Here is a 54,708-nt window from a genome sequence, read left to right on the forward strand (position 1 = left end):
TCAACGACGCCGCGCTGGTCTACGAGCCGGAGACCTCGGCCGCCCTCGGCTTCGGTTTCCGCGTCGGCTTCCTCGGCCTGCTCCACCTCGACGTGGTCCGCGAGCGGCTCGAGCGCGAGTTCGGCCTGGACCTCATCGCCACCGCGCCCAACGTGGTCTACAACGTGCGGATGGAGGACGGCGTCGAGTACGTCGTCACCAACCCGAGCGAGTTCCCCGAGGGCAAGATCGCCGAGGTGCACGAACCGGTCGTCAAGGCGACCGTCCTCGCGCCCACCGAGTTCGTCGGCGCGATCATGGAGCTCTGCCAGTCCCGCCGCGGCACCATGATGGGCATGGACTACCTCTCCGAGGACCGGGTCGAGCTGCGCTACACCCTTCCCCTCGCGGAGATCGTCTTCGACTTCTTCGACCAGCTGAAGTCCAAGACCCGCGGCTACGCCTCCCTGGACTACGAGCCCACCGGCGAACAGACCGCCGAGCTGGTCAAGGTCGACATCCTGCTGCACGGCGACAAGGTCGACGCCTTCTCCGCGATCACCCACAAGGACAAGGCGTACGCGTACGGCGTCCGCCTCGTCGCCAAGCTGCGCGAGCTCATCCCCCGGCAGAACTTCGAGGTGCCGATCCAGGCCGCCATCGGCTCGCGGGTCATCGCCCGTGAGACCGTGCGCGCCATCCGCAAGGACGTCCTCGCCAAGTGCTACGGCGGTGACATCTCCCGTAAGCGGAAGCTGCTCGAGAAGCAGAAGGAAGGCAAGAAGCGCATGAAGATGGTCGGCAGCGTGGAGGTCCCCCAGGAGGCCTTCATCGCGGTGCTGTCCAGCGACGAGAGCGGCGAGAAGGGCAAGAAGTAGCCCCCACGCGAGCCCTCGCGCACTTTCGGCGCCGAGCGTGATGTGCCCCGACCGGTCCCGGTCGGGGCACATCGTCGTTTGTGGGGTCCGGTGATCCGTTGGCCCGGCCGGTGGCCCAAACCGTGTGTCCTCGCACTCTTACGCGAGTGGCCCTTCCGCTCTAGTCTGATCACTGCTCGCGGAGGTTACTCGCCGGTCACCAGCGCGGGTCGTGGCCGGCGCAGGTCATGAGCAGTCGAGCAGTCGAGCAGCGAAAGCAGTCCAGCAACGAAGCGGGCTCCGGAGGATGCCGTGACCGATACACAGGCTCTGATCGAGAACAGGCCGCCCTCCGTGGCGACCCTCTTCCTCGAACGGGTCGAGGCCACACCGGACGCGGAGGCCTACCGCCACCCCGTCCCGTCCCCCTCCGGCGAGGGCCCCGACGCCTGGGCCTCGCTCACCTGGCGGCAGGCCGCCGACCGCGTCTTCGCCATGGCCGCCGGCCTGATCGACCTCGGCGTCCTCCCCCAGGAACGCGTCGCCCTCGCCTGCTCCACCCGGGTGGAGTGGATCCTCGCCGACCTCGGCATCATGTGCGCGGGCACCGCCACCACCCCCGTCTACCCGAGCACCAACGCCGACGAGACCGCCTTCATGCTCTCCGACGCCGATGCCCGGGTCCTGATCGCCGAGGACGCCGCCCAGCTCGCCAAGGCCCGGCTGCGCCGCGCCGAACTCCCGGGCCTCGCCCACGTCGTCGTCATCGAGGCGGCCGACGCCGTCCCCGCCGAGGGCGACCCGGAGGGCTGGGTGCTCTCCCTCGCCGACCTGGAGAAGCGCGGCACCGCCCACCTGGAGCGTCACCCGCAGGCCGTCAAGGACCGGATCGCCGCCCTGCGCCCCGAGGAGCTCGCCACCCTCATCTACACCTCCGGCACCACCGGCCGCCCCAAGGGCGTACGGCTGCGCCACGACGCCTGGTCGTACATGTCCCGCGCGATCCAGGCCACCGAGCTCGTCCGGCCCGACGACGTTCAGTACCTGTGGCTCCCGCTCGCCCACGTCTTTGGCAAGGTGCTCACCGCCGGGCACATCAGCGTCGGGCACATCACCGCCGTGGACGGCAGGGTCGACAAGATCATCGAGAATCTGCCCGTCGTCCGGCCCACCTATATGGCCGCCGTCCCCCGGATCTTCGAGAAGGTCTACAACGGGGTCGCGACCAAGGCCCGCGAGGGCGGCGGCGCCAAGTACAAGATCTTCCGCTGGGCGGCCGAGGTCGCCCGCGAGTACGCCAAGGCCTCCCAGGACAACTACCGCCGCACCGGCAGCAAGGCCGTCCCCTTCGGGCTCGCCGCCAAGCACCGCGTCGCCGACGCCCTCGTCTACTCCAGGATCCGTGACGCCTTCGGCGGCCGGCTGCGCGCCTGCGTCTCCGGCGCCTCGGCCCTCGCCCCCGACATCGGCTACTTCTTCGCCGGCGCCGGCATCCACATCCTGGAGGGCTACGGCCTCACCGAGACCAGCGCCGCCAGCTTCGTCAACCCCGGCGAGGCCTACCGCACCGGCACGGTCGGCAAGCCCCTGCCCGGCACGGAGGTGCGCATCGCCGACGACGGCGAGATCCTGCTGCGCAGCCCCGGCGTCATGGAGGGCTACCACGGCCAGCCCGAGAAGACCGGCGAGGTCCTGGAGCCCGACGGCTGGTTCCACACCGGGGACATCGGCGAGCTCTCCCCGGACGGCTATCTGCGGATCACCGACCGGAAGAAGGACCTGATCAAGACCTCGGGCGGCAAGTACATCGCCCCCGCCGAGATCGAGGGCCGCTTCAAGGCCGTGTGTCCCTACGTCTCGAACATCCTGGTGCACGGCGCCGACCGCAACTACTGCACCGCCCTCATCGCCCTGGACGGCCCCTCCCTGCTGGCCTGGGCCAAGGAACAGGGCATGGAGGACCGCTCGTACGCGGAGGTGGTCGCCGCCGAGGAGACCGAGAAGCTCATCGGCGGCTATGTGCGCGAGCTCAACGAGGGGCTCCAGCGCTGGCAGACGATCAAGAAGTTCCGGCTGCTGCCCCGCGACCTCGACATCGAGCACGGCGAGCTGACCCCCAGCCTCAAGCTCAAGCGGCCGGTCGTCGAGCGTGCGTACAAGGACCTGATCGAGGACATGTACGCGGGCGCCAGGGAGAACTGACAAGCAGGGCCGGGGCCCTGCGGCCGGGGTACTCCCATAGCGGTCACTTACTCAACTCGGCGCACCTGAGCACCGACAGTCTGTCAGTCTGTCGGTGGTGAAATCCGCACTATGCCGTATGCGGTCAGGAGCGCCACTGTGAGGACATCACCGAAGCCCCGGACGGACGGGCCGGTTCCGCGCACCCCGGCTCGTAGTCCCGACCCGCCGCCGTCCGGACCGCCCACGGCCCGTACCAGCCTGCCCGGCGACGCCCGCGCGCCCTCCGCCGCCCGGCGGTTCGTCCGCGGCGTGCTCGCCGGGTGGAACGCCCACGCCGTGGTCACCGACGACGCCACGCTGCTGGTCAGCGAGCTGGTGACCAACGCCGTGGTGCACGCCGGGACATCGGTCGACCTGGAGTGCCGGCTCGACCCCGCGCGCGGCGGCAGCCTCGTCGTGGAGGTCACCGACCACCACCCCACCCGGGAGTTCCGCGCCCGCCCCCGCCAGGGCGGCGGGGACCGCGCCGACGGGCCCGCCCACGGCGGCCAGGGCCTGCGGCTCGTCGCCGAACTGGCCGAGACCTGGGGCACCGCCTACCGCCGCACCGACAAGACCGTCTGGTTCCACCTCCCCACCAGCCCCAGAGACCCCACGGGTCCCGCGTACGCCGTCGACCAGACCCTCCTCGGCGACCTCCGCGTCGCCGAGATCCTCGCCCCCGGCACCCCCTGCGAACCACCCGTCCGCCGCCTCGGCGACAGCGGCCCGCACCGCGCCCTGTCCTTCCTCGCCGAGGCCTCCGAACTGCTCTCCGGCCAGTTCGACGAGGACACCGTCGCCTCCCTCGCCACCCAGCTCGCCGTCCCCCGCCTCGCCGACTGGTGCGCCGTCTGGCTCGACGCCGAGAGCTCCCCCGGCGGCCTCCGCCCCGCCCCGCGCCTCTCCCGCGTCTGGCACGCCCGCGAGAGCTGCGTCGACCCCCTCCGGATCGCCCTCCAGCGCACCCCGCCCGCCCTCGCCGCCGCCGGCCGCGCCGTCCCCTGGCCCCACGCCCCCGCCGGCACCTCCGACGGCCCCGCCGGGGGCTCGGCCCTGGCCTGCCGGCTGGTCGCGGGCGGCCGGGGCGTCGGCACCCTCCTGCTGGGCCGCTCCGGGCCCACCACCATGAGCGGCGACATCGTGTCCCTCACCGAGGACTTCGCCCGCCACCTCGCCCTGTCCCTCGCCTCCGCCCGCAAGTACACCCGCCAGGCCACCATCAGCCGCATCCTCCAGCGCGGGCTGCTCCCGCGCCGCGTCGCCGAGATCCCCGGCATCGACAAGGCCGTCGTCTACGAACCCCGCGGCGACACGACCGCCGGCGGCGACTTCTACGACGTCTTCGCCGCCGGCCGCGGCCGCTGGTGCTTCGCCCTCGGCGACGTCTGCGGCAGCGGCCCCGAGGCCGCCGTGACCACCGGCCTCGTCCGCCCCTGGCTGCGGCTCCTCGCCAAGGAGGGGTACGGCGTCGGCGACGTCCTCACCCGGCTCAACCGGATGCTCGGCGAGGAGGCGGCCGAAGCGGAGACCGCCGGCACGGGGCCGCGCTTCCTGTCCCTCCTCTACGGCGAGCTCGCACCCCACCGCGACGGCGTCCGCTGCACCCTCGCCAGCGCCGGCCACCCGCTGCCGCTGCTCCTGCGCCCCGACGGGTCGGTGCGCAGCGTGGCGGCGCCGCAGATGCTCCTGGGCGTCGTCGACGACGTCGGCTACGGCAGCCAGGCCTTCGACCTGGCCCACGGCGACACCCTGCTGTGCGTCACCGACGGCGTCACCGAGCGCAAGGCCGGAAACCGCCTCTTCGACGACGGCGACGGCCTCGCCGCCGCCCTCGCGGGCTGCGCGGGCCTCACGGCCGAGGGCGTCGCCGGGCGCATCCGCCGCGCCGTCCACGGCTTCGCGCCGACCCCGCCGGACGACGACCTGGCCCTGCTGGTGATCAGGGCGGAGTGATCGGGGCAGAGCGAACGATCAAGGCGGAGTGATCACGGGCCGGGAACGCCCGTCCCATGCCGGACAATGGACGGTATGCCTTCCGTACTGCCCGATGGTGAGCCCATGCCCGAGGACGGGGCCCTGCCCCGCCATGCCCTCGACGGCTCCGGGCAGCGCCCCCTCGGCTTCTACCTGCACGTCCCGTACTGCGCCACCCGCTGCGGCTACTGCGACTTCAACACCTACACCGCGAACGAGCTGCGCGGCTCCGGCGGCGCCCTCGCCTCCCGCGACAACTACGCGGAGACGGTCGCCGAGGAGATCCGGCTGGCCCGCAAGGTCCTCGGCGACGACCCGCGCCCGGTCGAGACGGTCTTCGTGGGCGGCGGCACGCCCACGCTGCTGCCCGCCGCCGACCTGGGCCGGATGCTCGCCGCCATCCGCGACGAGTTCGGGCTCGCGCCCGGCGCCGAGGTCACCACGGAGGCCAACCCCGAGTCCGTCGACCCCCGCTACCTGGAGGAGCTGCGGGCCGCCGGCTTCAACCGCGTCTCCTTCGGCATGCAGAGCGCCCGGCAGCACGTCCTGAAGGTCCTCGACCGTACGCACACCCCGGGCCGCCCGGAGGCCTGCGTGGCCGAGGCGCGCGCGGCGGGCTTCGAGCACGTCAACCTCGACCTGATCTACGGCACGCCGGGCGAGAGCGACGACGACTGGCGCGCCTCCCTGGACGCGGTCGTCGGCGCCGGCCCCGACCACGTCTCGGCCTACGCCCTGATCGTCGAGGAGGGCACGCAGCTCGCACGGCGCATCCGGCGGGGCGAGGTGCCGATGACCGACGACGACGTCCACGCGGACCGCTATCTGATCGCCGAGGAGGCGCTCTCGGCAGCGGGATTCTCCTGGTACGAGGTCTCGAACTGGGCGACGAGCGAGGCGGGCCGCTGCCGCCACAACGAGCTCTACTGGCGCGGCGCGGACTGGTGGGGCGCGGGCCCCGGCGCCCACTCCCACGTGGGCGGCGTGCGGTGGTGGAACGTCAAGCACCCCGGCGCGTACGCCCAGGCCCTGAGCGAGGGCCGCTCCCCGGGCGCGGGCCGCGAGCTCCTCTCCGAGGAGGACCGGCGGGTCGAGCGGATCCTGCTGGAGCTGCGGCTGGAGGAGGGGTGCCCGCTGTCGCTCCTGAAGCCGGCCGGTTCACGGGCGGCGGCCCGGGCGCTTCAGGACGGGCTGCTGCGGCCGGAGGCGTACGAGCGGGGGTGGGCGGCGCTGACGCTGCGGGGGCGGCTGCTGGCGGATGCGGTGGTGCGGGACCTGGTGGACTGATTACCTGTTCGAGTGAACGTGCGCGCATAGGCTGTGAGCCTGCCTACGCTTTCCATAGGCTGCCGTTACATGTGACTGCGGCGGATGTGGAGGACCACGGAGATGACCGCTGTGGATGACCGGACGAAGATCGAGTTCTTCGAGAACCTTGAGGTTCCCGAGGGCTGGCGGGTCGAGCTGCTGCGGGGGGACATCGTGATGATGGCGAGCCCTGACCGAATCCATAACTGGATCGTTCAGGACGTCCAGGACCAGATCCCTCGCGACCGTTGGGATCGGCTCCAGACTCAAGACATCGACATTCCGGGCGAACCGAGTGAGCCAGTGCCGGACCTGGTCGTGTACGAGCGTGGCATCATCACGGGGCCAGGACGCCTTATCCCCGCACCGGCCGTCACGCTGCTGCTCGAGGTCGTGTCCAAAACCAGCGCAAGTCGCGACTATGCGGACAAGAAGTCGATCTATGCGGCCGGACAGGTGCCTGCGTATCTGATCATCGACCCTTTCGAGGCGAAGTGCGTGCTGTTCACCGAGCCGACCGGAGTCGGTGCGGGTGCCGACTACAGCGCGCAGCGGATCACTAAATTCGGCGACCCCGCGCCACTCGACCTGCTCGGGATCACGCTGGACACATCCCGATTCCAGACGCTGGAGCGCTAACCCCCCACCGTCACAAAGTCGATCAGCTCCTCCACCCGCCCGAGGAGCTGCGGCTCCAGGTCCTTGTACGACCGCACCGAGTCCAGAATCCGCTGCCAAGCCGCCCCCGTGTTCTCCGGCCACCCCAGCCCCCGGCACACCCCCGTCTTCCAGTCCTCCCCGCGCGGCACGGACGGCCAGGCCGGGATCCCCACCGACGCGGGCTTCACGGCCTCCCACACATCCACGTACGGGTGACCCACGACCAGCACGTGTTCGGATTCCCCCGTCACCTCCGCCGCGATCCGCGACTCCTTCGAGCCCGGCACCAGGTGGTCGACCAGGACGCCGAGCCGGGCGTCGGGGCCCGGGGCGAAGGAGCGGACGATCGACGGGAGGTCGTCGACGCCCTCCAGGTACTCGACGACGACGCCCTCGATGCGCAGGTCGTCGCCCCACACGCGCTCCACGAGCTCCGCGTCGTGCCGGCCCTCGACGTAGATGCGGCCCGCGCGGGCGACCCGGGCGCGGGCGCCGGGGACGGCGAGGGAGCCGGAGGCGGTACGGGCGGGGGCCGCCGGGGGAGCCGCGAGCGGGCGGACGAGGGTGACGACCCGGCCGTCCAGCAGGAACCCGCGCGGCTCCATCGGGAACACCCGGCACTTGCCGAAGCGGTCCTCCAGCGTCACCGTCGGCCCCTGGGCCGTCTTCTCGCAGCGGATCACCGCCCCGCAGAAACCGGTCGTGACCTCCTCGACCACGAGATCCGGCTCGGCCGGGACCTCGGGAACGGGGGCGGACCGCTTCCACGGCGGAGTGAGATCAGGGCTGTACCGCTTGCTCCACATGCGGGCCATTCTGGTTCAAGATCCACACCCCGGTCACGACACGCCGAAGCGCTCCGCCAGCGCGTCGCGCTGCGCCCGTACGAACGCCGCGTCCACCACCGCGCCGTGCCCCGGCACGTACACCGCGTCGTCCCCGCCGAGGGACAGCAGCCGGTCCAGGGCCGCCGGCCAGGCGTGCGGGAGGGCGTCGGGGCCCGCCTGCGGCTCGCCGGACTCCTCGACGACGTCGCCGCAGAAGACGACCTCGCGTTCCCCCGCGGCCAGTACGGCCAGGTCGTGCGCCGTGTGCCCAGGGCCGACGTTGGCGAGCAGCACCCGTCGCCCGCCGCCGAGGTCGACGGTGAGCTCCCCGGACACCGGGTGGTGGGGGATGACGAGGAGGTCCACGGCCTCGGCCGCGGCGTCGGGGTCCATGCCGTGCCGGACCGCGTCGTGCCGCAGCTCCTCCCCCTCCCGCGCCATCAGCCCCTCGGCGCCCACCGCCGCGTACACCTGGACGCCGGAGAACGCGGCCGTGCCCAGGACGTGGTCGAAGTGGGGGTGGGTGAGTGCGATGTGCGTCACGGGGAGCCCGAAGAGCTCCTGCACCTCACGGCGGATCTCCACCCCCTCGTGGAGCGACGAACCCGTGTCGACGACGAGCACGCCGTCCGTCCCCGCGATCGCCCCGACGGTCGCGTCCCAGCCCGGCAACCTGCGGCGTACCACCCCCGGCGCGAGCCGTTCCCAGTGCTCCCCGCCGGCCGGCGCGGTGCCGGAATCCCCTTGCGTCTGCATACCGTGACGCTAGCGGCAGAGCGGTACGGTTGCCTGCCCGGCGGCGGCCCGGGAAGGGGCCCGGAGGCTCGCGGCGAGGACGGCCCTTGCCCTTGCCGTGGGGCCCGGCCGTACACTGGCTGGAGGGATCTGGCACTCGTGACCATTGAGTGCCAGGGGTGAAGACCCTGTGAGACCCGGTAAGAAACCGTAGGACCCGTACGGTCGTACGACGGCTGGACCACTGGACTGGAGGTGCGCGCGAGATGCTGAGCGAACGCAGGCTCGAGGTATTGCGCGCCATCGTCCAGGACTACGTCGGCACCGAGGAGCCCGTCGGCTCCAAGGCGCTCACCGAGCGGCACAAGCTGGGCGTCTCCCCGGCCACGGTGCGCAACGACATGGCCGCGCTCGAGGAGGAGGGCTTCATCGCCCAGCCCCACACGAGCGCGGGCCGCATCCCGACCGACAAGGGCTACCGCCTCTTCGTCGACAGGCTCGCGGGCGTCAAGCCCCTGTCGACGCCCGAGCGGCGCGCCATCCAGAACTTCCTGGACGGCGCCGTCGATCTGGACGACGTGGTGGCCCGTACCGTCCGGCTGCTCGCGCAGCTGACGCGTCAGGTCGCCGTGGTGCAGTACCCCTCGCTGACCCGTTCGACGGTGCGCCATGTCGAGCTGCTCTCCCTGGCCCCGGCCCGGGTGATGCTCGTCCTGATCACCGACACCGGGCGGGTCGAGCAGCGCATGGTGGACTGCCCGGCGCCGGTCGGTGAGAACGCGCTGGCGGATCTGCGCGCGCGGCTGAACAGCCGTGTCGTGGGCCGCCGGTTCACGGATGTGCCGCAGCTGGTGCAGGACCTCCCCGAGTCCTTCGAGAAGGATGATCGCGGAACCGTTTCGACAGTCCTCTCGACCCTGCTGGAGACGCTGGTCGAGGAGACCGAGGAGCGGTTGATGATCGGCGGTACCGCCAATCTCACTCGTTTCGGTCATGACTTCCCGCTGACGATCCGGCCCGTGCTGGAGGCGCTGGAGGAGCAGGTCGTGCTGCTCAAGCTGCTCGGCGAGGCCAAGGGCTCGGAGATGACCGTACGCATCGGTCATGAGAACGCCCATGAGGGGCTGAACTCCACATCCGTCGTCGCCGTCGGCTACGGTTCGGGCGGCGAGGCCGTCGCCAAACTCGGCGTGGTCGGACCGACCCGCATGGACTACCCCGGAACGATGGGAGCGGTACGCGCAGTGGCACGTTACGTCGGACAGATCCTGGCGGAGTCGTAAGTGGCCACGGATTACTACGCGATCCTGGGCGTTCGGCGCGACGCCTCGCAGGACGAGATCAAGAAGGCCTTCCGCCGTCTCGCGCGCGAGCTCCACCCGGACGTCAATCCGGACCCGAAGACCCAGGAGCGGTTCAAGGAGATCAACGCCGCTTACGAGGTCCTCTCCGACCCGCAGAAGAAGCAGGTCTACGACCTCGGCGGCGACCCCCTGTCCTCCTCGGGCGGCGCGGGTGCGGGCGGTGGCTTCGGCGCGGGCTTCGGCAACTTCTCCGACATCATGGACGCCTTCTTCGGCCAGGCCTCGCAGCGCGGTCCGCGCTCGCGTACGCGCCGCGGCCAGGACGCCATGATCCGGCTTGAGGTCACCCTCAACGAGTCGGCCTTCGGCACCACCAAGGACATCCAGGTCGACACCGCCGTCGTCTGCACCACGTGCAGCGGCGAGGGCGCGGCCCCGGGCACGTCCGCGCAGACCTGTGACATGTGCCGCGGCCGCGGCGAGGTCTCCCAGGTCACCCGGTCCTTCCTGGGCCAGGTCATGACGTCCCGCCCCTGCCCCCAGTGCCAGGGCTTCGGCACGGTCGTGCCGACCCCGTGCCCGGAGTGCGCCGGCGACGGCCGCGTCCGGTCCCGGCGGAACCTGACCGTGAAGATCCCCGCCGGTGTCGACAACGGCACCCGGATCCAGCTCGCGGGCGAGGGCGAGGTCGGCCCCGGCGGCGGCCCCGCCGGCGACCTCTATGTGGAGATCCACGAGAAGCCCCACCCGGTCTTCCAGCGCCGCGGCGACGATCTCCACTGCACGGTCACCATCCCGATGACGGCGGCCGCGCTCGGCACGAAGGTGCCGCTGGAGACCCTGGACGGCGTCGAGGAGATCGACATCCGCCCGGGCACCCAGTCCGGCCAGTCGATCCCGCTGCACCAGCGCGGCGTCACCCACCTGCGCGGCGGCGGCCGCGGTGACCTCGTCGTCCACGTCGAGGTGACCACGCCGTCCAAGCTGGACCCGCAGCAGGAGGAACTGCTGCGCCAGCTCGCCAAGATGCGCGGTGAGGAGCGTCCGACGGGCGAGTTCAAGCCGGGGCAGCAGGGGCTGTTCTCGCGGCTGAAGGACGCGTTCAACGGACGGTAGGTCCGATCGCTACGGGGTAATCGGGGGCTGAGCCCCCGGTTACCCCACTTGTGACACGATGTGCTCATGGCCCCGTTGAACGGACTGTTCGAGCACCCGATCGTGCAGGCCCCCATGGCCGGCGGTGTCTCCACCCCCGCCCTCGCCGCCGCCGTCGGCGACGCCGGCGGCCTCGGCTTCCTCGCCGCCGGCTACAAGACCCCCGGGGCGATGTACGAGGAGATCAAGCAGCTCCGCGCCCGTACGTCCCGGCCCTTCGGCGTGAACCTCTTCATGCCCCAGCCGCCCGCCGCCGACCCGGCGGCCATCGAGGTCTACGCCGAGCAACTGGCCGGCGAGTCCACCTGGTACCGGACCCCGCTGGGCGAGGCCGACCAGGGCTCCGACGACGGCTACGAGGCCAAGCTCGCCGTCCTCCTCGACGACCCCGTCCCCGTCGTCTCCTTCACTTTCGGGTGTCCCGACCGCACGGCCGTGGACGCCCTCGCCAGGGCCGGCACCGTGACCGTGGTGACCGTGACCTCGGCCGCCGAGGCGCTGGCCGCGCGGGAGGCGGGCGCCGACGCGGTCTGCGTCCAGGGCATAGAGGCCGGCGGCCACCAGGGCACCCACCACGACGATCCGCACGCCGACGGCGCGGGCGCCGGGGTCGGCCTGCTGGCGCTCGTGGCCGAGGTCCGGGAGGCCGTCCCGCTGCCCGTCGTCGCGACCGGCGGGCTGATGCGCGGCGCCCAGGTGGCGGCCGTCCTCGCGGCGGGCGCGAGCGCCGCCCAGCTCGGCACCGCCTTCCTCGCCTGCCCGGAGTCCGGGGCCCACGAGCTGCACAAGCGCGCCCTGACCGATCCGCTGTTCGTCCGCACCGAGCTCACCCGGGCCTTCTCCGGCCGCCCCGCCCGCGGCCTGGTGAACCGTTTCCTCCGGGAACACGGCCCCTACGCCCCGGCCGCCTACCCCCAGATCCACTATCTGACCTCCGGCCTGCGCAAGGCGGCGGCCGCCGCCGGCGACCCCCAGGGCATGAACCTGTGGGCCGGCCAGGGCCACCGCCTGGCCCGGGAGCTCCCCGCCGGCGACCTGGTACGGCTCCTGACGGCCGAACTGGACGCGGCGCGCGTGTCGTTGACCGCGCGGTGACAGCCGGAGGTACGGAAGTGGACACGAGTGTGATCACGAGTGTGATTCGGCGCGGCGAGAGAGCGAGTACGTCATGACAGCCCCGGTCTTCCTGGTCGAGGAGGGCGCCCTCACGGGTGTCTTCCCCGGCACCGTCTTCCCGCTGGACGGGCCCGAGGGCCGCCACGCGGTCTCGGTGCGCCGGCTGCGCGTGGGCGAGGAGATCGTCCTGACCGACGGCTCCGGCACGGGCGTCCACGGCACCGTCGCCGCCGTCGAGGGCAAGGACCACCTGGACGTCGCCGTCACCTCCGTACGCTCCGAGCCGGAGCCCCGGCCCCGGATCACCGTCGTCCAGGCGCTGCCCAAGGGCGACCGCGGCGAAGTGGCCGTCGAGACCATGACCGAGACCGGCGTCGACGCGATCGTGCCCTGGGCCGCCTCCCGCTGCGTCACCCAGTGGAAGGGCGAGCGCGGCCTGAAGTCCCTGGGCAAGTGGCGCGCGACCGCCCGCGAGGCCGGCAAGCAGGCCCGCCGGCTGCGCTTCCCCTCCGTCGCCGGGCTCGCCACCACCCGGCAGGTCGCCCAGCTCCTGGCGGGCGCCGACTTCGCGGCCGTCCTCCACGAGGAGGGCAGCACCCCGCTCGCCACGGCGCCCCTGCCGGAGACCGGCGACATCGTCCTGGTCGTCGGCCCGGAGGGCGGCGTCTCCCCCGAGGAGCTCGCCGCCTTCGCCGAGGCCGGCGCCCACCCCTACCGCCTCGGCCCGAGCGTCCTGCGCACCTCGACCGCCGGCACGGCGGCCGCGGCCCTGCTGCTGGGCCGCACGGGGCGCTGGGGCTGACGGGCAGTGAAGCCGGGGGGCGGACGGCGGGGATGACGACACGGACCCAGCAGCTCCAGACACGCGACTACGAGCGGATGCTCGACCTCGCCGTCGCCGTTCTGGAGAGCGACGACCCCGAGTCGTCCTGGCAATTGATCACCGCGCAGCTGCTGGAGACGGTGGGCTGCGACTCGGTCACCTTCTCGGTCGTGGACGTGGCCCGGCTGACCGGAAAGGTGGAGGGCTGGGCACCGCCGCGGCTCGCCCCGTTCGTCGGGGACCTCGTCCAGCGCCGGGTGACCCAGCGTCATCCGCTGGTGTCCTACACCCTGAGCGGCGAGTCCGAGCCGGTGACCGTCGGCGAGATCTATGCGGGCTGGCGGCACACCCAGTGGTACAGCGAGGCGCGCCGGGACTTCGGCATCACCGAGCAGATGGGCCTGCCCCTCCCCGGCGCCCCCGGCACGGTACGGCTCGTGCTCATGGGCCGCGACGGCCGGTTCCGCCCCCAGGACGTGGCCTTCGCCGCCCGCCTCCAGCCCCTGCTCATCGGCGCGGCCAACCACATCCAGGAACTGCGCCGCCTGCGCACCGCCGCGCCCGACCTCACCACCGCCCACCCCTCGGGGCACGGGCTGACACCGCGTGAACTGACCGTGCTGGGGCTGCTGGCGGAGGGCCTGACGGCGGCGGGTATCGGCCGCCGGCTGACGATCTCGCCGCACACGGTCAACCGCCATCTGGAGAAGATCTACCGGAAGCTCGGCACCAACAACCGTGTCTCCACCGTGCTCCTGGCCCAGCAGGTGGGCATCGTCCCCTGAACCGGCCCCGGGGGTATGGCAGGCCCCACCCCCGGGTGGGTAGTTCTTCCCATCGTGCGGCGGAGGGCCCGCGTGCGACCCTGACAGGGACGCGCGATCGCGTCGACGCCGGCCACGGGGGATTCGACGTCGGCGCGGTCCGTGTCTTCCGGGTCTCCGCGTCCTTCCAGCGTTTCCACCAGTGTCCGGGCTCCCTCGGGCTCTCTTGGGCGTGATTCCCCCTGCCGGTAGCATGCGGCGGACGGGGACCGAGAGGGGCGGGCCCGCCATGCCAGGACTTCATGGACACGGACTCCACGCGCGCGATTACGAGCGCATGCTCGACCTCACCGTCGCCGTCCTGGAGCACGACGACCCCGGATCCCTCTGGTATCTGATCTCCGGACACCTGGTCGACGCCCTCGGCCTCAACACGGTCGTCTTCGCCGTGGCCGACCCGGCGCGGGGCCGGGGCGAGGCCCAGGGCTGGGCGCCCCAGTCGCTGGGGCAGGACGTGAGCGCCGTGGTCCAGCGCCGCGTACGACAGCACCACCCCCTCGTCTCCTACCTCGCCGCCCGTGCGCACCGTCCCGTGACCGCGAGCGAACTCTGCGACGACTGGCGGGACTCGCCCTGGTACAGCGAGGCCCACCGCGACTACGGCACGACCCAGCAGCTCGGCGTTCCCGTCCCGGCCGGCGACGGCACCCTGCGCGGCCTCGTCCTCGGTCGCGTCGGCGACTTCACCGACCACGAACTCGCCTTCGCCGCCCGGATCCAGCCACTTCTGATCACGGCCGACCGGCACACGAGAGAACTGAGACGATTACGCGAGGCGGCCTCGCCCCAAGCGGCCCCCACCCCGCTTTCGGCCCCCGCCCCGTTTTCGGCCCCCGTCGCGTTCCCGGCCGCCGCCGCGCCCCGTCACGACCTGACGCCGCGCGAGCTGACCGTGCTGGGCCTGCTGGCGGAGGGGCTGACGGCCGTCGGGATCGCCCACCGTCTGGCGATCTCCCCGCACACCGTCAACCGTCACCTCGAAAAGGTCTACCGGAAGCTCGGCACGAACAACCGGGTGGCGACGGTACTCAGCGCCCAGCAGGCGGGAATCGTGCCCCGGGCGCGAATTTTCTCCCACCCCGCCGACCGCGGGTAGCATGCGGCGAGCGGGGACCGAGAGGAAGCGGAACCCCCATGTCAGGACTTCACGCGCAGGACTACGAGCGCATGCTCGACCTCGTCATGGCCGTCCTGGAGCACGACGACCCCGACTCCCTCTCCCATCTGATCGCCGGGCACCTCCAGGACGCCCTCGGCTGCGACACCGTCATCTTCGCGGGCATCCGCCTCACCGGCCGGGTCGGCTACGCCCAGGGCTGGGCCCCCGCGTCCCTCGGCCCGGGCGTCAGCGACGTCATCCAGCGCAGGGTCCAGCAGCGGCACCCCCTGATCACCTATATGGAAGCCGCCCACTCCAGCCCCGTCAGCATCACCAGCATCTGCGACAGCTGGCGCAACTCCTCCTGGTACAGCGAGGCCCGCCGCGACTACGGCACCACCCACCAGCTCGGCGTCCCCCTCCCCGGCGCCCCCGACGAGATGCGCGCCATCAGCCTCGGCCGCCGCGGCGACTTCACCGACCACGAACTCGCCTTCACCGCCCGCGTCCAGCCCCTGCTCGTCAGGGCGGACCGCCACGTCCGCGAACTCCACCGCCTGCGCGGGGCGACCGCAGCGGCGGCCCCGGCGGCGGACGTCCTCGCCGTGCCCGGCCACGACCTGACGCCGCGCGAACTGACCGTGCTGGGCCTGCTGGCGGAAGGCCTGACGGCGGCGGGTATCGGCCGCCGTCTGACGATCTCGCCGCATACGGTCAACCGCCATCTGGAGAAGGTCTACCGGAAGCTCGGCACGAACAACCGGGTCTCGACGGTGCTGGTGGCCAAGCGGGAGGGGATCGTGCCGTAGGCGTGGGGCCGGCCCGGCGGCGGAAAAGCCGCTGACGGCGGCGACACCCGGCCTCTACCCTGGGGCCGCGTGACACCCCCCTCTCAGCCTTCGTATCACGGAGCCACCTTGCCCATACGCGTCACCGCGCTGACCGACCCCGAAGAGACCTCCGCCGGCCGCCGCCTGGCCTGGCTGGCCTCCGGCCCCGACGGCTTCCCCCTCGGGTCCGCCTTCCTCCGCCTGTTCACCAGGGACGGCCAGCGGCACCTCGCCGAACTGGACGTCCAGGCGCACCCCGCCGAACGCCGCCACGGCGTGGGCTCCCTGCTGCTCGACGCGGCCGTCGCCGCCGCCCGCCAGGACGGCCGCCGCAGCGTCGTCGCCCAGGCCGAGGCGCACTCACCGGGCGCGGCGTTCCTCGCCGCGCGAGGCTTCCGCACGGCGCTGACGTTGACGTACGCCCGGCTGCCGCTGGCCGGGGCGGACCTGCCCGCCCTTGCCGCCGTCGCCGGGGCTTCGCGCCCCGGCTACCGGCTGACGGCCTGGGAGGGGACGGTCCCCGACGACCTCGCGGACACCTTCGTGGCATCGCGCCGGGCCATGGACGACATGCCCATGGGCGCCGTCGACTACGGCACGGTGGTCTGGGACCTCGACCGCGTACGGGCGGCGGCCGCCGCCGTGGCCCGGCGCGGGGACGTCCTCCACACCGTGGCCGTCGTCGACGAGTCGGACGAAACCATCGTGGGCTTCACCGAACTCGTCGTTCCCGGCGACGGAACGGGCGACGGCCAGCACTACGGCACGGCCGTCCTCCCCGAACACCGCGGCCACGGCCTCGCCCAATGGATGAAGGCCGCCGCCATCGTCCACGCCCGCGAGCACCACCCCCGCCTCGGCGGCCTGCTGACCGATACGGCGGACAACAACCCGTACATGCGGCACGTCAACGACGCGTTGGGGTACGTGCCGACGCACGTGGCGTACGAGTATCAGCTGGATCTGTAGGCCGTAGGCCGGTAGTCGGTCAATTCACCTGCACCCGCACCTTCCACGGCGTGACGAGAAGTGGGCAGGGGTGGCCTTGGCCGGGGCGGCAGTGCCGTGTCGCGCTGAGGGTGGCGGTGCCGTCCTGCTCGACGTGGAAGCGCGCTGTGGCATCGCCCCTCGGGGTTTTGCCGCTCGCGGTCCGGTGGAGCATGGCGGAGTCGCTCGCCGGGACGCTCCAGCTGTAGGTGAGCCCGTTCTCGCGGTAGCCAGTGAGAGTGACCTCGATGTCGTCACCGGCCTGCGCGGGCACGGTCCTGTCGTCGTCCGCGTTCGTGAGGGCAACGCGCCCGGCCATCCGGTGCGGTGCCTGGCCGTGAGCAGCCGCCGGCGCTGCCGCACATGCCATGACGGTAACCAGGGCCAGCCCCACGCCCCATGGAGCGGCAGACCATTTCGTTCCCACCAGGTTTCCCTCCCCTTGGTTCCGCCGGTCGAATGCCCTTCCCGGCGGCAACAGCAGCCCTGATCCTTCCGGTCGGCTCGACGTGACAGCGAGGGGTCGGTTCAAAACCACCCGACCGAGGAGTCGTGGGGCCGAGCGCGGCCGGGTGCGGCCGGGTGCGGGTGGAGGTGGGTCAGGTGAGGCTGAAGGCAGCCCCCCTCGCCTGGTACCGCTCTTTCCTCGCTCTGAGCGAGTGACGTTTGGAGACTTCTGCTGTCACGTGGTGAGGCGGGGCCGAGGATGGGGCGGTGACCTTCCTTTCGCGGCGACGTGTTCTGTGTTTGACAGCGGCCACGGCCGCCCCCCTCTCCCTGACCCGCGCCGTGCCGGCGCGCTCGCGCGGCGCGGATGCGGATGCCGGGTGGACCGGTGACTGGCCCCCGCCTCTGCGGGAGGCTGTGCTGCGGGCCATGCCCGCCGCCGTTGAGTACGCCCGGGCGGCGGCTAAGTGGCCCTACGGGGCGGTCCTGGTCGACGCCGCGACGGGGGCGGTCGTCGCCGGGGCCAGCAATACGGGCGAGAGCGGCGACCCCACGGCCCACGCCGAGACCAACCTCGTGCGCGAGGCCGTATCGGGCGGATTCGAGCTGTCGGAGCACGTTGTGGTGACCTCGGCCGAGCCCTGCCCGATGTGTGCGGGAGCGCTGGTGTGGGGCGGGGTGCGGGGTGTTGCCTATGGGACGTCGGTTGCGAAGCTTGTGGGGTGGGGGGTGCCGCAGATCGATGTTCCGGCGGACGAAATCTTCCGCCGGGTGAGTGGGTTGTCGCGGCCCGCGCTGGCGAGGGATGTGCGGGCGGATCTTACGGATCCGCTCTATCGGGAACGGGATTGAGCCCGTCGGCCTTTATGCGGGATATCAGGGGGCGCAGTCTTGCGGGGGTTGTGGAGAGGATGATGTCGGGGTCGTCGCTCTCGCGGAGGTGGATCCCCCCGGTGGGGCCTGGGGACACGTAGATGCACGAGGATCCGTACTCGCTGTACGAGGACTTCTGCCAGCTCAGGGTGCTCATCCTGGTCCTCTCAGATGCCTTGTGCGATACGGCGAATGAGGTCACGGGACGGGTCAGGCTTGAGAGCTGCGCCTTCCATCCGGTCCAGCACCAGGTGGCATCTTTCGAGCTGTGCCGTGGCATCGATGAGAGTGCCGTTGTGGGCGGTGTCGATGAGGGCCGTATCCAGCTGGGGCACCGGGCCCTGAAGATAATCGATGCCGTGCCCGGCGCTGGGGAAAGACGTGCCGTCGAAGGGGATGACCAAAACGGTGACGTTGTCCCGCTCGCTCATGCTGATGACGTGATCAAGCTGAGCCTTGGAGGCGGCCGGTCCGCCGAACTGCATACGTAGAGCTGCCTCGTGGATGGTTGCTGTGTAGGGCGGCGGGTTGTCGCGGAAGAGAATCGCCTGCCGCTTGATCCGGTGAGAGATCCGGTATTCGATCTCGTGGGGGAGGAGTGGTGGGACCGCCTCACGGAAGATCGCCCGTGCATACTCCGGTGTCTGTAGCAGGCCGGGGATGTTGATGACCTGGGAAACACGTACACCGGTCGCGTAGTGCTCGATCTCCGCCAGGTCGATCAGGTTTGCCGGCAAGGAGTCGCGGTGCTCCTCCCACCAACCCCGCTTGCGATCGCCGATCATGCTGATGAGGCCGTTGATGAGCGACTCGTCGGAGCAGGAGTAGTTGCGCGCCAAGGTACGTAGGCGGTCTGCGCTCACCCCGATGCGGCTCGCCTCGATGTTGCTGATCTGGGTCTGGTTGGTCCCGAGGAGTCGTCCCGCCTCCGTAGAGGTCATCCCTGCGCGCTCGCGCAGCCTCCGTAGCTCAACTCCGATCCGGAGTTGGCGTGCAGTCGGACTGTTTCGTACAGGCAAACGACATCCCTCTTCGTACGCGGTGTGCAGGCGTCACCCGCTCGGGGGGATTTAGCCGCAACGACTTAAAGCCTTAAGCGGCCAGCGCTACGGTGTGGCGCAGGCCACTAACCGGCAACCCGCCAGGAGACCTTCATGGCAACCGTATCGCCGCCTCAGCCCTGGTCCTACCTCCTCGAACTGCCGCGCGACGCGCGCGCACCCGGCATCGCCCGGGTAACCCTCCAGGCAGTCCTGGACAGTCACGCCCTATCCGAAATCGCAGAGAAGGCAACCCTCTTGACCAGTGAGCTGGTCACGAACGCCCACCTCCACACCGACGGCCCCTGCACCCTCCGCCTCCACTGTCGGGAAGGCGACCGCATCAGGGTCAACGTGTGGGACACGAATCCCGTCGTGCCCGCCTTCTTCAGGCGCGGACGGGAGCACGCGACAACAGAACCCGCCGCGCACGCGGAAGCAGGTCGCGGCCTCCGCTTCGTCGAGCTGTGGGCCGACGACTGGGGCAGCCGTACGTACGACCGGCGCAGGTTCGGCAAGACGCTGTGGTTCGAGCTGGCGCACCCGCAGCGGAAGCCGAAGAAATCCACGCCGCGGTGGATCTCGCCCGCAGGGTGCACGGACTGCGTGGAACTGGAAGGCGAACGGCGGAAGGCCGTTGCCGAGAAGAGGGCGCTGGAAGAGATTCAGGACGCCTCGATCGCCATCCGCAGCCACTTCCGCGACACGCATCTGCTGCCGCAGTGGGATGTCAGGTGAACGCGGACGCGTAGTGGGCGGCACTCGGGGCGGGGTTCACACCCCGCCCCGCCCTGCTCCGCCCCGCGTCGATCAGGGGTGCCAGATCTCCTTGATGCTGGTGACCTTGCCCTCGGAGTTCGTCGTGATGTCGTAGATGTTGCCGGAGCAGCTGTACGGCTGCTTCACCGCGCTCTGGTTCGTGAGGCAGTCGCCCGCGTGCATCCACAGTTCCCCGACGGGGACGTCCTTCGTCTTGCCGGAGCCCAGGGCCAGCTCGGCCTTCGTCTCCGGGGCGAAGATGTAGTACTTGGCCTCGCCCTGGCCGTGGTAGATCCAGTCGTTGGGCGTGCAGGTCGGCTTGGCGTCCTTGGCGGACATCGAGCCCTTCGACGGCGGGACGGCGATTTCCACCATCTTGTGGCCGGCGGGCAGCTTAGGCGGGGTGCCGCAGTCACTGCCGGGCTCGCCCTTGGCGGCACCGTCGCCCTTGGCGCCGTCGGCCGGCTTGGCCGAGGCGCTGGAGCCGCCGGTCGTACCGCTCGCCGTGTCCGAGTCCGGGCCGCAGGCGGTGAGGCCGCCGCCGAGTGCGGCGACGACGGCAAGGGCGCCGACGAGGCGTCGGGTTGCCTTCATGTTCTTCCCCCGCGGTGAAGAAAAGTTGACGTGATCATGTTCGATCGCTGCAGTGTTCTACATCAAGGGGCAGGTCAGGGGCTAATCGCCGGTGAGGGGCCCACCCCGCCACGTCGGCAGAGGTGCCCGGCCCGCGGCAGTCTCGAAGGCCGCGTGGGCGAGGAGGCGGGTGGAGTCGAGGGTGGGAATCGGGGAGACGTCCGGGGTGATCAGGAGGGGGATCTCCGTGCAGACGAGGGCCACCGCGTCACAGCCACGGGCGCCCAGCGCCTCGATGATCCGTACGTACTCGCGGCGCGAGCGCTCGTCGAGGACGCCGTTGACGAGCTCGTCGAAGATGACGTCGTTGATCAGACGCCGGTCGGCCGGGTCCGGGACCTCCGCCTCGATGCCGCGCCGGGCGAACGCCTCGACGTAGAGCGGGCCGTCCATCGTGTAGCGCGTGCCCAGCACGCCCACTCGCTTCCGGCCGTCGCGCGCGGCGCGGTCCGCCACGACCTCGGCGATGTGGAGGCCCGGGAGGGCGAAGTCGGGGCCGGGGCGTTCGAGGGCCATATGGGCCGTGTTGTCCGGGCAGACGAAGAACTCCGCTCCCGCGCGGGCGAGACGGTCGGCGCTGACGGAGAGGAGGGCGCGGACCGAGTCGTGGTCGCCCGAGTCCCAGGCGGGCATGGAGCGGGCCATGGCGATGAGGTCGAGGGTGACGTCCGGGTGCTCGTGGGGTCCGAGCTCCGCGAAGCCCTTCCGGCAGAACGTACGGAAGCACAGCGTCGCGCCCTCCGCGCTGTGTCCCAGGATTCCCAGATGTTTCATCGTGCCTCCAAACGGTCGCGGGTGGAGGGTCCGAATTCTTGCCTATCCCCGGCAGGCGAGCGGCTCTAGTGTCAGGCGCGCCTTATGACATCGAGGGGGCCGGGCATGGGATTTCGGCGGGACCGGAGGATCTTCCTGACGAGAGCGCTCGGCGCGACCACCGGGCTGGTCGCGGTCACGGCGGCCACCACGGTGACCGTGTCGGCCGAGGCCCACGCGGCCGACGCGGGCGTCAAGGGTGCCAAGGGAGCAGTTGGACAGCGCAACTGGCGCTTCTGCCCGAAGTGTTTCGTCATGTTCTACTACGGCTACCCCGACAACGGCCGTTGCGCCGCCGGTGACCAGCACGGCATGGCGGGCTACGACTTCGACATCCCCCACGACATTCCCGAGAACGCCAACGCCCAGGCCAACTGGCGCTTCTGCACCCGCTGCTACAGCATGTTCTTCTTCGGCTATCCGAGCGGCGGCTGGTGCCCGGTCGGCGGGTCGCACAGCGCGGCCGGGTACAACTTCGTCCTGCCGCACGACATCGTCGAGACGCCGAACGCCCAGGCCTACTGGCGTTTCTGCACCAACTGCTTCGCGCTGTTCTTCTGGGGCTATCAGGAAAAGGGCCGCTGCCCGGCCGGCGGCGGGCACAACGCGGCGGGATTCAATTTCGTCATCCCGCACTACTGAGCGCTCCGCTGGAAGTCCGGTAGGCCGTCTGCGGGTGCGTCGTGGCTGGTCGCGCAGTTCCCCGCGCCCCTTCGGGGCGCTGCGCGCCTATGGGCGGTAGAGGGCGCGGGCGCGCGTCAGGTCGGCGGGACCGGGCCCGTTCTGGCCCAGGTCGAAGAAGCATTTCACCTGCCATGCCTGTGTGCTGCCGGCCTGCCGGCTGGTCGTCGTCACCCACGGCGGATAGACGCGGAATCCGCGCTTCCCGCCGGAGCCGCCGCGGGAGACGATGCCGCGCTCGCACAACACCTCACGTGGGAAGACGAACTGTCCGAAGCCGTCGTCGTCGCGGCTGCTGATGACGAAGAGGTCCACCCCGTCATTGGCGTCGAACGGCCGGATCGGCCCCTCCTCGGACCGCTGCCACACGGTGACGAACTGCCCCACCTTCGTCGGGGTGGTCTTGGCCACGCGGAACCGGACCGAGCGGCCGTCCAGCGTGAACGCGCACGCCGCGTACTCGGCGCTCTCCGGTTCGGGGACCGGCGGCGAGCAGACGAAACCGCTCGGGTCGTACACCCGCGCCTTCGCCGCCAGCAGGTCACCGTGAATCCCTGTCCATGGCTGATCCGCCGGCTGATTCGTCACCATGCCGTCATTTTGCCATCGCGCCCGTTGACGGTGGTGCGGAGGCCCGGGCAGCCACATTCCCGCTCACCGGCGGGTGGTGCCTGCCCGGGCGGGTGCTCTGGGGGTTCAGGTCTTCTCAATCGCGGTCGCGTGTGTGCCGTCCTCGATCGCGTATTTGACCTTGTCCCCTTCTTGCAAATTCATTTTGTCGCGGAGGTTCACGATGTCATGCGAGGAAAAGTCCAGCGCGTCGCCCCCGTCGTCCCGGATGAACCCTCTGTCCGGCCCCGGGTTCCACTCCTCAACCTTGCCTGTGGACATGGCTCCGTCTCCTTCACGTGATCGAGGATGTCTGGAAGCCCCGGTTGCGAGCCGTGGGCTCGCTGCCATCGAACCCGAACTGATGTGCGTCGGCGATCGCTGTGGGCCGAATGGGTGACGGCGGTCGCCGGCCCTTCCACGAAAGGCCCCGGTCGGGCTCGACCGATCGTGGCCGGCGACCCGCCGGACGGGCCCTGACGGCGATCATCGCCGGGCACTCGCGAGACAGTGCCCGTATGACCACTTGGGCCATCACCGAACTCGGGCCGCACGACCGGAGAGCCGTGGCGGACGCCGGCCGCCTGACCGACGCCGTCCTGGGGCGTGGCACGTTCACCGTCGAACAAGTCCTTGAAGACCTCCGCGACGGGGACCTGCTCTTCCTGACCGCATACGCGGGTGAGCCGCCCGTCCCGGTGGGCGCGGCGACCGCCCGTGTGCTGGACGACGACGGTTACCGCGACTTCATCGCCCCCATGCCGCCCGGCACCCTCCCCGCCGCCCCGCCCTCGTCCAGCGGCCGCCGGATCGGCCGGCTGAGCACCTCGGCCGTGTCCGCGCCGATGCGCGGACGTGGCCTCGGCAGCGCCCTCGCCGCACACCGCACCGAATGGTTGCGGGAACGATGCGACGAGGCGTACACGATTTCCTGGCTGCACAACGGACAGGGCCGCAGCGAAGGCCTTCTCAAGGCGCTCGGCTGGCAGCCGGTCACCGTCCTCCACGACTACTGGCTTCAGGCCACGACGACCGGCGACCAGTCCTGCCCCCAGTGCGGCCGCCTCTGTCACTGCCCCGGCCTGCTGCTGCGCCTGCCCATTCCTCCGTCGGGGGGCTGACGCACGAGGAGTCCCACGGCCGTGCCCCCGCACCCGGACCAGCCGCCGGTGCGGGGGCACGGTCCGCGCGTACGGCTGCTCAGTCGCAGGCGCGCCCGTTGCGGTCCGGGTCCAGCTTCAGCGGGTCGTCACGGCCGTTGAGCTTCAGGGGGCCGTAGTCGTGCGCCTTCAGCCACGCGCAGCGGCCCGCCGTCGTCGGCGGGACTGTCTTCGGGAAGACCGTCGGCACGCACACGTTCTCCGCGCCGTAGTGGCGGTCGCAGCCCGAGATCGTGACCGGCACCGGGTGGGACGTACGGGCCGGCTCCGGGCCCTTCGCCTTCTCCGTCATCTTCCCCGCGAAGTCGTGCACCATCGGCGCCGCTTTGCCCTCGGGGCCGTGGCCCTTGGGTGCCTCCAGCGCGTCCGGGCCGCCTAGGTGGACCCAGGAGGCCACCGACGGGACGCCGTCCGCGTCCACGGTGAAGAGCATGTACCAGCCGGGCGGCGCCAGGTTCGGGTTGCTGGTGACATTGAGGTCGATCGTCGTTCCGTCGGCGCCCACCGTCATCGGCAGATCGACGAAACGCTGATTCGGGTCGGAGGAATGAGTGACCGCCGCCGGACGGATCAGCTCCGCCTTCACGACCGGACGGTCGACCGTCATCCGCTGCGTGCTCGCGTACTGCCAGCGGTTGTTCGCCACGGAGGTGATCTGCGGCCGCGCGCCCTTGTAGAGGTACGGCGGGGTGTAGATCGACACGTGGTCGTCGAAGGTCCCGTTGCCCGGGTTGTCGCCGACCGCCATCACCCGGCCGTCCGGCAGCAGGAACGCGGAGGAGTGGTACGTGCGCGGGATCGGGTCCGTGGCCAGGCCCGCCTGGAAGCTGTTCGTCGCCGGGTTGAACATCGACGCCTCGTACACCGGGTCCGCCCGGTCGTGGAGCCCGCCGCCCGTCTCCAGCACCTTGCCGTCGGGCATCAGCACGGCCGAGACGTACATCTTGCCCTGCGCGCCCGTCTCGGGTTTGGGGCCCTGGCCCTGGTCGACCGTGCCCTGGGGGAGCAAGGGACCGGGGGTGTAGCGGGGGTTGGGGTCCTTGAGGTCGATGAGGTCCGTGAGACGGCTGGCCTCGGGGTTGGTGTTGACTTGGCCGCCGCCCATGGTCAGGACGCGCTGGTCCTGCGCGGGCGGCAGCAGCACGCTCATCGACTGGTCGCGGTTGTCCTTGTCCTGGAGGCCCGGCACGTCCGTGATCTTGTTGGCGCTGTAGTCGTATACCGAGGCGCCGGTGCCCGGGGTGCCGTTGCCGAAGACATGGCTGCCGGAGTAGAAGAGCCGCCCGTCCTGCATCAGGATCATCGACGGGTACAGACCCCAGTACGACCAGGTCTGATTGACCTCCGTGCGCGGCAGCCATTTCTGCTGCGCCTGGGAGAACTTCTCGGCGGTCACACTGCCGGTGGAGTCCTCCTTCAGGCCGCCGAAGCTGATGACGTCGCCGTTGCCGAGGAGGGTCGCGGAGGGGTACCAGTGACCCTCGTTCATGTCGTTCGTCTTCACGTACGACTCGGACGACGGGTCGAAGACGTAGCTGTCCTTGAAGCCCTCGTAGCCGTGGCTGCCGTCGGCCGCCGGATAGGCCTTGTTGCCGCTCATGATGAGCACCCGGCCGTCGGACAGCTGGACGTGCCCGGCGCAGAACATGTCGACCGGCGTCGGGATCGTCTTCATCGCCCCGGTCTTCGGGTCGTAGACGGCGGAGGTGAAGGTGCCCGCCTTGAACATCGCCGGGTCGTTGCCGGAGCCGGCGACGAGCAGCACCTTGCCGTTGTGGAGGACGACCGAGTGCATGCTGCGGACCGGGTTCTTGAAGGGCATCACGGCCCAGCTGCCCTTGGCGCACGCGTCCCCGGCGGTGCAGACGGCCCCGGCGGCGGGCTGGGTGGCGTCCTCCATGTCGTAGTCGTCGGTGGTGACGGTGCCCGTGCCGTATACCGAGACGCCCCAGGTGATCTGGTCGGTGCCGGGCGGCACGACGGGCGTACGGACGGTGGCGCGCGTGTAGCCCGCGCTGACCGGCAGCGTCTTGAGGTCGGTCCAGTACTGCCAGCCCGCCTTCACGTCATGGCGGAAGACGGTGACGGAGGCGTCCGGGGTGGTGCTCTTGTACCAGAGCGACAGGTCGTACTGGTGGGACGGCGTCACACCGGGCGCGCACGAGCTGTCCTCGGCCATCAGCACCTTGCGGTCACCGCTGACCCGGCGGGTGACGGAGAGGGACAGGGCCTTGCCGCCGCTGTGGGACTGGTCGGTGGTGGTGACGGTGAAGTCGTTGTCGCCCCAGCCCGACTTCTCCCAGCAGGTGGGCATGGCGTCCGAGGCCCGTAAGGACTCGAGGCCGGGGTTGACGACGAGGTTCGACCCCGCCCTGGCCGGGCCGGGCGCGGCCAGCAGCAGGCCGAAGGAGGCGCCGGAGGCGAGGAGCAGGGCGGCGGCGGCCCGGGATCGTCTGCCCCGGGGGCGTCGGCTACGCCGGGTGCGTCTGCCCGGGGATCTCACCGTGGATCTCAGTGGTGTCATGCCATCACGTGTCCCTTCTCGGACGGCTTTCACGACGGTGTTTTCCGCTGCGGCTCGTGCGACCGGGGCGTGACAGGCCGGTGCGTGGCAGATAGACGAGCGCCTCGGTGGCCGCGTAGCGCAGGACGAAGGTGGTCAGCAGGGCGACGGCGGTCGCGGGCAGGACCCCGAGGCCCGCCCCGTCCACCAGCGTCGCGATCAGGGGGATGCGCAGGAGCAGGTCCGCGTTGGCGAGCACGGCGACGCGGGCCAGCCGGTCCGCCCAGTGGCGGTGCGCGCGGCGGTCGCGGTAGAGCAGCGCTTCCGTCAGCAGGAAGTTCCAGACGATGCCGAACTGGTTGGCGACGATCTCCGCCGGGACGTAGTGGAGTCCGGCGGCGGTCAGCAGCTTCAGGCCGAGGAGGTTCGGTGCGAAGCCGGTGAGGCCGATGAGGCCGAAGAGGAGGATGCGGGAGAGGGGGGACGCGGGGGTGCGTGTGGTGCGCGACGGGTGTGGTCGGGGCCTGGGTAACGCCTCTCGCGTGTCTCCTGTCACCGCGCTCCCGCCCGCGTCACCCTGCGGATCTCGATCCGGCCGTCGCCCTCGCCGAAGGAGGCGACGGTCTCCGAGTTCGTCAGCGCCGCCTTCACCAGCGGCAGCGTGGGCGCGTCGCGGCGTACGGCCGGGGAGGCGACGACGTAGTCCACGTCGCGCCAGCCGCGCGGCATCGTCTTGGCGATCGCCGGGTCGAGGTCGGCCTTGTAGAACCAGACGGCCCCGGTCCCGGGGCGGTATCCCGCGTGCACGAGGTCGAGCCAGATCGCGTCGTCGGCGAGGACGCGGGTGCGGGACGGGTCGGGGACGTTGCCCTTGTCGCGCAGCCAGTGCGCCGCGGCGCGGTAGGGGGCGTTGGCGTCGGTGGTGAGGGCGGTGCGGGTGGCGTCGTACCAGTGGGGAGCGATGGCGGCCGTCGCGGTTGCCGCGAGGGCTGTGACGGCTGCCCAGCGGAGGGCGGTGCGGGCCGTGAGGGTTTTCTTCCCCGCCCCGCCCCTTCCCGTTTCTTCCAGGGGCTCCGCCCCCGGACCCCCGCTCCTCAAACTTCCCCAGCTACCGCTGGGAGGTGCCCCCAGGGGCCGGATTGAAACCGCTCCCGCCACCGCCAGTGCCAGGAACGGCAGCATCTGGATCACGTACATCGCCGGCAGGTAGCCCGACGGTCGTAGCGCCACCAGCGCCAGGATCACCACCGCCGTCGCCGGGCCGGCCAGGGCGCGGCCCGTGTGGGACCAGCGGGCCGCGGCCAGCAGCAGCACCGCCGCCGCCAGGCCCGCGAGGGGCAGGACCCGGTCGTAGTAGAGCCAGGACCGCAGCACCGCGTGGGCGCCCGAACCCCCGTCCAGGATGAAGCCCGAACCCGCTCGGCCCATCTGGTACTTGATGCCGCCGATCAGCGAGACGTGGCCGTCGCCCGGGAACAGCTCGTGGTTGAGCAGCGCGAACAGCGGATAGGCGAGGCCCGTGAGGACACAGGCGGTGATCGCGCCCGTCACCGCGAACTTCCGGGTGTCGCGGTGGGTGTGCCGCCACATGGTCACCAGCAGCGCGGGCAGGACGACCAGCATCGTCTCCTTGGTCAGCACGGCCACCGCCGCCGCCAGCCCGGCCCCGAAGTGGTGCCACAGGTGGCGGCGGGGCGAGGCGGCCAGGCAGAAGGCCAGCAGGATCCACAGCACGGCGATGTTGTCGAGGAAGATCTCCCGCTGGAGCACCACCGCCAGCGGCGACAGCCCGAACAGGGCCATCGCCAGGGCCGCCGCCCACCGTCTCAGCCCCAGCCGCCGCGCCAGGACGTAGAGCAGCACCGCGCTGATGGCCGTCACCAGCAGCATCGCGATCCGCATCGGGGCGACGGACATGACGTCGGGGAAGAGGGCGGCGGGGAGCCAGGTGACGAGGGCCAGTTGGAGCCAGCCCAGCGGCGGGTGGTCGTACCAGTACGTGTAGTGGGCCAGGCCCTTGCCCTCCTGTACTGCCCACGCCTGGGCGAGGTAGGTGCCCTCGTCGTCGCTGAGGGCGGGGAAGCCGGCGGTGTTCCAGCCCTGGACGAGGAGGATCGCGGCCAGTACCGCCCCGCACAGCAGCAGGTCGGGGCGTGAGGCGCGCAGCCGGGTGACGCCCGGGGTGGTGTCGAGGACCACCGGGCTCGCGGCGGCGGTCGGGAGGGTCGTGGTCACGACATGACGTCCTCTCGGGTGAGGTGCGCGCCGACGTGCCGGGTGAGCTCCCAGTCGCTCTGACCCCGCTGCTCCCGCCAGACGGCGCGGACGGCCGCACCCGCGAGGAGCATCTGGTAGAAGGGGCCGCCGAGGATGAGCTTGAGGTAGTGGACGAAGCGCACGCGCAGGCCGTACTGCGTGCCGAAGTCGTGGAGGCCGACGACCTCGAAGACAAAGGTGACCAGCATGGCCACGGCGGGCAGGAAGGTGACCACGGCGACGCCGGAAGGGACGTCCAGCAGCAGGGCGATCGCTATGTTCAGCGGGATGACGAGGCCGTTGAACGCCTGGAAGAAGGGCGTCATCAGGGTGTAGCGGGCGAGCATCCGCTGGGCGAGGGTGGGCAGTTGCCGCCAGTCCTTCTTCCGGTAGACCTGAAGGAAGCCCTGGTTCCAGCGGGTGCGCTGTTTGAGCAGGCTCATCAGGGTGCCGGGGGTCTCCTCGCGGGTGACCATCTCGGAGTCGTAGGCGACGACCACGCGCTTGCCGGCGCTGGAGAGCCGTACGCCCAGGTCGCAGTCCTCGGCCAGGCACCGGGGGTCCCAGCCCCCGGCCTCGCGCAGGACGTCGGTACGGACGAAGACGGTGTTGCCGCCCAGTGGGATGAAACCTTTCTCCGCGTGGAGGTGGAGGCGGCTGCGGAACCAGAAGAAATACTCCAGGCAGTTGCGCAGGCTGTACCAGCTGGAGTGGAAGTTGATCAGCTGTACCCCGCCCTGCACCACGTCCGCGCCCGTCGCCCGGAAGGCGTGGTCGACATGGGTGAGCAGCTCGGGGTGGACCTGGTCCTCGGCGTCGAAGACGCCTACGACCTCGCCCCGGCAGTGGGGGAGCGCGGTGTTGAGGGCCTTGGGCTTGTTCTTCTTCTCGTGGGTGTCGACGATCACCCGTACCCGGTCCGGGGCGGTGGCCGCGACCTTCTCGGCGACCTCGGTGGTCTCCGGGTCGTCGTGCCCGACGATCACCAGCACCTCGAAGCGGCCGTGCGTGGAGGTGAGCAGCCGGGTGACGGTGTGCTCCAGGACCGCCTGTTCGTGCCGGGCGGGCACCAGGAGCGAGAAGGAGAGCGCGCCCTCGCCCCCGGCGGGCTGGAAGCGGGTGCCCGCGAGCGTCTCGGGCGTGCGCCAGGCGTGCATCTGCCACCAGAGTGTGAAGGCGGCCATCCAGAAGAGCGCGAGCGATACCGCGCAGACCACCATGGACGTCAGCAAAAGTGTCCCCCTACCCCCGGACGCGGCCCCCCAGCACGCGTGTGTGTGCTTCAGGGCAGAGAGAGTAAGGGGGGAAGGTGAAACTCGGGTGCGGAAACGATAAATCCTGTGTTTCCTTACGAACTCACGCAAGAGCATGAGAAGTTGGCCTGTATTCGGCCAACGGATCAGCGGCCCGAGGCCTCCTTCCCCCGGGGCCCGGGCCGGTGGGACACTCCCCGCTATGGGTGCGTCAAGGCGCATACGTTCCATTCGCCTCTCCCGGGTTCGGTACGGACCGGTTGCCGTCGTCCTCACCGGCGCCGCCGTCGTGGCGCTGTCCGGCTGCGATCCGGTCGCCGGGCTGGACGCGACGACCGTCGCCGTCACCACACAGCGGCAGGCCTCCCGGGCCCTCGATCGCGAGGGCGTCCACGCCGCCTGGCTGAGCTGCCGGGGCAAGGCCGAGAACGGCGGCAAGGACCCCGGCACGGGCAGCGCGCTGCCGGTGACCGCCGTCGGCGTCGACTGCGAGGGCCGTACGGACACCGGCCGGAAGATCATCGTCTTCGGCAGGGTCACGGGCATCACCGGCCAGGCGTGTGTACGCGGCCTGCTGACGGCCAATGTCGACGGGCGGACCGTCTTCCAGGTGAGTGTGCTCGGCGACTGCGACCGGACGGCGACGGGCGACACCGGCGGCGGGCCGCCGACCACCCAGGGGCCGGGCCAGTACAAGCCGCCGCCCGCGCCGAGGCCCACGGGGGATCCGGGCCCCTCGGCGAGCTGCACCGACAGGCCCCCCGCACCGGGCAAATAGCTCACCGGCAGCTCACCGGGCCAGTGGGCGAGGAGGGTCACGGCGGCCGTGCGGACGGACCGGTAACATCCGGACGGTACGAGCCGACGACCCGGGAGGAGCCCACCGGTGGCGGGAGAACCGCAGGCGGACTGCCTGTTCTGCAAGATCGTCAAGGGAGATGTGCCCGCGACGGTCGTCAAGGAGACGGAGACGACCATCGCCTTCCGTGACATCAACCCCCAGGCGCCCGTGCACTGCCTGGTGATCCCCAAGGTGCACTACCCCGACGCCGCCTCCCTCGCCGCCGCCGAGCCGCAGATCGCCGCCGACGTGCTCCGCGAGGCCGGCGAGGTCGCCTTGCAGGAGAACGGGGAGAAGGGCTTCCGGATCGTCTTCAACACCGGTGCCGGTGCCGGACAGACCGTCTTCCACGCGCACGCCCACGTCCTCGGCGGCCGCGGCTTCGACTGGCCCCCCGGGTAGACCGTTGTCCGTCCGCGAACTCGTCGTCCTCGGCACGGCCAGCCAGGTCCCCACCCGGCACCGCAACCACAACGGCTACGTCCTCCTCTGGGACGGGGACGGCATCCTCTTCGACCCCGGCGAGGGGACGCAGCGTCAGATGCTGCGCGCCGGGGTGGCCGCGCACGACCTCAACCGGATCTGCGTCACCCACTTCCACGGCGACCACTCCCTGGGCCTGGCCGGGGTGATCCAGCGGATCAACCTCGACCGGGTGCCGCATCCGGTCACCGCGCACTACCCGGCGAGCGGCGAGCGCTTCTTCAAGCGGCTGCGGTACGCCACGGCCTACCGCGAGACGGTCAAGCTCGTCCAGGAACCGGTCGCGGGCACCGGCGCGGTGCTGGCGGCCACCGGCTCGTACACCCTCCAGGCCCGCCGGCTCTCGCATCCCGTCGAGTCCTACGGCTACCGCCTGGTCGAGCCCGACGGGCGCCGGATGCTGCCCGAGCTGCTGGCCGAGCGCGGCATCAGCGGGCCTGACGTCGGCCGGCTGATGCGCGACGGCGCGGTCGGCGGGGTGACGCTGGACGAGGTCAGCGAGGTGCGGCGCGGCCAGCGCTTCGCCTTCGTGATGGACACCCGGCTGTGCGACGGCGTCCACGAGCTGGCCGAGGGCTGCGACATGCTCGTCATCGAGTCGACGTTCCTCGACGAGGACGAGTCGCTGGCCACCGAGCACGGCCATCTGACGGCGGGCCAGGCCGCCCGCGTCGCCGCGCGGGCGGGCGTACGGCACCTGGTGCTCACACACTTCTCCCAGCGCTACGACGACCCGTCGGTCTTCGAACGCCAGGCCCGGGAAGCGGGCTTCGAGGGTGAGCTCACCGTCGCCCGCGACCTGCTGCGCGTGCCGGTGCCTAAGCGGCGCTGAAGCCGCGCCGAGGCCGCGCCGAACGGTCCGCGACCCGGGCGGGGTCGCGGACCGACAGAGCCGTCCGCGTGCGGCTACCGGGATTCATTTGCAGTGCATCGAGCTTCGGCCCGGTGGTGAAGTGAATCTTGTCATGGTGGATTCCTGGTCTGCGGAGGCGGGCATCGTGTGTTCACCACTTGTGGCGCGGAGTGCCGCGATGGCTGGTCCCGATGGTGCCGGGTGATGCTCACATGGGCCGGTTCTGTTGCTCGATGTACTGCTTGACCACGGAGAGCGGGGCGCCGTCGACGGTTCCGGCGAAGTAGGTCCCGGACCAGAGCTTGTTGGCCAGCCAGTAGTGCCGTGCCAGGTCGGGGAACTTCTGGCGCAGTCGGCGGGAGGGGACACCCTTGAGGGAGTTGACCAGCTCAGTTGAGCATCCGTGAACATCTTATGCCGGAACTTGGTCACGAAGATCACATGCGCATGCATCACGAAAGTACAGTGCCAACCGATTCTCCCCGAACCCCGTGCCACGTAGCAGCACAGGATTCGGGGAGAAGGACAGAATCCTCAGGGTTCAGCCCGAGGAGCAAGTCAATTGACGTCGTTGCAGGTCCGTTCCGGCGTGCCGTCGGTCGGGTTCCAGTCACAGACCCGGATCTTCAGGTACCAGACGTTCTTCGGCGGATTCTTGGGCTTGTAGGTGCCGTTGGTCTTCACCGGGTGCCACCCGTGCCACTCGTCCAGGCCGTTCCTGTACTGCCAGTACTCGAGGTACAGCCGGGCCGCGTTGTGCTGGGGGTCCTTGGGGCACAGGTCCTTGACCTGGATGTCGAAAGCCGTCGTGAAGAGCTGGTACCCGCTCGGCGTGCGCTTGCCGGTGTCGTAGTAGTTGTACGTCCCCGCGGCCTCCGAGCATCCTCCGTGCGACTTCCCGTGCACATACGGATAGGGGCTCTGGGCGGTGGCGCCGGCCTGGCCGGCCAGGGGCAGCAGGGCCATGGCGGTCACCGCGGAGACGGCCAGGGCGCGGCGTGTTCCGTTCCTCATCGGGGCCTCCCGTTCGGGTGTGGTGTCGGCGCACGACGCTGGCAGGGCGGGCCCGGCCGGTCCACGCCCCGGGCCGTCCGGACCCGTCCGGGTGTGTCCGGCCGCAGGTCGGACAGGGTGCGGAAGGGGGTGCGGAAAGAGGGATTGCGGCTTGCCGTGGGCATGCCACCATGTGCTGCATGGGCGAGCAGGGGAGACCCGACCCCGCGCGAGCGCGGGACGCGGCGGCTCTGGTGGCGCTGATGCGGGAGCTGCGCGAGCACTCCGGACTCACCTACCGCCGGCTCCAGCGGCGCGCGGCCGAGGAAGGGATGGTGCTGCCCCGCAGCACGATCTCCGACGCCCTCGCCCGGACCGCCCTGCCGCGTGCCGAGGTCCTCGAGGCGTTCGTGGTGGCGTGCGGCGACGGGGCGCGGCGCGAGGCGTGGCTGGAGGCCAGGCGGAGGATCGCCGGGCGGGAGGAGAGCGTTCCGGCGCCGGGGCGGCGGGCGCGGCGGCTCCGGGCCCGGCTCCGCCGGCCGTCGGCGGTGGTGGCCGTGCTCGCGCTCGCCCTCACCCTCGCGTACTGGGTGTTCGCCGGCTCCCGGCCCGGGACGCCCGGCGGTGGGCGGCCGTCCGCCGTGACGCCTGCCGTCGCCGATGCGACGCGTGGGCGCGGCGGGGCGTTCAGCCTCTTCGAGGCGCGCAGCACCAAGGGCGCCACGATCGCGGGCGTAGGCTATCGGTACTGGGACACCGGGGACGGGTGGTACGGCGTCGAGTATGTGATGCCGTATTCGCGGGACGACCGCGAGGCGTACGACGACGGCTGGGGCGGGCGGTTGCTCATCCACTACGAGGACCGCCGGGGACGTCATACGGAGGTGCTGGTCGGCAATCCCGACGGCGCTCAGCGGGCGGGCAAGGACACCGTCCGTCACGGCATGAAGAACGTGTGGTTCGAGGTGTGCGACTTCGACGGACGGGAGTCGCGCGGCTGTCAGCGGTTGCGCATGGCCCGTGGCTGAGCGGCGGGGCGGACGGGGGCGGGGTCGCCGAGGGCGACCCCGCCCGTACCGCGTCTACGCCTTACGGCAGGTAGTACATCGGGTTCGGCAGCTTGTACGTGTGGTTCGCGTAGCCGCCCTGGAGGTCGCTGTACTGGTCGCCGAAGTTGGCGACGATGTCGAAGCCCTTGGACTCGATGTACTTGCGGGTGCCCGCCTTGTACTCGACCGTCGTGCACTTGGCGCCGCAGGCGAGGTAGGCCGGCGGGGTCTTCTTGTTCTTCAGGAAGAAGTGGGGGGCGTCGGCGACGGGCTTGTAGCCGACGTTCTTGAGGTTGCGGACGCTCCACTCGCGCTGGTGCTCGTCACGGCCGGTGACGTAGAAGACCTCGATACCCTTGGACTTGGCCCAGTTGACCAGCTTGGGCATGCCGAAGACGGCGGTCATGTCGGTGGACTTCAGGTACGCGTCCTGCGACTCGGGCGTGAAGCGGAAACCCTGCTGGAGCTCGTAGTTGTAGGTCAGCAGGGTCGTGTCGTCCAGGTCCAGGACGATGGCGGGCTTCTTCGCGCCCTTCTTGGCGTGCTGGGCGTTGCGGACGACCGTCTCCAGCTGGGCCTTGGCCTTCTTCTGGATGTCGGCGACCTGCTTGGCGTAGTTGCTGTTCGGCGAGGCGTAGTGCTGGCCGGAGGCGTCGACGGTGTCGCCGTAGAACGCCTTGATCTTGTCCTGGACCTGGGTGAGGTTCGGGATCTCCTTGTCCGTGCGGGGCACCGCGTGGTCGGCGGAGGCGGTGCCCGCGGTGTACAGGCCGGCGCCGACGGCGAGGGCGGCGGTGGCGGCGGCGACGCGCGCACGCGTGGACTTCAGGGAGAGCGACACTGGTGACTCCTGGGTAACAAGGACGATGCAGCGCGAAGCTAAGGCCTGAGCCGGACGGGGTCAAGGACCCGGCGGCGTGAAGTTCTACGCGCGGAGAAAGATCGTTTGGGCGTACCGTGGTGTGCGGACCAGCGACACGAAGGGTGGGGCACGAGACCATGGCGCAGGAAGTACGCGGAGTCATCGCACCGGGGAAGAACGAGCCGGTGCGGGTCGAGACGATCGTGGTGCCGGACCCGGGGCCGGGCGAGGCCGTGGTGAAGGTCCAGGCGTGCGGTGTGTGCCACACCGACCTCCACTACAAGCAGGGCGGCATCAACGACGACTTCCCCTTCCTCCTCGGCCACGAGGCGGCGGGCGTCGTCGAGTCCGTGGGCGAGGGCGTCACCGAGGTGGCCCCCGGCGACTTCGTCGTCCTCAACTGGCGAGCCGTCTGCGGCCAGTGCCGGGCCTGTCTGCGCGGCCGCCCCCAGTACTGCTTCAACACCCACAACGCCAAGCAGAAGATGACCCTCCTCGACGGCACGGAGCTGTCGCCCGCGCTCGGCATCGGCGCGTTCGCCGAGAAGACGCTGGTCGCGGCGGGTCAGTGCACCAAGGTCGACCCCGCGATCGCCCCGGAGGTGGCGGGCCTCCTCGGCTGCGGCGTGATGGCCGGCATCGGCGCCGCGATCAACACCGGCGGGGTGGGGCGCGGCGACTCCGTCGCCGTGATCGGCTGCGGCGGCGTCGGCGACGCGGCGATCGCGGGCTCCCGGCTGGCGGGCGCGGGCCGGATCATCGCCGTCGACATCGACGACCGCAAGCTCGAGAAGGCGCGCGAGATGGGCGCCACGCACACGGTGAACTCCCGCTCCACCGATCCCGTCGAGGCGATCCGCGAGCTCACGGGCGGCTTCGGCGCCGACGTGGTCATCGAGGCGGTGGGCCGCCCCGAGACCTACGAGCAGGCCTTCTACGCCCGTGACCTGGCCGGCACCGTCGTCCTGGTCGGCGTGCCGACGCCGGAGATGAAGCTGGAGCTGCCGCTCCTGGACGTCTTCGGGCGGGGCGGCGCGCTGAAGTCGTCCTGGTACGGGGACTGCCTGCCGTCGCGGGACTTCCCGATGCTGGTGGATCTGCATCTTCAGGGGCGGCTGGACCTCGGGGCGTTCGTGACCGAGACGATCGGGCTGGGGGACGTGGAGAAGGCGTTCGCTCGTATGCACGAGGGGGATGTGCTGCGGTCGGTGGTCGTCTTCTAGGGGTACCCACCCCGAGGCCTACTCCTGGCCCGCTCGGGCCAGGATGCGGGCCGCTACGGCCGGCGAGTCGACCAGTGGGTGGAGGGCCAGCGCGCGGAGCGCCGCGTCGCGGTCCTCGTGGAGCGCGGCTTCGATCGCCGCCCGTTCTACCGCCTTGAGCTGGAGCATCAGCCCGAGCTGATCTTCCCGTAGCGGGGCGCACGGCAGTGGCCGGGCGCCCTTCGCACTGACCTCGCACACGGTTTCGATGATGGCGGTGGAGTCCAGCGCGGGGACCGTCGGCCCGTTCGGGACGTTGAGGATCAGCCGGGTGCGTTCGTCCGCGCTGATCGCCCGCATCAGGGCGAGCGCCACCTGGTCGTAGCCGCCGCCGTCCAGGTCGCAGGTGTCGCGCTGCCAGCCGCCGGTCGCCGCGCGGCTCTCGGCCATGTACGTCTCCTCGCGGCGCAGCCGGGTGTGCTCCCACAGCTCGAAGGAGCGCTCCGGTTCGGCGGCCGCGCGGGTGAAGAAGTCGCCCTGTTGCTGGTCGAGGAACTCGCCGCGGGTCTCCGCGGACTCCATGACCGAGCGCAGCGTCTCGCGGCGGAAGTAGTAGTAGTGGAGGTATTCGTTGGGCAGGGCACCGAGCGCCTGGAGCCAGCGGGCGCCGAAGAGCTTGCCCTCCTCGAAGGAGTCGAGGGCCCTCTCGTTGCGCAGCAGCCCCGGGAGCAGGTCCTCGCCGTCGTGGACCAACGAGCGGAGCCAGCCCAGGTGATTGAGGCCCACGTAGTCGTAGGTGACCCGGTCCGGGTCCGCGCCCGCCGCCCGCGCGGCGCGGCGGACCAGCCCCACGGGTGAATCGCAGATGCCGATGACGCGCGGGCCGAGCACGGCGGACATCGCCTCCGTCACCATCCCGGCGGGGTTGGTGAAGTTGATGACCCACGCGTCCGGGGCGATCCTCGAGACCCGTTCGGCGATCTCCGTGGCCACCAGGACCGTACGGAGCCCGTAGAGCACCCCGCCCGCGCCGACCGTCTCCTGGCCCAGGACGCCCTCGGCGAGCGGGATCCGCTCGTCGAGGACCCGCCCGGCCGTGCCGCCCACCCGGATCGCGGAGAAGACGAAATCGGCCCCGCGCAGCGCCTCGCCCAGGTCCTCCGCGAACCGTACGGAGGGGGCGCCGGGCACCCCGGCGGCCTGGGCCTCCAGCACGGAGGCGATCACCTTCATGCGCGCGGAGTCGGTGTCGTGGAGCACGAGTTCCGTGCAGCGGCCCGGGGCATCGCGCCGGGCGTCGTCCAGCAGGGCCCGGTGCACCAGAGGCACCCGGAATCCGCCGCCGCCGAGAATGGTGAGCCTCATGGAACGGAACGTACCTCAGCTTCGGGCACACTGTGCGGATCCGCATTTCGTGCATCCCTGAGAGGAGCGACGAGCGAGTATGACGGCCCCTTCCTCCACCCACACAGGTGCCCCTCGCGCGGGTTTCCCGCAAGGACAGCAAGGACACACGGGAACGGCGCCGGTCCTGGACCCGCTCGCCGCTCTCCGCACCGACGCCGACCCACCCACCGACGTCTATCTGACCGGGACCGTCTTCCTCGACATCATCTTCACCGGCCTGGACTCCGCCCCCGTGCGCGGCACCGAGTCCTGGGCGCGCGGCATGGGCTCCAGCCCCGGCGGCGTGGCCAACATGGCCACCGCCCTGGCCCGGCTGGGCCTGCGCACCTCGCTGGCCGCCGCCTTCGGCGACGACATGTACGGCGAGTACTGCTGGGAGTCCCTCTCCCGGGGCGAGGGCATCGACCTGAGCCTGTCGCGCACGGTGCCCGGCTGGCACTCCCCGGTCACCGTCTCGATGGCCTACGAGGGCGAACGGACCATGATCTCCCACGGCCACGAGGCCCCGCCGCCGGAGGGTCCCGCCCCGGAGTGCCCGCCGCCCGCGCGGGCCTGTGTGGGGCTGCTGACGCCCGGACGGCAGGAGGAGTGGATCGCGACGGCGGCCCGCCAGGGCAGCCGGGTCTTCGCCGACGTCGGCTGGGACGAGACCGGCCGCTGGGACCCGGCGGACCTCGCCGACCTGGAGCACTGCGAGGCCTTCCTGCCCAACGCCGAGGAGGCCATGCGCTACACCCGCACCGACTGCCCGCGCGCCGCCGCCCGTGCGCTCACGGACAAGGTGCCGCTGGCCGTCGTCACGATGGGGGAGCGGGGCGCGTACGCGGTGGACGGGCGCACCGGCGAGAGCGCCGAGGTGCCCGCGATCGTCGTCGAGGCCCTCGACCCGACCGGCGCGGGGGACGTCTTCGTGGCCGGCTTCGTCACCGGCACCCTCGCCGAGTGGCCGCTGGCCGACCGGCTGGCCTTCGCGGGGCTGACCGCCGCCCTGTCGGTCCAGGAGTTCGGGGGGTCGCTGTCGGCGCCCGGCTGGGTGGAGATCGCCGCGTGGTGGCACCACGTCCGGTCCTTCGACGACCAGTCCCCGGCCACGCTGCGCCGCTACTCCTTCCTCGACGCGATCCTCCCCGAGGCCATCAGCCCCTGGCCGCTGCGCCGGGCCCTGCCGACGCTGGGCTTCCGCAGGCCGTCGTGACCTCGGCGGTCCTGTGGAAAAGCCCTCGGGATCGGTGGGGCACGCGTCGTACCCTGGTATTCCAAGGAAGGTTGTCGACACGGAAAGAGGGATGAGCAGGCCTTCAGTGCCGGCCCATGACTCAGACACCCACACGACCGCAGGCGAAGGCGCGGTTCACGGTCCCGGCGAAGCACCCGATGGTGACGATCCTGGGCTCCGGGGACAAGCTCCTGCGGGTGATCGAGAAGGCGTTCCCGGCCACCGACATCCACGTTCGGGGCAATGAGGTGAGCGCCACGGGGGACGATCGCGAAGTCGCCCTCGTACAGCGCCTGTTCGACGAGATGATGCTGGTGCTCCGCACCGGGCAGCCGATGACGGAGGACGCGGTGGAACGCTCGATCGCCATGCTGAGGGGCGAGGAGGGCGAGGGCGAGACCCCCGCCGAGGTCCTCACCCAGAACATTCTCTCCAGCCGCGGCCGCACCATCCGCCCCAAGACGCTCAACCAGAAGCGCTACGTCGACGCGATCGACAAGCACACGGTCGTCTTCGGCATCGGCCCCGCCGGTACCGGAAAGACCTATCTGGCCATGGCCAAGGCGGTCCAGGCCCTCCAGTCCAAGCAGGTCAACCGGATCATCCTGACCCGGCCGGCCGTCGAGGCGGGCGAGCGGCTGGGCTTCCTGCCCGGCACGCTCTACGAGAAGATCGACCCCTATCTGCGGCCGCTCTACGACGCCCTCCACGACATGCTCGACCCCGACTCCATCCCGCGCCTGATGGCCGCCGGAACGATCGAGGTCGCGCCGCTGGCGTATATGCGAGGAAGGACGCTGAACGACGCGTTCATCATCCTCGACGAGGCGCAGAACACGAACCCCGAGCAGATGAAGATGTTCCTCACCCGGCTCGGCTTCGACTCCAAAGTCGTGGTCACGGGTGACATCACCCAGATCGACCTGCCCGGCGGCACCAGGAGCGGCCTGCGCCAGGTGCGGGAGATCCTGGAGGGCGTCACCGACGTCCATTTCTCGTACCTCACCAGCAGGGACGTCGTCCGGCACAAGCTCGTCGGCCGTATTGTCGACGCGTACGAGCAGTACGACAGCCGCAACGGAAAGTAAGACCCGGTAACAGCATGTCAATCGACGTCAACAACGAATCCGGCACGGAGATCGACGAGCAGGCGATCCTGGACGTCGCCCGCTACGCCCTCACCCGGATGCGTATCCACCCGCTCTCCGAACTCTCGGTCATCGTTGTCGACGCCGATGCCATGGAGCAGCTCCACATCCAGTGGATGGACCTCCCCGGTCCCACCGATGTGATGTCCTTCCCCATGGACGAGCTGCGCCCGCCGGCCAAGGACGACGACGAGCCGCCGCAGGGTCTCCTCGGCGACATCGTCCTCTGCCCGGAGGTCGCGAAGAAGCAGGGCGAGGAGGCCCCGACCGGGCACTCCATGGACGAGGAGCTCCAGCTCCTGACCGTCCACGGCGTGCTCCACCTCCTCGGCTACGACCACGAGGAGCCCGACGAGAAGGCCGAGATGTTCGGCCTCCAGGCGGCGATCATCGACGGCTGGCGCGCCGAGCGCGGCATCGAAGGGCCCTCCCCGGCTCCCACGTTCACGTGACCGGCCAGCTGATCGCCGCCGCGGTCCTGCTGCTCGTCGTCGCCTGGCTCGCCGCCTGCGCCGAGGCCGGCCTCGCCCGGACCACCCGGTTCCGGGCCGAGGAGGCCGCCCGGGCGGGGCGGCGGGGCAGCGCGCGGCTGATGGCAGTCGCGGCCGACCCCACCCGCTATCTCAACGTCGCGCTGCTGGTGCGCGTCGCCTGCGAGATGGCGGCGGGAGTCTTCGTCACCTACGTCTGCCTGGAGTCCTTCGACGCCACCTGGGAGGCGCTGACCGTCGCCATCGCGGTGATGGTCCTCGTCTCGTACGTGGCCGTCGGCGTCTCCCCGCGCACCATCGGCCGCCAGCACCCGCTGGGCACCGCCACGGCCGCGGCGTACGTCCTGCTGCCGCTCGCCAGGATCATGGGGCCGGTGCCCCGGCTGCTGATCCTCATCGGCAACGCCCTCACCCCCGGCAAGGGCTTCCGCATGGGCCCCTTCGCCTCGGAGGCGGAGCTGCGGGCCATGGTCGACCTGGCGGAGCAGGAGTCGCTGATCGAGGACGACGAGCGCCGCATGCTGCACTCCGTCTTCGAGCTCGGCGACACCCTCGTCCGCGAGGTCATGGTGCCGCGCACGGACCTGATCGTCATAGAGCGCGGCAAGACCATCCGCCAGGCGCTCACCCTCGCGCTGCGCTCCGGCTTCTCCCGGATCCCGGTGACTGGCGAGAACGAGGACGACGTGGTGGGCATCGTCTACCTCAAGGACCTCGTCCGCAAGACGCACATCAACCGTGACGCGGAGAGCGAGCTGGTCTCCACCGCGATGCGGCCGGCCGTCTTCGTCCCCGACACCAAGAACGCGGGCGACCTGCTGCGCGAGATGCAGCAGCAGCGCAACCATTGCGCGGTCGTCATCGACGAGTACGGCGGCACGGCCGGCATCGTCACCATCGAGGACATCCTTGAAGAGATCGTCGGCGAGATCACCGACGAGTACGACCGGGAGCTGCCGCCCGTCGAGGAGCTCGGCGACGACCGCTACCGGGTCACCGCCCGGCTCGACATCGGAGACCTCGGCGAGCTCTACGGCCTCGACGAGTTCGACGACGAGGACGTCGAGACGGTCGGCGGGCTCCTCGCCAAGTCGCTGGGCCGGGTGCCGATCGCCGGCGCGACGGCGGAGGTCGCGCTCTCCGAGCACGTCTCCGAACACGGCAAGGACCCCACGCTCACGGCCCTCCGGCTCACCGCGGAGGCCGCGGCGGGGCGGCGCAACCGCATCGTCACGGTCCTCGTGGAGCCGGTCCGGGCGGAGCGCGGTCCCTTCGGGGAGGACTGAGCGGGGGAATCGTCCCGTTCAGGGGAATCCTCCCGTGGTGGTGCGGGAACCGTCCTGGAATGGCGTTTCTCAGAACTCTCGCGCGGCCGCTGCTGGCGTCGGCGTTCATCAGCGCCGGCGTCCAGACCGTCCGCCGCCCGGAACTCCTCGCGCCGGTCGCGGCGCCCGTGGCGCTCGCCATCGCGGACTGGATCCCGGTCCTGCCGCGCGACGCGAAGGCGCTCGTACGGCTGAACGGGGCGGTGCACCTGGGAGCGGGCGGGCTGCTCGCCCTGGGGATCCTCCCCCGGGCCTCCGCCCTGGCCCTCGCCGCCAGCCTGGTGCCGACGACCCTGGCGGGTCACGCGTACTGGAGGGAGGAGGACGCGGGGAAGCGGATGCAGCACCGGGTGGCGTTCTTCGCGAACGTCTCGATTCTGGGCGGGTTGCTCATCACGGCCGCGGACCGGGGTCCGGGGCGAAGCCCCGGGAAACGGTGAAAGGGCGGGACAGGAGCCTCACTCCGCCGCGACGGCGCGCAGCCCCCGCCGGGGTACTCGGCGGTGCCGAACCGGCATCCGCCCTCAGCGCGCTCGGCGCAAGCCGAAGAACGTCGCGGCGGCCACTACCAGGACCACGGCCGCGTCGACACCGACGCCCACCCGTACGCCCCCGAGCGTCGCTTCCGCGAAGGCCGCCCCGCCATCCCGCAGCGTGGAAACCCGAGCCGAAGCCAGCGCGCTCAGCAGCGGGATGCCGACGGTCAGCCCCACCTGCTGGGAGCTGGTGACCAGCCCCGTCGCCAGCCCCTGCGAACCGTCCGGCAGCCCCGACGTCGCCGTCACGCCGTACGCGACGATCGCCCACAGATGGCCGACGCAGCCCAGCGAGCTCCCCACCAGCGCCAGCCAGGCGCCGGCCGGGCCGTCGCCCAGGCCCAGCAGGGCCGCCGTGCAGACGGCCTGCACCAGCAGACCCGTCACCAGCGTGGCGCGTGCCCCGAAGCGGGCGATGATCCGGGGCGCGGTCATCCCGGCGAGGGCCGCCGCCACGCCCGTCACACCGAAGATCAGGCCGGTGCGGACGGCCGACAGCTCCAGGACCTCCTGGAGGTACAGGGTGAGCAGGAAGATCACCGAGGACATCATCGCGAACGTGGTCAGCCCGGCCAGGTTCCCCCAGGCCACCGTCCGCCGACGCAGCATCGGCAGGGACACCAGCGGCTCCGCCGCCCGGGACTCGACGACCACGAAGGCCACCAGCAGGACCGCGCCGGCGATCAGCGCGAGCACGACGTCCGCGCCACCGAAACCCCGCTGGGCGGCGGTCGACAGGGCGTAGATCACCGCGAGCAGACCGCCCGTCACCGTCACCGCCCCCGGCAGGTCCAGCCGGGGGCGCTCCGCACGCCGGGACTCGGTCAGCAGGTTGGGCGCGGCGAGGAGCACGCCGACGCCCGCCACCGCCAGCAGCCCCATCGTGGAGCGCCAGCCGAGGGTGTCGGTCATGACGCCGCCGAGCACCATGCCGATGGTGAAGCCCAGGGACATCAGGGTGCCGCTGATGCCCAGCGCCCGCTCGCGCTGCGGGCCCTCGGCGAAGGTCGTGGTCAGCAGGGACATCCCGGTCGGCACGATCACTGCCGCGCCCAGCCCCTGGAGGGCCCGGCCGGTGAGGAAGGTCGTCGGGTCCCAGGCGACGGTGGCCAGCGCGGAGGCGACGGTGAAGAGGACGAGTCCGGTCAGGAAGAGCTTCCGGCGCCCGTAGAGGTCGGCGATCCGGCCGAAGAAGAGCAGGAAGCCGCCCGACGGCAGGGCGAAGGCCGTGACCGCCCACTGGAGGTCGGCCTGGCTCATGCCCAGGTCGTCGCCGAGGACGGGCAGCGCCACGTTCAGGATGGAGAAGTCGAGGGCGACGATGAACTGCGCCGCGCACAGCACCATCAGGGTCAGCTTGTCGCGGCCGGACATGCGCGGGGACGCGGCCTCGTCGGGGGAGGTCAGAGGTGGGGAGTCGATCGCCATGCGACCACCCTCCGCCGGGCGGAACAACCCTGGGGAGTGCGCGCTTATCGTGGTGGTCGCACCACCAGCCAAGGGGGAGAGTTGACCGTAGCGTTGCGGGAGAAGCCGCGCCGCCGTCCTGAGCTGCGCGAGTTCTTGATGAGCCGTCGGGCGAGGGTGTCCCCGGCCGAGGCGGGACTGCCCGACGGCGGGAGCCGCCGCCGGACGCCGGGGCTGCGCCGCGAGGAGGTCGCGGTCCTCGCCGGGGTGGGCGCCTCCTGGTACCAGTGGCTGGAGCAGGGCAGGGACATCACCGTCTCGCCGCAGGTCCTCGACGCCGTCGCGCGGGTGCTACGGCTGGCCGGGGCCGAGCGCCGGCATCTGTACGTCCTGGCGGGGCTGAACCCGCCGCTGCCCGAGGCCGAGTACGACGCGGAGTACCTGTGCGACGGGCTGCGCCGGCTGATCGACGGCTGGCTGCCCTCCCCGGCGCACATCATGGACCCGTACTGGAACCTGGTCGCCTACAACGAGTCCGCCAGGCTGGTCCTCGGCTTCCGCCCGGAGAACCGGCAGAACTGCCTGATCGACTTCTTCACCGACCCCGTCTACCGCTCGCGCGCCGCGAACTGGGCGGAGAACGCCCCGCGCGTCGTCGCCTCCTACCGCGCCGCCTGCTCGGAGCGGCCCGGCGACGAGGGCTTCGAGGAGGTGCTGGCCGACGTCTCCGCCGCGAGCCCGGAATTCACGGAGCTGTGGGCCCGCGGCGACGTGTGCCCGGCGGGCCTGGTGCGCAAGGCCCTCCACCACCCGCTCGTGGGCGACCTCCTCTTCGAGAGCACCCAGCTGCGCGTACCGGCCCGCCCGGACCTGACGATCGTGCTGCACAACCCCGCCCCCGACACCGGCACGGCCGAGAAGGTGGCGTGGCTGACCTCGCCCGAGGGCCGGCGCGGCGCGATGTACTCGGTGGCCGGCTGAGGCCGCCCGGGGGCGCCTCCGGCAGCGCCCCTATGCTCCAGGCATGACGGATGCCCTGGACCCCGAAGACCGCAAGCTGATCACGCTCGCCCGCGCCACCCGCGCCCGTAACGCCGTGCCCGAGGGCGCGGCCGTCCGTGACGAGACCGGCCGTACGTACGTCGCCGGGACGGTCGCCCTGGAGTCGCTGCGGCTGAGCGCGCTCCGGACGGCCGTGGCCATGGCCGTGGCCGGCGGGGCGACGTCCCTGGAGGCCGCCGTGGTGGTCTCCGAGGCGGAGGCCGTCACCGACGAGGACCGCGCCGCCGTGCACGACCTGGGCGGGCCCGCGACGCCCGTGCTGCTGGCGGGCCCGGACGGGACGCCGGGGCCGGTGGTGACGGCCGGCTGAGCGCCGCGCCCGCCCGTTGGTCGGAGGCCGCCGGGGGATCGGGGAGAATATGGGGTATGGATAGAGCTTCCTCCCCGTCCCCGGCCTCCCACCGCGCGGGCTTCGCGTGCTTCGTCGGCCGCCCCAACGCGGGCAAGTCGACCCTGACCAACGCACTGGTGGGGACGAAGGTCGCGATCACCTCCAACCGTCCGCAGACCACCCGGCACACCGTGCGCGGCATCGTCCACCGCCCGGACGCCCAGCTCGTCCTGGTGGACACCCCCGGTCTGCACAAGCCGCGCACCCTGCTGGGCGAGCGGCTCAACGACGTCGTCCGGACCACCTGGGCCGAGGTCGACGTGATCGGTTTCTGTCTGCCCGCCGACCAGAAGCTCGGCCCCGGTGACAAGTTCATCGCCAAGGAACTCGCGGGGATCAAGAAGACCCCGAAGATCGCGATCGTCACCAAGACGGACCTGGTCGACTCCAAGCAGCTCGCCGAGCAGCTCATCGCCATCCAGCAGCTGGGCGACGAGCTGGGCATCCAGTGGGCGCAGATCGTCCCGGTCTCGGCCGTCGGCGACAAGCAGGTCTCCCTGCTGGCCGACCTGATCGCTCCGCTGCTCCCGGAGAGCCCGCCGCTCTACCCCGAGGGCGACCTCACCGACGAGCCCGAGCAGGTCATGGTCGCGGAGCTGATCCGCGAGGCCGCCCTGGAGGGCGTGCGCGACGAGCTGCCGCACTCCATCGCCGTCGTGGTCGAGGAGATGCTGCCGCGCGAGGACCGGCCCAAGGACAAGCCGCTGCTCGACATCCACGCCAACGTCTACATCGAGCGGCCCAGCCAGAAGGGCATCATCATCGGCCCCAAGGGCGCCCGTCTGAAGGAGGTCGGCATGAAGTCCCGCAAGCACATCGAGGCGCTGCTGGGCACGCCGGTCTACCTCGACCTGCATGTGAAGGTCGCCAAGGACTGGCAGCGGGACCCGAAGCAGCTCCGGAAGCTCGGCTTCTAGCCGGGCCGACACCGCCGGCCGGAGGCTGGCGCAGCCGTCCGAAGCCCGTGAGGCCCCCAGGGCCGAGCGGTGCGAGGGCGGCGGGGAGGAGGGGTCCCGAAGCAGCTGCGGAAGCTCGGCTTCTAGCTGTTACGGTGCCGCGCCCCGCAGGGGCGCGGGGAACTGCGCGATCAGCCCCCACCGGCCCGCAGCCGCTACGCGCCTTCCTTCAGCACCGCGCGGATCAGCTCGCGCTGCTCCTCCGTGAGGTGGGGGTCCGCGAGGTGGACAGAGCGGCCGTCCACGTCGATGACGTAGTGGAAGCCGTCCGGGACGCCCCGGGTATGACCGGGCGGCTCCCGGCCCGGCGCCAGCGCGCGGTGGGCCAGGGCCTCCAGATGCGTGGCGTCGGGCCGGCCGCACGTGTCCAGCTCGGCCCGGCGCTCGATGCCGGCGAAACCGCCGGTACGGGTGATGGCGATACGCATGCCGTCATCCCTACCCCATGGCTCGCGGTCATTCCCGGTCCGGGAGACCCGCTTCCGGGACCGGTCGGCCCTACGCCGTGGGAACGCCCACCTGGCTCCACGCCTTGAGCACGGCCTGGACCGCGTCCCCCTCGCCGTACAGCGCCCGCGCCGACGCCGCCGTCAGCCGGGCGAAGGCCGCGAAGTCGGCGTCCTGGGCCAGCTCCCCGCCGGTCAGCGTGGCGTACCAGATGTTCCCCGCGCGCTCCCACGCGTGCCCGCCGAGGGCGGTGGCCAGCAGGTAGAAGGCGTGGTTGGGGATGCCGGAGTTGATGTGCACGCCGCCGTTGTCCCGGCTGGTGCGCACGAAGTGGTCCATCGTGGCGGGCTGCGGGTCCTTGCCGAGCTTGTCGTCGTCGTAGGCGGTGCCGGGCGCCTTCATCGAGCGCAGGGCCTTGCCGGTGACGTCCGGGGCCAGGAGGCCCTCGCCGATCAGCCAGTCGGCCTGGTCGGCGGTCTGCCCGAGGGCGTACTGCTTGATCAGGGAGCCGAAGACGTCCGAGATGGACTCGTTGAGCGCGCCGGACTGGCCGTAGTACTCCAGGTTGGCGGTGTGCTGGGTCACCCCGTGGGTCAGCTCGTGACCGATGACGTCCACGGGCAGGGTGAAGTCCAGGAAGAGATCGCCGTCCCCGTCGCCGAAGACCATCTGCTCGCCGTCCCAGAAGGCGTTGTCGTACTTCTCGCCGTAGTGGACGGTGGCGTTCAGCGGCAGGCCGGCGCCGTCGATGGAGTGCCTGCCGTAGACCTTGAGATAGAGGTCGAAGGTGGCGCCCAGCCCGGCGTTCGCCCGGTTGACCGTGGCGTCCTTGCTGGGCGCGTCGGCCTCGGCGTGCACCTTGCGGCCCGGCAGGGTCTCCACGTGCCCGGCGTCGTAGATCGTCCGCTGCGGGGTGTCGGAGGGGGCGCCCGCCGAGGAGTCCACGGTCGCCCGCAGCGCGGTGATCCGGCGACGGGTACGCAGGACGCCGTCGTGTTCCAGGGTGCGGCGCGCCGGTTCGAAGTGCCGGGGGTCCTCGGACTGGGCCAGGCGGTCGAGTACGTGCGGCGGGACGATGCCGCAGAAGATCCCGTGCTTCTGGGTAGTCATGGGCCGAATCTGACACCCGGCCCCCGCCTTGTCAGGGCCCGGTGCGGGGATTAACACAAACGAGTGTCACGGTTCCGCGTGCCCCGGCCCCCGTCCCGCATCCCGTCCCGCATGCTGAAACGCCCCTGCCCCGCCCCGCGCGTCTCGGCTAATCTGCTGAGCACCATGCGTGACGTGCTGCTTCTTCTTAGCTGCCGCGGCGAGGGTCTGTAGCGAAGGCCGACCCCCTCCCCGCGGAGTCCGGTGCTGCGCACCCACCGATCAGCAGCAGCCCGCAGCCCCGTCGGCCTCCCCCTAGCTCTGAACGAGCAGGGGGGACCCCCATCGCAAGGCCATCCGAGGAGCCTTCCGCGCCATGCCCCAGCAGCCTTCCGTATCCGTCGGCCGTCCCACGCCCGTCACCGCCGCCACCGTGACCCAGCGGCCGTCCGGGATGCCGGTGCGCAAGTACCGCCCGTACGACGCCGTGGAGATCCCCGACCGCGCCTGGCCGGACCGGCGGATCACCAAGGCGCCCCGCTGGCTGTCGACCGACCTGCGTGACGGCAACCAGGCGCTGATCGACCCCATGTCGCCCGCCCGCAAGCGCGAGATGTTCGACCTGCTGGTGCGCATGGGCTACAAGGAGATCGAGGTCGGCTTCCCCTCCTCCGGGGCCACGGACTTCGACTTCGTCCGCTCGATCATCGAGGAGGGCGCGATCCCCGAGGACGTGACGATCTCCGTCCTCACCCAGGCCCGCGAGGAGCTGGTCGAGCGGACGGTGGAGGCCCTGCGCGGCGCCCACCGCGCCACCGTCCACCTCTACAACGCCACCGCGCCCGTCTTCCGCCGCGTGGTCTTCCGGGGCTCGCGCGAGCAGGTCAAGCAGATCGCCGTGGACGGCACCCGGCTGGTGATGGAGTACGCCGACAAGATCCTCGGCGATGACACCGTCTTCGGCTACCAGTACAGCCCGGAGATCTTCACCGACACCGAGCTGGACTTCGCGCTGGAGGTCTGCGAGGGCGTCATGGACGTCTGGCAGCCCGAGGAGGGCCGCGAGATCATCCTGAATCTGCCGGCGACCGTGGAGCGCTCCACCCCCTCCACCCACGCCGACCGCTTCGAGTGGATGTCCCGGCACCTGTCCCGCCGTGAGCACGTCTGCCTGTCCGCGCACCCGCACAACGACCGGGGCACCGCCGTCGCCGCCGCCGAGCTGGCGGTCATGGCGGGCGCGGACCGGATCGAGGGCTGCCTGTTCGGCCAGGGCGAGCGCACCGGCAACGTCGACCTGGTCACCCTGGGCATGAACCTGTTCTCCCAGGGCGTCGACCCGCAGATCGACTTCTCGCAGATCGACGAGGTCCGCCGGACCGCCGAGTACTGCAACCAGATGGAGGTCCACCCGCGCCACCCCTACGCGGGCGACCTGGTCTACACCTCCTTCTCCGGCTCCCACCAGGACGCCATCAAGAAGGGCTTCGAGGCGAGGGAGGCCGACGCGGCCGCCGCCGGGAAGACCGTGGACGAGATCGAGTGGGCGGTGCCCTATCTGCCCATCGACCCGAAGGACGTCGGCCGTTCGTACGAGGCGGTCATCCGCGTCAACTCCCAGTCCGGCAAGGGCGGTATCGCCTACGTCCTCAAGCACGACCACAAGCTGGACCTGCCGCGCCGGATGCAGATCGAGTTCTCGAAGATCATTCAGACGAAGACCGACGCCGAGGGCGGCGAGGTCACCCCGCAGGAGATCTGGGGCGTCTTCCAGGACGAGTACCTGCCGGTGCACGACAACGCCTGGGGCCGGATCGCGCTGCTGCGCTCCACGCAGACCTCCACCACCGCCGAGGGCCTCGACGCGCTGACCGTCGAGGCGGTCGTCGACGGCGAGCAGACCGTGCTCACGGGCACGGGCAACGGCCCGATCTCGGCCTTCTTCGACGCGCTGGCCGGCATCGGCGTCGACGCCCGGCTGCTGGACTACACCGAGCACACGATGAGCGAGGGCGCCAGCGCCCAGGCCGCCTCGTACATCGAGTGCGTGATCGACGGCAAGGTGCTGTGGGGCATCGGCATCGACGGCAACACGACCCGGGCCTCGATCAAGGCCGTCGTCTCGGCGGTGAATCGCGCCTACCGCCGCTGACGGTCCGTAACCTCCGTCGCTCAGCGTCAACCTGGCGCCGGTGAAAACACCGCATCCGGTGGGCTCATCGGCGCCTTCGGCCAATACCCACCCCAACTCGGCCGTCGGGGTACTGACGCGGCATCAACGATGTGGCTAACATCACGTCAACGCGGCACCCCGGCCGTGGCGTTATGGAGGTGCGCCGTGATGCACGCGCAAGGCCGACACAGCCCGGACCGGTGTGTGGTGGGCGTACGCACCGTATGGCGCACCGTCGGAGACGGCGAATTCTTCTGCCCCGGTTGCGGTGGCGACCGCAATTACCACCGTCGCACGGGCCGGCGCCGCCTTGTCGCGTTCGGGGTACCGCTGCTGCCGCGCGGCCTGGTGGGGCCCATCGTGGAGTGCACGGCCTGTCGCGGCCGCTACGCCATGGACGTCCTCGACCACCCGACCACCACTCGCTTCTCCGCGATGCTGCGCGACGCCGTGCACACGGTGGCGCTCGCCGTGCTGGCCGCGGGCGGCACCGAGGCCCGTACGGTCCGCCGCGCGGCGGTCGGCGCGGTCCGGGCGGCCGGCTTCGCCGATTGCAGCGAGGAGCAGCTCGTCACCCTGATCGAGGCGCTCGCCGCGGACACCGGACGGCTGCCCGGGCGGTACGCGACGCCGCCGGGCGACGCGAGCCGTGACGGCTTCGACCCCTGCGGCACGGCCCTGGCCATCGAGCTCCACGAGGCCCTGGAGCCGCTGGCCCCGCACCTGGCACCCGCGGGCCGTGAGCAGATCCTGCTCCAAGGGGCCCGGATCGCCCTGGCCGACGGCCCCTACCGGCCCGCGGAGCGGGAGGTGCTGGCGACGGTGGGGCGGGCGCTGCTGATCCGTCCCGAGGACACCGACCGGCTCCTCGCGGCGGCGCGCACACCGTCCTGAGCGCCTACGTTTCGGGGACCGGCCTGCCGATCTGATCGCGCAGGTCGAAGCGGCGGACGAACCACGCGAAGCCGTGCGGAAGCGTCGCCGCCAGCTCCTCGCGGCGGCGCCAGGCGCCCCGCTCCTCCAGCATGACCAGCGCCTCGCGGATGTGCTCCGGGAACTCCAGGGCGTGCAGCCGCACCATCTCCAGGATCATCGACTCCGGCAGATGGGCCGTACCGAAGCGCAGACAGTTGTGGACCATCGCGGTGCGCGCCGCGCCGACGAAGGAGGCCACCTCCTCCCTGGGCTTGAACCGGTGGGTGATCTCGATGTCGGTGGTGTGCGCGATCTCGGCGCCGGCCCGCCACGCCCGGACGCTGAACTCGGGCTCGAACCCGCCGTAGTGCACCATCCCCTCGTCATAGCCGCCGAGGCGGTCGAAGAGCGCGCGTTCGACGACCGTGCCGGCCGAGGAGGCCACATGGACGTGGTGCGCCGGGCCGGGCGGGGCCGTGTTCCAGCGCGTGCCCATGTACGGGACGACGAGGCGGCAGCCGTGGCCGCGCCAGGCCGAGGTGCTGTCCAGGATGGTGACGGACAGGATCCGCCCCGGGGCGAGCAGCCGGGCGGCCGCGCGGTCCCAGCCGTCGGAGAAGCGGGTGTGGGCGTCCGTCACGAACAGCACCCGGCCCCGGGCGTGCCGGGCGGCCAGATTGCGGGCGGCGCCCACGCCGAGGTGCCGGGCGGAGCGGATGACCGTCGTACGGCGCCGGGCCGCGGCGTCGCCGACCCAGGGCCGTTTTTCGGGCGCCGAGCAGTCGTCCACGACGACGAACTCGACGCCGTCCCGCCCGGCGGCGGCGTCCAGGGCCGAGGCGATGGTCGCCCCGACCCTGTCGCCCTCGTCCCGCGCGGGCAGGACCACACTGATCCCGGGCGGGGCGGCTGTCACAGGCCGGGGCCCGCGGTGATGGTGATGGTGTGGAGGGTGATCGTCGAGAGGCCGTACCCGTCCGGTGAACGGGGGGCCAGCCGGTCGGCCAGGGCCAGCCGGTCGTGCTCCTCGGGGGAAAGGCCGAAGCGCTCGGCCAGGGCGGGGGTGTCCTCGCGCAGCTCACTCAGGGCGGTGGGGTCCTCGGCCACCGCCGTCATGATCTGCCGCAGTTTCCGGCTCATTCCGGGTTCCTTCCTCTACTGGATCCTTTACCGGATCCGCTGCTGGGTTCTCTGCTGGGCCCTCTGCTGGATTCGGGACGGAAGAGGTACGGGGCCCACGCCAGCGGACGGTCGGCGGGAGCCGGTCGGCGTGGGCCCGTACGCGGCCGGCGTGCGGCAGCAGATCGCCGATCATCTGCCGCAGCTCGGTGCCGATGGGCGCCGAGGGCCTGAAGCCCAGCTCCCGCAGCTTCTCGCTGTCGGGGTTGTAGTGGTGCGCCTCCGCCTCGTCGCGCGGATTGTCGACGGTGGCGATACGGGCGTCGATGCCCAGCGCCCGCGCGGCGTCCCGGACCAGCTCGGCGAGCCGGCCGACGGTCAGCACGTCGCGGAGCTGGTTGAAGACGCGGTACTCGCCGGGGGCGGGCGGGTGTTCCAGGGCGAGGGTGAGGCACTGGAGGGAGTCGGCCAGCGACAGCAGGCCGCGGCTCTGGGTGCCGTTTCCGTAGGGGGTGATGGGGCGGCCGATCACCGCCTGACAGCAGAAACGATTGACCGCGGTGCCGAACGCCTCGTCGAAGTCCAGGCGGCTGTTGAGCCGGGGGTCGGCGGGCGGGCACCAGCTCCCGTAGACGACCCCCTGCATGACATCGGTCGCCGCGAGCCCCCACAGCCGGCAGGCGAAGCCGACGTTCTGCGAGTCGAAGACCTTGCTCCAGTGGTACCAGGAGCCCGCCTGCCGGGGGAACGGCAGCCGGTCGCGCCGGCCGCGGAACTCCACGTCGAAGAAGCCCTCGGGGATGTCCAGATCGGGCGTGCCGTACTCGCCCATGGTGCCGAGCTTGACCAGATGGGCGCCGGGGCAGTGCTCGCGCATCGCGAACAGCAGGCTGAGGGTGCCGGAGACGTTGTTGCTCTGGACGAATTCGGCGTGCCGGAAGTCGATCATCGAGTACGGCGCGGACGGGCACTCGGCGAGGTGCACCACGGCGTCCGGCGCGAAGCCCGCCAGCGCCCGGCCCAGCGCGGGGTGGTCCCGCAGGTCCAGGGGCGAGAACGGCAGGGGCCCGCCGGTCAGCTCACGGAACGCGGCGAGCCGCTCGTGCACCGGGGCGATCGGCACGGCGCTGACCGAGCCCCGCTCGGCGACCCAGGCCCGGCGCAGCAGCGCGTCGGCACCGGCGACGGTGTGCCCCCGGGAGGCCAGGTGCTGGGCCAGCGGCCAGCCGAGATATCCGTCGATCCCCGCGATGAACACCCGCACGCGCCGGCACCCCCCTCTTCCCTCCCGGAGGCGGGCCACGATGTCGTCACTCCGATGTCGTTTCGATGTCGTGGCTTCTGCTCCAAAGAGAGCACATGTCGGGCGGGCGCGGGAGGGATTTCACCACATCGTGTGTATTGCGGATCGGGGGACGGTGGCCCATGGGGCCCCGGTGGCGATGGCGCCCGGCACGTCACCCGTACGGGAGAATGGCTCCATGAGTCTGTTCCGCGACGACGGCATAGTGCTGCGCACCCAGAAGCTGGGCGAGGCGGACCGGATCATCACCCTCCTCACGCGCGGCCACGGCCGGGTGCGGGCCGTCGCCCGGGGAGTGCGCCGCACCAAGTCGAAGTTCGGGGCGCGGCTGGAGCCGTTCTCCCACGTCGACGTGCAGTTCTTCGCACGCGGCAGCGAGCTCGTGGGACGCGGGCTGCCGCTGTGCACCCAGAGCGAGACCATCGCTCCGTACGGTGGCGCGATCGTCACCGACTACGCCCGCTACACCGCCGGCACCGCCATGCTGGAGACCGCCGAGCGCTTCACCGACCACGAGGGCGAGCCCGCCGTGCAGCAGTACCTGCTGCTCGTGGGCGCGCTGCGCACCCTCGCCTCCGGGGCCCACGCCCCCCATCTGGTGCTCGACGCGTTCCTGCTGCGCTCCCTCGCCGTCAACGGCTACGCGCCCAGCTTCGGCGCCTGCGCGAAGTGCGGCATGCCCGGGCCGAACCGGTTCTTCTCCGCGGCCGCGGGCGGTGTGGTCTGCGGGGAGTGTCGGGTGCCCGGATGCGTCGTACCCTCCTCGGAGTCGATCGAGCTCCTGGGCGCGCTGCTGACGGGGGACTGGGCGACGGCGGACGCGTGCGAGGCGCGCCACGTCCGGGAGGGCAGCGGGCTGGTGGCGGCCTATCTGCAATGGCATCTGGAGCGGGGGCTTCGCTCGCTCAGGTATGTCGAGAACTAAGCGAAACAGGGATCAAGGAGTAGTGGCACCCATGGTTGTACGCGGGATTCTTGGCCGGGCGCGACGCGAGTACCGCATCCCCGACCCGCACCCTTCGGGCGCCCGCCCCCCGAAGATCCCCGGCGAGCTCGTCCCCGAGCACGTGGCGATCGTCATGGACGGCAACGGCCGCTGGGCCAAGGACCGCGGCCTGCCGCGCACCGAGGGCCACAAGGTCGGCGCCGAGCGCGTGCTCGACGTCCTCCAGGGCGCGATCGAGATGGGCGTGGGCAGCATCTCCCTCTACGCCTTCTCGACCGAGAACTGGAAGCGCTCCCCGGACGAGGTCCGCTTCCTGATGAACTTCAACCGCGACTTCATCCGCAAGACCCGCGACCAGCTCGACGCACTCGGCATCCGGGTCCGCTGGGTGGGCCGCATGCCCCGGCTCTGGCGCTCGGTGGCCAAGGAGCTCCAGATCGCCCAGGAGCAGACGAAGAACAACGACAAGCTCACGCTGTACTTCTGCATGAACTACGGCGGCCGTGCCGAGATCGCCGACGCGGCGCAGGCGCTGGCGGAGGACGTGAAGGCGGGCCGCCTGGACCCGTCGAAGGTCAATGAGAAGACCCTGGCCAAGTACCTCTACTACCCGGACATGCCGGACGTCGACCTCTTCCTGCGCCCCTCCGGCGAGCAGCGCACCTCCAACTACCTGATCTGGCAGAGCGCGTACGCCGAGATGGTCTTCCAGGACGTCCTGTGGCCCGACTTCGACCGCCGCGACCTGTGGCGCGCCTGCCTG

The 54,708-nt window shown here is 71.2% G+C and carries 54 protein-coding genes and 3 pseudogenes (1 of these 57 only partly in view); 34 read left to right on the forward strand and 23 right to left on the reverse strand.

Features of this window, described 5'->3' with window-relative positions; translation table 11 throughout:
* The 5 genes and pseudogenes from AB0E98_RS00005 to AB0E98_RS00025 form a co-directional block, all read left to right on the forward strand.
* Nucleotides 1-857 (forward strand): annotated as a pseudogene (locus AB0E98_RS00005) (elongation factor 4); the annotation flags it as partial.
* Between the two features lie 291 nt (nucleotides 858-1,148).
* On the forward strand, nucleotides 1,149-3,038 hold the full coding sequence (locus AB0E98_RS00010) for a long-chain fatty acid--CoA ligase (protein ID WP_361696840.1): 1,890 nt from the start codon (nucleotides 1,149-1,151) through the stop codon (nucleotides 3,036-3,038).
* 138 nt (nucleotides 3,039-3,176) lie between these two features.
* Nucleotides 3,177-5,015, forward strand: a complete 1,839-nt coding sequence (locus AB0E98_RS00015; RefSeq protein ID WP_361696842.1) for an ATP-binding SpoIIE family protein phosphatase — start codon at nucleotides 3,177-3,179, stop codon at nucleotides 5,013-5,015.
* Between the two features lie 75 nt (nucleotides 5,016-5,090).
* Entirely contained in the window at nucleotides 5,091-6,323 is a 1,233-nt protein-coding gene (gene hemW / locus AB0E98_RS00020) for a radical SAM family heme chaperone HemW (protein WP_361696844.1), read from the forward strand.
* A 102-nt stretch (nucleotides 6,324-6,425) separates the two neighbouring features.
* Complete coding sequence (locus AB0E98_RS00025; protein ID WP_361696846.1) at nucleotides 6,426-6,983, forward strand: Uma2 family endonuclease; 558 nt, start codon at nucleotides 6,426-6,428, stop codon at nucleotides 6,981-6,983.
* Here the strand turns inward: AB0E98_RS00025 and AB0E98_RS00030 are convergent.
* Both AB0E98_RS00030 and AB0E98_RS00035 read right to left on the reverse strand, forming a co-directional pair.
* A complete protein-coding gene (locus AB0E98_RS00030; protein WP_361696848.1) occupies nucleotides 6,980-7,810 on the reverse strand; it encodes a DUF3097 domain-containing protein in 831 nt (276 codons plus the stop codon). The genes AB0E98_RS00025 and AB0E98_RS00030 overlap by 4 nt on opposite strands.
* Before the next feature lie 33 nt (nucleotides 7,811-7,843).
* Nucleotides 7,844-8,587, reverse strand: a complete 744-nt coding sequence (locus AB0E98_RS00035) for an MBL fold metallo-hydrolase (protein WP_361696850.1) — start codon at nucleotides 8,585-8,587, stop codon at nucleotides 7,844-7,846.
* A 245-nt stretch (nucleotides 8,588-8,832) separates the two neighbouring features.
* Here AB0E98_RS00035 and hrcA point away from each other — a divergent pair, with 245 nt between their 5' ends.
* From hrcA to AB0E98_RS00075, 8 genes are all read left to right on the forward strand, one after another.
* The gene (gene hrcA, locus AB0E98_RS00040) at nucleotides 8,833-9,849 is read left to right on the forward strand and encodes a heat-inducible transcriptional repressor HrcA (RefSeq protein ID WP_229350864.1); all 1,017 of its coding nucleotides are present in this window, start codon (nucleotides 8,833-8,835) and stop codon (nucleotides 9,847-9,849) included.
* Entirely contained in the window at nucleotides 9,850-10,986 is a 1,137-nt protein-coding gene (gene dnaJ / locus AB0E98_RS00045; protein WP_311613057.1) for a molecular chaperone DnaJ, read from the forward strand. It abuts the gene before it with no gap.
* A 66-nt stretch (nucleotides 10,987-11,052) separates the two neighbouring features.
* Nucleotides 11,053-12,120 (forward strand): nitronate monooxygenase, encoded by a 1,068-nt coding sequence (locus AB0E98_RS00050; protein ID WP_361696853.1) that lies wholly within the window; start codon nucleotides 11,053-11,055, stop codon nucleotides 12,118-12,120.
* A gap of 73 nt (nucleotides 12,121-12,193) precedes the next feature.
* Complete coding sequence (locus AB0E98_RS00055) at nucleotides 12,194-12,943, forward strand: 16S rRNA (uracil(1498)-N(3))-methyltransferase (protein WP_361696855.1); 750 nt, start codon at nucleotides 12,194-12,196, stop codon at nucleotides 12,941-12,943.
* A 32-nt stretch (nucleotides 12,944-12,975) separates the two neighbouring features.
* Nucleotides 12,976-13,749, forward strand: a complete 774-nt coding sequence (locus AB0E98_RS00060) for a helix-turn-helix transcriptional regulator (RefSeq protein ID WP_361696857.1) — start codon at nucleotides 12,976-12,978, stop codon at nucleotides 13,747-13,749.
* Between the two features lie 268 nt (nucleotides 13,750-14,017).
* Complete coding sequence (locus tag AB0E98_RS00065) at nucleotides 14,018-14,884, forward strand: helix-turn-helix transcriptional regulator (RefSeq protein WP_361696859.1); 867 nt, start codon at nucleotides 14,018-14,020, stop codon at nucleotides 14,882-14,884.
* A 38-nt stretch (nucleotides 14,885-14,922) separates the two neighbouring features.
* Entirely contained in the window at nucleotides 14,923-15,696 is a 774-nt protein-coding gene (locus tag AB0E98_RS00070) for a helix-turn-helix transcriptional regulator (RefSeq protein WP_361696861.1), read from the forward strand.
* A gap of 108 nt (nucleotides 15,697-15,804) precedes the next feature.
* Nucleotides 15,805-16,686, forward strand: a complete 882-nt coding sequence (locus tag AB0E98_RS00075; RefSeq protein WP_361696863.1) for a GNAT family N-acetyltransferase — start codon at nucleotides 15,805-15,807, stop codon at nucleotides 16,684-16,686.
* Nucleotides 16,687-16,705: 19 nt separating this feature from the next.
* Here AB0E98_RS00075 and AB0E98_RS00080 read toward each other — a convergent pair whose 3' ends face one another.
* Nucleotides 16,706-17,023: a hypothetical protein gene (locus AB0E98_RS00080; RefSeq protein ID WP_361696865.1), complete on the reverse strand. Its 318-nt coding sequence runs from the start codon at nucleotides 17,021-17,023 to the stop codon at nucleotides 16,706-16,708.
* Nucleotides 17,024-17,580: 557 nt separating this feature from the next.
* Here AB0E98_RS00080 and AB0E98_RS00085 point away from each other — a divergent pair.
* On the forward strand, nucleotides 17,581-18,003 hold the full coding sequence (locus AB0E98_RS00085; RefSeq protein ID WP_361696867.1) for a nucleoside deaminase: 423 nt from the start codon (nucleotides 17,581-17,583) through the stop codon (nucleotides 18,001-18,003).
* Here AB0E98_RS00085 and AB0E98_RS00090 read toward each other — a convergent pair.
* Both AB0E98_RS00090 and AB0E98_RS00095 read right to left on the reverse strand, forming a co-directional pair.
* On the reverse strand, nucleotides 17,972-18,304 hold the full coding sequence (locus tag AB0E98_RS00090) for a DUF397 domain-containing protein (protein WP_361696869.1): 333 nt from the start codon (nucleotides 18,302-18,304) through the stop codon (nucleotides 17,972-17,974). The genes AB0E98_RS00085 and AB0E98_RS00090 overlap by 32 nt on opposite strands.
* Nucleotides 18,192-19,043 (reverse strand): helix-turn-helix transcriptional regulator, encoded by an 852-nt coding sequence (locus tag AB0E98_RS00095; RefSeq protein WP_361696871.1) that lies wholly within the window; start codon nucleotides 19,041-19,043, stop codon nucleotides 18,192-18,194. Before AB0E98_RS00095 ends, AB0E98_RS00090 begins: the two co-directional genes overlap by 113 nt.
* Nucleotides 19,044-19,178: 135 nt before the next feature.
* Between AB0E98_RS00095 and AB0E98_RS00100 the strand changes: the two genes are divergently transcribed.
* Nucleotides 19,179-19,802 (forward strand): ATP-binding protein, encoded by a 624-nt coding sequence (locus AB0E98_RS00100; protein ID WP_361696873.1) that lies wholly within the window; start codon nucleotides 19,179-19,181, stop codon nucleotides 19,800-19,802.
* Between the two features lie 72 nt (nucleotides 19,803-19,874).
* On the opposite strand, the gene AB0E98_RS00105 is transcribed toward AB0E98_RS00100, so the two are convergent.
* The gene (locus AB0E98_RS00105; RefSeq protein WP_361696875.1) at nucleotides 19,875-20,417 is read right to left on the reverse strand and encodes a hypothetical protein; all 543 of its coding nucleotides are present in this window, start codon (nucleotides 20,415-20,417) and stop codon (nucleotides 19,875-19,877) included.
* Between the two features lie 81 nt (nucleotides 20,418-20,498).
* Nucleotides 20,499-21,230, reverse strand: coding sequence for an amino acid racemase (locus AB0E98_RS00110; protein ID WP_361696877.1), 732 nt, complete (start codon nucleotides 21,228-21,230; stop codon nucleotides 20,499-20,501).
* A gap of 105 nt (nucleotides 21,231-21,335) precedes the next feature.
* Here AB0E98_RS00110 and AB0E98_RS00115 point away from each other — a divergent pair, with 105 nt between their 5' ends.
* Entirely contained in the window at nucleotides 21,336-21,911 is a 576-nt protein-coding gene (locus tag AB0E98_RS00115; RefSeq protein WP_361696879.1) for a hypothetical protein, read from the forward strand.
* 87 nt (nucleotides 21,912-21,998) lie between these two features.
* On the opposite strand, the gene AB0E98_RS00120 is transcribed toward AB0E98_RS00115, so the two are convergent.
* Together AB0E98_RS00120 and AB0E98_RS00125 are read right to left on the reverse strand one after the other, a co-directional pair.
* Nucleotides 21,999-22,541, reverse strand: a complete 543-nt coding sequence (locus tag AB0E98_RS00120; RefSeq protein ID WP_361696881.1) for a MepB family protein — start codon at nucleotides 22,539-22,541, stop codon at nucleotides 21,999-22,001.
* A 105-nt stretch (nucleotides 22,542-22,646) separates the two neighbouring features.
* Nucleotides 22,647-22,841, reverse strand: coding sequence for a hypothetical protein (locus AB0E98_RS00125; protein WP_361696883.1), 195 nt, complete (start codon nucleotides 22,839-22,841; stop codon nucleotides 22,647-22,649).
* Nucleotides 22,842-23,077: 236 nt separating this feature from the next.
* On the opposite strand from AB0E98_RS00125, the gene AB0E98_RS00130 reads away from it, so the two are divergent.
* Nucleotides 23,078-23,680 carry a GNAT family N-acetyltransferase gene (locus AB0E98_RS00130; protein WP_361696885.1) on the forward strand — a complete coding sequence of 201 codons (603 nt, stop codon included), beginning with the start codon at nucleotides 23,078-23,080 and terminating at the stop codon, nucleotides 23,678-23,680.
* A gap of 79 nt (nucleotides 23,681-23,759) precedes the next feature.
* Here the strand turns inward: AB0E98_RS00130 and AB0E98_RS00135 are convergent, their stop codons facing one another.
* The 4 genes and pseudogenes from AB0E98_RS00135 to AB0E98_RS00150 form a co-directional block, all read right to left on the reverse strand.
* Complete coding sequence (locus AB0E98_RS00135) at nucleotides 23,760-26,243, reverse strand: galactose oxidase early set domain-containing protein (RefSeq protein WP_361696887.1); 2,484 nt, start codon at nucleotides 26,241-26,243, stop codon at nucleotides 23,760-23,762.
* A 4-nt stretch (nucleotides 26,244-26,247) separates the two neighbouring features.
* A pseudogene (locus tag AB0E98_RS00140) lies at nucleotides 26,248-26,709 on the reverse strand (GtrA family protein); the annotation flags it as partial.
* A 65-nt stretch (nucleotides 26,710-26,774) separates the two neighbouring features.
* Nucleotides 26,775-28,421: a glycosyltransferase family 39 protein gene (locus AB0E98_RS00145; protein ID WP_361698090.1), complete on the reverse strand. Its 1,647-nt coding sequence runs from the start codon at nucleotides 28,419-28,421 to the stop codon at nucleotides 26,775-26,777.
* 32 nt (nucleotides 28,422-28,453) lie between these two features.
* Nucleotides 28,454-29,710 (reverse strand): glycosyltransferase, encoded by a 1,257-nt coding sequence (locus AB0E98_RS00150; RefSeq protein WP_361696889.1) that lies wholly within the window; start codon nucleotides 29,708-29,710, stop codon nucleotides 28,454-28,456.
* A gap of 223 nt (nucleotides 29,711-29,933) precedes the next feature.
* Here AB0E98_RS00150 and AB0E98_RS00155 point away from each other — a divergent pair, with 223 nt between their 5' ends.
* The 3 genes from AB0E98_RS00155 (at nucleotide 29,934) to AB0E98_RS00165 (ending at nucleotide 31,887) form a co-directional block, all read left to right on the forward strand.
* A complete protein-coding gene (locus AB0E98_RS00155) occupies nucleotides 29,934-30,509 on the forward strand; it encodes a hypothetical protein (protein WP_361696891.1) in 576 nt (191 codons plus the stop codon).
* A gap of 108 nt (nucleotides 30,510-30,617) precedes the next feature.
* Entirely contained in the window at nucleotides 30,618-30,974 is a 357-nt protein-coding gene (locus tag AB0E98_RS00160) for a histidine triad nucleotide-binding protein (protein ID WP_361696893.1), read from the forward strand.
* Nucleotides 30,975-30,978: 4 nt separating this feature from the next.
* Nucleotides 30,979-31,887, forward strand: a complete 909-nt coding sequence (locus AB0E98_RS00165) for a ribonuclease Z (RefSeq protein ID WP_361696895.1) — start codon at nucleotides 30,979-30,981, stop codon at nucleotides 31,885-31,887.
* Nucleotides 31,888-32,116: 229 nt separating this feature from the next.
* Here AB0E98_RS00165 and AB0E98_RS00170 read toward each other — a convergent pair.
* Nucleotides 32,117-32,361 (reverse strand): annotated as a pseudogene (locus AB0E98_RS00170) (transposase).
* Nucleotides 32,362-32,466: 105 nt separating this feature from the next.
* On the reverse strand, nucleotides 32,467-32,922 hold the full coding sequence (locus AB0E98_RS00175; protein ID WP_361696897.1) for a hypothetical protein: 456 nt from the start codon (nucleotides 32,920-32,922) through the stop codon (nucleotides 32,467-32,469).
* A gap of 179 nt (nucleotides 32,923-33,101) precedes the next feature.
* On the opposite strand from AB0E98_RS00175, the gene AB0E98_RS00180 reads away from it, so the two are divergent.
* Nucleotides 33,102-33,929 carry a hypothetical protein gene (locus AB0E98_RS00180; RefSeq protein WP_361696899.1) on the forward strand — a complete coding sequence of 276 codons (828 nt, stop codon included), beginning with the start codon at nucleotides 33,102-33,104 and terminating at the stop codon, nucleotides 33,927-33,929.
* Nucleotides 33,930-33,990: 61 nt separating this feature from the next.
* Here AB0E98_RS00180 and AB0E98_RS00185 read toward each other — a convergent pair whose 3' ends face one another.
* A complete protein-coding gene (locus AB0E98_RS00185) occupies nucleotides 33,991-34,791 on the reverse strand; it encodes an HAD family acid phosphatase (protein WP_361696901.1) in 801 nt (266 codons plus the stop codon).
* 158 nt (nucleotides 34,792-34,949) lie between these two features.
* Here AB0E98_RS00185 and AB0E98_RS00190 point away from each other — a divergent pair, with 158 nt between their 5' ends.
* Complete coding sequence (locus AB0E98_RS00190) at nucleotides 34,950-36,035, forward strand: S-(hydroxymethyl)mycothiol dehydrogenase (RefSeq protein WP_311613083.1); 1,086 nt, start codon at nucleotides 34,950-34,952, stop codon at nucleotides 36,033-36,035.
* A gap of 18 nt (nucleotides 36,036-36,053) precedes the next feature.
* On the opposite strand, the gene AB0E98_RS00195 is transcribed toward AB0E98_RS00190, so the two are convergent.
* Nucleotides 36,054-37,379, reverse strand: coding sequence for a 6-phospho-beta-glucosidase (locus AB0E98_RS00195; protein ID WP_361696903.1), 1,326 nt, complete (start codon nucleotides 37,377-37,379; stop codon nucleotides 36,054-36,056).
* 79 nt (nucleotides 37,380-37,458) lie between these two features.
* Here AB0E98_RS00195 and AB0E98_RS00200 point away from each other — a divergent pair, with 79 nt between their 5' ends.
* The 5 genes from AB0E98_RS00200 (at nucleotide 37,459) to AB0E98_RS00220 (ending at nucleotide 42,041) form a co-directional block, all read left to right on the forward strand.
* On the forward strand, nucleotides 37,459-38,616 hold the full coding sequence (locus AB0E98_RS00200) for a PfkB family carbohydrate kinase (protein WP_361696905.1): 1,158 nt from the start codon (nucleotides 37,459-37,461) through the stop codon (nucleotides 38,614-38,616).
* Nucleotides 38,617-38,732: 116 nt separating this feature from the next.
* Nucleotides 38,733-39,725, forward strand: a complete 993-nt coding sequence (locus AB0E98_RS00205; RefSeq protein ID WP_361696907.1) for a PhoH family protein — start codon at nucleotides 38,733-38,735, stop codon at nucleotides 39,723-39,725.
* Nucleotides 39,726-39,739: 14 nt separating this feature from the next.
* Nucleotides 39,740-40,237 carry an rRNA maturation RNase YbeY gene (gene ybeY / locus AB0E98_RS00210; RefSeq protein ID WP_311613087.1) on the forward strand — a complete coding sequence of 166 codons (498 nt, stop codon included), beginning with the start codon at nucleotides 39,740-39,742 and terminating at the stop codon, nucleotides 40,235-40,237.
* Nucleotides 40,234-41,562 carry a hemolysin family protein gene (locus tag AB0E98_RS00215; protein ID WP_361696909.1) on the forward strand — a complete coding sequence of 443 codons (1,329 nt, stop codon included), beginning with the start codon at nucleotides 40,234-40,236 and terminating at the stop codon, nucleotides 41,560-41,562. Before ybeY ends, AB0E98_RS00215 begins: the two co-directional genes overlap by 4 nt.
* Nucleotides 41,563-41,621: 59 nt before the next feature.
* Nucleotides 41,622-42,041 carry a DoxX family membrane protein gene (locus tag AB0E98_RS00220; RefSeq protein WP_361696911.1) on the forward strand — a complete coding sequence of 140 codons (420 nt, stop codon included), beginning with the start codon at nucleotides 41,622-41,624 and terminating at the stop codon, nucleotides 42,039-42,041.
* An 84-nt stretch (nucleotides 42,042-42,125) separates the two neighbouring features.
* Here the strand turns inward: AB0E98_RS00220 and AB0E98_RS00225 are convergent, their stop codons facing one another.
* A complete protein-coding gene (locus AB0E98_RS00225; protein WP_361696913.1) occupies nucleotides 42,126-43,565 on the reverse strand; it encodes an MFS transporter in 1,440 nt (479 codons plus the stop codon).
* A 138-nt stretch (nucleotides 43,566-43,703) separates the two neighbouring features.
* On the opposite strand from AB0E98_RS00225, the gene AB0E98_RS00230 reads away from it, so the two are divergent.
* From AB0E98_RS00230 to era, 3 genes are read left to right on the forward strand one after another with little or no spacing between them, the layout of a single operon-like run.
* A complete protein-coding gene (locus AB0E98_RS00230; RefSeq protein ID WP_361698092.1) occupies nucleotides 43,704-44,525 on the forward strand; it encodes a helix-turn-helix transcriptional regulator in 822 nt (273 codons plus the stop codon).
* Between the two features lie 43 nt (nucleotides 44,526-44,568).
* Entirely contained in the window at nucleotides 44,569-44,916 is a 348-nt protein-coding gene (locus AB0E98_RS00235; protein WP_361696915.1) for a cytidine deaminase, read from the forward strand.
* Nucleotides 44,917-44,972: 56 nt separating this feature from the next.
* Complete coding sequence (era, locus tag AB0E98_RS00240; protein ID WP_311613092.1) at nucleotides 44,973-45,914, forward strand: GTPase Era; 942 nt, start codon at nucleotides 44,973-44,975, stop codon at nucleotides 45,912-45,914.
* A 194-nt stretch (nucleotides 45,915-46,108) separates the two neighbouring features.
* Here era and AB0E98_RS00245 read toward each other — a convergent pair whose 3' ends face one another.
* Together AB0E98_RS00245 and AB0E98_RS00250 are read right to left on the reverse strand one after the other, a co-directional pair.
* Nucleotides 46,109-46,381: a protealysin inhibitor emfourin gene (locus AB0E98_RS00245; RefSeq protein WP_361696917.1), complete on the reverse strand. Its 273-nt coding sequence runs from the start codon at nucleotides 46,379-46,381 to the stop codon at nucleotides 46,109-46,111.
* Nucleotides 46,382-46,451: 70 nt separating this feature from the next.
* Nucleotides 46,452-47,510: a M4 family metallopeptidase gene (locus AB0E98_RS00250; protein WP_361696919.1), complete on the reverse strand. Its 1,059-nt coding sequence runs from the start codon at nucleotides 47,508-47,510 to the stop codon at nucleotides 46,452-46,454.
* A 355-nt stretch (nucleotides 47,511-47,865) separates the two neighbouring features.
* Here AB0E98_RS00250 and leuA point away from each other — a divergent pair, with 355 nt between their 5' ends.
* Both leuA and AB0E98_RS00260 read left to right on the forward strand, forming a co-directional pair.
* Nucleotides 47,866-49,641, forward strand: a complete 1,776-nt coding sequence (gene leuA, locus AB0E98_RS00255; protein WP_361696921.1) for a 2-isopropylmalate synthase — start codon at nucleotides 47,866-47,868, stop codon at nucleotides 49,639-49,641.
* A gap of 189 nt (nucleotides 49,642-49,830) precedes the next feature.
* Nucleotides 49,831-50,556 (forward strand): TerB family tellurite resistance protein, encoded by a 726-nt coding sequence (locus AB0E98_RS00260; protein WP_311613096.1) that lies wholly within the window; start codon nucleotides 49,831-49,833, stop codon nucleotides 50,554-50,556.
* A gap of 4 nt (nucleotides 50,557-50,560) precedes the next feature.
* On the opposite strand, the gene AB0E98_RS00265 is transcribed toward AB0E98_RS00260, so the two are convergent.
* From AB0E98_RS00265 to AB0E98_RS00275, 3 genes are read right to left on the reverse strand one after another with little or no spacing between them, the layout of a single operon-like run.
* Nucleotides 50,561-51,493: a glycosyltransferase gene (locus AB0E98_RS00265; protein ID WP_361696923.1), complete on the reverse strand. Its 933-nt coding sequence runs from the start codon at nucleotides 51,491-51,493 to the stop codon at nucleotides 50,561-50,563.
* A complete protein-coding gene (locus AB0E98_RS00270; RefSeq protein ID WP_361696925.1) occupies nucleotides 51,490-51,684 on the reverse strand; it encodes a hypothetical protein in 195 nt (64 codons plus the stop codon). The genes AB0E98_RS00265 and AB0E98_RS00270 overlap by 4 nt, the downstream gene beginning before the upstream one ends.
* Nucleotides 51,656-52,960: an NAD-dependent epimerase/dehydratase family protein gene (locus AB0E98_RS00275; protein ID WP_361696927.1), complete on the reverse strand. Its 1,305-nt coding sequence runs from the start codon at nucleotides 52,958-52,960 to the stop codon at nucleotides 51,656-51,658. The genes AB0E98_RS00270 and AB0E98_RS00275 overlap by 29 nt, the downstream gene beginning before the upstream one ends.
* A gap of 217 nt (nucleotides 52,961-53,177) precedes the next feature.
* Between AB0E98_RS00275 and recO the strand changes: the two genes are divergently transcribed.
* Nucleotides 53,178-53,924 (forward strand): DNA repair protein RecO, encoded by a 747-nt coding sequence (gene recO, locus AB0E98_RS00280; protein ID WP_189452132.1) that lies wholly within the window; start codon nucleotides 53,178-53,180, stop codon nucleotides 53,922-53,924.
* Between the two features lie 31 nt (nucleotides 53,925-53,955).
* Nucleotides 53,956-54,708 carry the 5' portion of an isoprenyl transferase gene (locus AB0E98_RS00285; protein WP_361696929.1) on the forward strand. The gene runs 69 nt beyond the window's last position, so the window shows 753 of its 822 coding nt (coding positions 1-753); it begins with the start codon at nucleotides 53,956-53,958; its stop codon lies off the right edge, out of view.

Source organism: Streptomyces sp. NPDC037389 (assembly GCF_040636475.1).
GTDB lineage: Bacteria > Actinomycetota > Actinomycetes > Streptomycetales > Streptomycetaceae > Streptomyces > Streptomyces hesseae.

What these genes read in the sequence shown, in the direction of transcription:
- hemW (WP_361696844.1), top strand. Translation starts at nt 5,091, where the DNA reads ATGCCTTCCGTACTGCCCGATGGTGAGCCCATGCCCGAGGACGGGGCC.
- AB0E98_RS00025 (WP_361696846.1), top strand. Translation starts at nt 6,426, where the DNA reads ATGACCGCTGTGGATGACCGGACGAAGATCGAGTTCTTCGAGAACCTT.
- AB0E98_RS00030 (WP_361696848.1), bottom strand. Translation starts at nt 7,810, where the DNA reads ATGTGGAGCAAGCGGTACAGCCCTGATCTCACTCCGCCGTGGAAGCGG.
- AB0E98_RS00035 (WP_361696850.1), bottom strand. Translation starts at nt 8,587, where the DNA reads ATGCAGACGCAAGGGGATTCCGGCACCGCGCCGGCCGGCGGGGAGCAC.
- hrcA (WP_229350864.1), top strand. Translation starts at nt 8,833, where the DNA reads ATGCTGAGCGAACGCAGGCTCGAGGTATTGCGCGCCATCGTCCAGGAC.
- AB0E98_RS00050 (WP_361696853.1), top strand. Translation starts at nt 11,053, where the DNA reads ATGGCCCCGTTGAACGGACTGTTCGAGCACCCGATCGTGCAGGCCCCC.
- AB0E98_RS00055 (WP_361696855.1), top strand. Translation starts at nt 12,194, where the DNA reads ATGACAGCCCCGGTCTTCCTGGTCGAGGAGGGCGCCCTCACGGGTGTC.
- AB0E98_RS00060 (WP_361696857.1), top strand. Translation starts at nt 12,976, where the DNA reads ATGACGACACGGACCCAGCAGCTCCAGACACGCGACTACGAGCGGATG.
- AB0E98_RS00065 (WP_361696859.1), top strand. Translation starts at nt 14,018, where the DNA reads ATGCCAGGACTTCATGGACACGGACTCCACGCGCGCGATTACGAGCGC.
- AB0E98_RS00070 (WP_361696861.1), top strand. Translation starts at nt 14,923, where the DNA reads ATGTCAGGACTTCACGCGCAGGACTACGAGCGCATGCTCGACCTCGTC.
- AB0E98_RS00080 (WP_361696865.1), bottom strand. Translation starts at nt 17,023, where the DNA reads ATGGCCGGGCGCGTTGCCCTCACGAACGCGGACGACGACAGGACCGTG.
- AB0E98_RS00085 (WP_361696867.1), top strand. Translation starts at nt 17,581, where the DNA reads ATGCCCGCCGCCGTTGAGTACGCCCGGGCGGCGGCTAAGTGGCCCTAC.
- AB0E98_RS00090 (WP_361696869.1), bottom strand. Translation starts at nt 18,304, where the DNA reads ATGCCACGGCACAGCTCGAAAGATGCCACCTGGTGCTGGACCGGATGG.
- AB0E98_RS00100 (WP_361696873.1), top strand. Translation starts at nt 19,179, where the DNA reads ATGGCAACCGTATCGCCGCCTCAGCCCTGGTCCTACCTCCTCGAACTG.
- AB0E98_RS00105 (WP_361696875.1), bottom strand. Translation starts at nt 20,417, where the DNA reads ATGAAGGCAACCCGACGCCTCGTCGGCGCCCTTGCCGTCGTCGCCGCA.
- AB0E98_RS00110 (WP_361696877.1), bottom strand. Translation starts at nt 21,230, where the DNA reads ATGAAACATCTGGGAATCCTGGGACACAGCGCGGAGGGCGCGACGCTG.
- AB0E98_RS00115 (WP_361696879.1), top strand. Translation starts at nt 21,336, where the DNA reads ATGGGATTTCGGCGGGACCGGAGGATCTTCCTGACGAGAGCGCTCGGC.
- AB0E98_RS00120 (WP_361696881.1), bottom strand. Translation starts at nt 22,541, where the DNA reads ATGGTGACGAATCAGCCGGCGGATCAGCCATGGACAGGGATTCACGGT.
- AB0E98_RS00125 (WP_361696883.1), bottom strand. Translation starts at nt 22,841, where the DNA reads ATGTCCACAGGCAAGGTTGAGGAGTGGAACCCGGGGCCGGACAGAGGG.
- AB0E98_RS00130 (WP_361696885.1), top strand. Translation starts at nt 23,078, where the DNA reads ATGACCACTTGGGCCATCACCGAACTCGGGCCGCACGACCGGAGAGCC.
- AB0E98_RS00135 (WP_361696887.1), bottom strand. Translation starts at nt 26,243, where the DNA reads ATGACACCACTGAGATCCACGGTGAGATCCCCGGGCAGACGCACCCGG.
- AB0E98_RS00155 (WP_361696891.1), top strand. Translation starts at nt 29,934, where the DNA reads ATGGGTGCGTCAAGGCGCATACGTTCCATTCGCCTCTCCCGGGTTCGG.
- AB0E98_RS00175 (WP_361696897.1), bottom strand. Translation starts at nt 32,922, where the DNA reads ATGAGGAACGGAACACGCCGCGCCCTGGCCGTCTCCGCGGTGACCGCC.
- AB0E98_RS00180 (WP_361696899.1), top strand. Translation starts at nt 33,102, where the DNA reads ATGGGCGAGCAGGGGAGACCCGACCCCGCGCGAGCGCGGGACGCGGCG.
- AB0E98_RS00190 (WP_311613083.1), top strand. Translation starts at nt 34,950, where the DNA reads ATGGCGCAGGAAGTACGCGGAGTCATCGCACCGGGGAAGAACGAGCCG.
- AB0E98_RS00195 (WP_361696903.1), bottom strand. Translation starts at nt 37,379, where the DNA reads ATGAGGCTCACCATTCTCGGCGGCGGCGGATTCCGGGTGCCTCTGGTG.
- AB0E98_RS00200 (WP_361696905.1), top strand. Translation starts at nt 37,459, where the DNA reads ATGACGGCCCCTTCCTCCACCCACACAGGTGCCCCTCGCGCGGGTTTC.
- AB0E98_RS00205 (WP_361696907.1), top strand. Translation starts at nt 38,733, where the DNA reads ATGACTCAGACACCCACACGACCGCAGGCGAAGGCGCGGTTCACGGTC.
- ybeY (WP_311613087.1), top strand. Translation starts at nt 39,740, where the DNA reads ATGTCAATCGACGTCAACAACGAATCCGGCACGGAGATCGACGAGCAG.
- AB0E98_RS00220 (WP_361696911.1), top strand. Translation starts at nt 41,622, where the DNA reads ATGGCGTTTCTCAGAACTCTCGCGCGGCCGCTGCTGGCGTCGGCGTTC.
- AB0E98_RS00225 (WP_361696913.1), bottom strand. Translation starts at nt 43,565, where the DNA reads ATGGCGATCGACTCCCCACCTCTGACCTCCCCCGACGAGGCCGCGTCC.
- AB0E98_RS00230 (WP_361698092.1), top strand. Translation starts at nt 43,704, where the DNA reads ATGAGCCGTCGGGCGAGGGTGTCCCCGGCCGAGGCGGGACTGCCCGAC.
- AB0E98_RS00235 (WP_361696915.1), top strand. Translation starts at nt 44,569, where the DNA reads ATGACGGATGCCCTGGACCCCGAAGACCGCAAGCTGATCACGCTCGCC.
- era (WP_311613092.1), top strand. Translation starts at nt 44,973, where the DNA reads ATGGATAGAGCTTCCTCCCCGTCCCCGGCCTCCCACCGCGCGGGCTTC.
- AB0E98_RS00245 (WP_361696917.1), bottom strand. Translation starts at nt 46,381, where the DNA reads ATGCGTATCGCCATCACCCGTACCGGCGGTTTCGCCGGCATCGAGCGC.
- AB0E98_RS00250 (WP_361696919.1), bottom strand. Translation starts at nt 47,510, where the DNA reads ATGACTACCCAGAAGCACGGGATCTTCTGCGGCATCGTCCCGCCGCAC.
- leuA (WP_361696921.1), top strand. Translation starts at nt 47,866, where the DNA reads ATGCCCCAGCAGCCTTCCGTATCCGTCGGCCGTCCCACGCCCGTCACC.
- AB0E98_RS00260 (WP_311613096.1), top strand. Translation starts at nt 49,831, where the DNA reads ATGCACGCGCAAGGCCGACACAGCCCGGACCGGTGTGTGGTGGGCGTA.
- recO (WP_189452132.1), top strand. Translation starts at nt 53,178, where the DNA reads ATGAGTCTGTTCCGCGACGACGGCATAGTGCTGCGCACCCAGAAGCTG.